Source organism: Hyalangium gracile, from assembly GCF_020103725.1.
Classification (GTDB): Bacteria; Myxococcota; Myxococcia; order Myxococcales; family Myxococcaceae; genus Hyalangium; species Hyalangium gracile.
In genome coordinates this window covers 57672-115342 of record NZ_JAHXBG010000029.1, presented here as the reverse complement: position 1 = coordinate 115342, position 57671 = coordinate 57672, and the positions used below count along the sequence as shown (strand labels likewise).

34 protein-coding genes and 1 tRNA gene (2 of these 35 cut by a window edge) are annotated in these 57671 nt (G+C 69.3%); 18 read left to right on the top strand and 17 right to left on the bottom strand.

Features of this window, described 5'->3' with window-relative positions; all coding sequences use genetic code 11:
- From KY572_RS39195 to pyk, 4 genes are all read left to right on the top strand, one after another.
- A protein-coding gene (locus KY572_RS39195) for an NFACT RNA binding domain-containing protein (RefSeq protein ID WP_224248845.1) crosses the window boundary here: on the top strand, positions 1-1235 show its 3' portion. Its footprint begins 226 nt before the window's first position; the window shows 1235 of its 1461 coding nt (coding positions 227-1461); its start codon lies off the left edge, out of view; it ends in the stop codon at positions 1233-1235.
- Positions 1232-1795, top strand: a complete 564-nt coding sequence (locus KY572_RS39190) for a YkgJ family cysteine cluster protein (RefSeq protein ID WP_224248844.1) — start codon at positions 1232-1234, stop codon at positions 1793-1795. Before KY572_RS39195 ends, KY572_RS39190 begins: the two co-directional genes overlap by 4 nt.
- Before the next feature lie 78 nt (positions 1796-1873).
- On the top strand, positions 1874-2707 hold the full coding sequence (locus KY572_RS39185; protein ID WP_224248843.1) for a hypothetical protein: 834 nt from the start codon (positions 1874-1876) through the stop codon (positions 2705-2707).
- Between the two features lie 100 nt (positions 2708-2807).
- Positions 2808-4238, top strand: a complete 1431-nt coding sequence (gene pyk, locus KY572_RS39180) for a pyruvate kinase (RefSeq protein WP_224248842.1) — start codon at positions 2808-2810, stop codon at positions 4236-4238.
- Between the two features lie 51 nt (positions 4239-4289).
- Here the strand turns inward: pyk and KY572_RS39175 are convergent, their stop codons facing one another.
- Positions 4290-4718 (bottom strand): hypothetical protein, encoded by a 429-nt coding sequence (locus KY572_RS39175; protein WP_224248841.1) that lies wholly within the window; start codon positions 4716-4718, stop codon positions 4290-4292.
- 70 nt (positions 4719-4788) lie between these two features.
- Complete coding sequence (locus tag KY572_RS39170) at positions 4789-6294, bottom strand: GAF and HD-GYP domain-containing protein (protein WP_224248840.1); 1506 nt, start codon at positions 6292-6294, stop codon at positions 4789-4791.
- Between the two features lie 179 nt (positions 6295-6473).
- On the opposite strand from KY572_RS39170, the gene rpe reads away from it, so the two are divergent.
- The gene (rpe, locus tag KY572_RS39165; protein WP_224248839.1) at positions 6474-7142 is read left to right on the top strand and encodes a ribulose-phosphate 3-epimerase; all 669 of its coding nucleotides are present in this window, start codon (positions 6474-6476) and stop codon (positions 7140-7142) included.
- Between the two features lie 9 nt (positions 7143-7151).
- On the opposite strand, the gene KY572_RS39160 is transcribed toward rpe, so the two are convergent.
- Positions 7152-7544 carry a response regulator gene (locus KY572_RS39160; protein ID WP_224248838.1) on the bottom strand — a complete coding sequence of 131 codons (393 nt, stop codon included), beginning with the start codon at positions 7542-7544 and terminating at the stop codon, positions 7152-7154.
- A gap of 235 nt (positions 7545-7779) precedes the next feature.
- Here KY572_RS39160 and KY572_RS39155 point away from each other — a divergent pair.
- The 3 genes from KY572_RS39155 (at position 7780) to KY572_RS39145 (ending at position 9766) form a co-directional block, all read left to right on the top strand.
- A tRNA-Pro gene (locus KY572_RS39155) sits at positions 7780-7856 on the top strand.
- A 154-nt stretch (positions 7857-8010) separates the two neighbouring features.
- Complete coding sequence (locus KY572_RS39150; RefSeq protein WP_224248837.1) at positions 8011-8955, top strand: sigma-70 family RNA polymerase sigma factor; 945 nt, start codon at positions 8011-8013, stop codon at positions 8953-8955.
- Between the two features lie 10 nt (positions 8956-8965).
- Complete coding sequence (locus tag KY572_RS39145) at positions 8966-9766, top strand: alpha/beta fold hydrolase (protein ID WP_224248836.1); 801 nt, start codon at positions 8966-8968, stop codon at positions 9764-9766.
- 33 nt (positions 9767-9799) lie between these two features.
- On the opposite strand, the gene KY572_RS39140 is transcribed toward KY572_RS39145, so the two are convergent.
- Positions 9800-11179 (bottom strand): porin, encoded by a 1380-nt coding sequence (locus tag KY572_RS39140; protein WP_224248835.1) that lies wholly within the window; start codon positions 11177-11179, stop codon positions 9800-9802.
- A gap of 305 nt (positions 11180-11484) precedes the next feature.
- On the opposite strand from KY572_RS39140, the gene KY572_RS39135 reads away from it, so the two are divergent.
- Positions 11485-12543, top strand: a complete 1059-nt coding sequence (locus tag KY572_RS39135) for a hypothetical protein (RefSeq protein ID WP_224248834.1) — start codon at positions 11485-11487, stop codon at positions 12541-12543.
- A 381-nt stretch (positions 12544-12924) separates the two neighbouring features.
- On the opposite strand, the gene KY572_RS39130 is transcribed toward KY572_RS39135, so the two are convergent.
- Positions 12925-13338 (bottom strand): hypothetical protein, encoded by a 414-nt coding sequence (locus tag KY572_RS39130; protein ID WP_224248833.1) that lies wholly within the window; start codon positions 13336-13338, stop codon positions 12925-12927.
- A 536-nt stretch (positions 13339-13874) separates the two neighbouring features.
- Here KY572_RS39130 and KY572_RS39125 point away from each other — a divergent pair.
- Genes KY572_RS39125 through KY572_RS39115 form a run of 3 tightly spaced genes read left to right on the top strand, consistent with a single transcriptional unit; the run spans position 13875 to position 18217 of the window.
- Positions 13875-15572 carry a hypothetical protein gene (locus KY572_RS39125; RefSeq protein ID WP_224248832.1) on the top strand — a complete coding sequence of 566 codons (1698 nt, stop codon included), beginning with the start codon at positions 13875-13877 and terminating at the stop codon, positions 15570-15572.
- On the top strand, positions 15572-16624 hold the full coding sequence (locus tag KY572_RS39120; protein WP_224248831.1) for a hypothetical protein: 1053 nt from the start codon (positions 15572-15574) through the stop codon (positions 16622-16624). The genes KY572_RS39125 and KY572_RS39120 overlap by 1 nt, the downstream gene beginning before the upstream one ends.
- A gap of 12 nt (positions 16625-16636) precedes the next feature.
- Positions 16637-18217: a DUF1501 domain-containing protein gene (locus KY572_RS39115; RefSeq protein ID WP_224248830.1), complete on the top strand. Its 1581-nt coding sequence runs from the start codon at positions 16637-16639 to the stop codon at positions 18215-18217.
- Between the two features lie 96 nt (positions 18218-18313).
- On the opposite strand, the gene KY572_RS39110 is transcribed toward KY572_RS39115, so the two are convergent.
- Positions 18314-21091 (bottom strand): aminotransferase class III-fold pyridoxal phosphate-dependent enzyme, encoded by a 2778-nt coding sequence (locus KY572_RS39110; RefSeq protein ID WP_224248829.1) that lies wholly within the window; start codon positions 21089-21091, stop codon positions 18314-18316.
- Positions 21092-21301: 210 nt separating this feature from the next.
- Between KY572_RS39110 and KY572_RS39105 the strand changes: the two genes are divergently transcribed.
- From KY572_RS39105 to KY572_RS39090, 4 genes are all read left to right on the top strand, one after another.
- Positions 21302-22243, top strand: coding sequence for a GNAT family N-acetyltransferase (locus tag KY572_RS39105; protein WP_224248828.1), 942 nt, complete (start codon positions 21302-21304; stop codon positions 22241-22243).
- Positions 22243-23529, top strand: coding sequence for a diaminopimelate decarboxylase family protein (locus tag KY572_RS39100; protein ID WP_224248827.1), 1287 nt, complete (start codon positions 22243-22245; stop codon positions 23527-23529). The genes KY572_RS39105 and KY572_RS39100 overlap by 1 nt, the downstream gene beginning before the upstream one ends.
- Positions 23530-23533: 4 nt before the next feature.
- Positions 23534-24919: an MFS transporter gene (locus KY572_RS39095; RefSeq protein WP_224248826.1), complete on the top strand. Its 1386-nt coding sequence runs from the start codon at positions 23534-23536 to the stop codon at positions 24917-24919.
- 79 nt (positions 24920-24998) lie between these two features.
- Positions 24999-26276 (top strand): hypothetical protein, encoded by a 1278-nt coding sequence (locus KY572_RS39090; RefSeq protein WP_224248825.1) that lies wholly within the window; start codon positions 24999-25001, stop codon positions 26274-26276.
- 45 nt (positions 26277-26321) lie between these two features.
- Here the strand turns inward: KY572_RS39090 and KY572_RS39085 are convergent, their stop codons facing one another.
- A complete protein-coding gene (locus KY572_RS39085; protein ID WP_224248824.1) occupies positions 26322-27287 on the bottom strand; it encodes an aspartyl/asparaginyl beta-hydroxylase domain-containing protein in 966 nt (321 codons plus the stop codon).
- Positions 27288-27294: 7 nt separating this feature from the next.
- Positions 27295-29448 (bottom strand): carbamoyltransferase family protein, encoded by a 2154-nt coding sequence (locus KY572_RS39080; RefSeq protein WP_224248823.1) that lies wholly within the window; start codon positions 29446-29448, stop codon positions 27295-27297.
- Between the two features lie 214 nt (positions 29449-29662).
- Between KY572_RS39080 and KY572_RS47535 the strand changes: the two genes are divergently transcribed.
- Entirely contained in the window at positions 29663-32929 is a 3267-nt protein-coding gene (locus KY572_RS47535) for an amino acid adenylation domain-containing protein (protein WP_263452350.1), read from the top strand.
- A gap of 149 nt (positions 32930-33078) precedes the next feature.
- Here KY572_RS47535 and KY572_RS39065 read toward each other — a convergent pair whose 3' ends face one another.
- From KY572_RS39065 to KY572_RS39035, 7 genes are all read right to left on the bottom strand, one after another.
- Entirely contained in the window at positions 33079-34281 is a 1203-nt protein-coding gene (locus KY572_RS39065; protein WP_224248822.1) for a FadR/GntR family transcriptional regulator, read from the bottom strand.
- Between the two features lie 178 nt (positions 34282-34459).
- Positions 34460-35464 carry a fatty acid desaturase family protein gene (locus KY572_RS39060; RefSeq protein ID WP_224248821.1) on the bottom strand — a complete coding sequence of 335 codons (1005 nt, stop codon included), beginning with the start codon at positions 35462-35464 and terminating at the stop codon, positions 34460-34462.
- A gap of 74 nt (positions 35465-35538) precedes the next feature.
- On the bottom strand, positions 35539-38091 hold the full coding sequence (locus tag KY572_RS39055; RefSeq protein ID WP_224248820.1) for a DUF5916 domain-containing protein: 2553 nt from the start codon (positions 38089-38091) through the stop codon (positions 35539-35541).
- A gap of 19 nt (positions 38092-38110) precedes the next feature.
- Positions 38111-45496: a non-ribosomal peptide synthetase gene (locus tag KY572_RS39050; RefSeq protein ID WP_224248819.1), complete on the bottom strand. Its 7386-nt coding sequence runs from the start codon at positions 45494-45496 to the stop codon at positions 38111-38113.
- Positions 45493-46494 (bottom strand): class I SAM-dependent methyltransferase, encoded by a 1002-nt coding sequence (locus KY572_RS39045; protein WP_224248818.1) that lies wholly within the window; start codon positions 46492-46494, stop codon positions 45493-45495. Before KY572_RS39045 ends, KY572_RS39050 begins: the two co-directional genes overlap by 4 nt.
- A gap of 31 nt (positions 46495-46525) precedes the next feature.
- Positions 46526-51055: a non-ribosomal peptide synthetase gene (locus tag KY572_RS39040; RefSeq protein ID WP_224248817.1), complete on the bottom strand. Its 4530-nt coding sequence runs from the start codon at positions 51053-51055 to the stop codon at positions 46526-46528.
- Positions 51056-51136: 81 nt separating this feature from the next.
- Positions 51137-52804: a PhpK family radical SAM P-methyltransferase gene (locus tag KY572_RS39035; protein ID WP_224248816.1), complete on the bottom strand. Its 1668-nt coding sequence runs from the start codon at positions 52802-52804 to the stop codon at positions 51137-51139.
- Between the two features lie 161 nt (positions 52805-52965).
- Between KY572_RS39035 and KY572_RS39030 the strand changes: the two genes are divergently transcribed.
- Positions 52966-53901 (top strand): aspartyl/asparaginyl beta-hydroxylase domain-containing protein, encoded by a 936-nt coding sequence (locus KY572_RS39030; RefSeq protein WP_224248815.1) that lies wholly within the window; start codon positions 52966-52968, stop codon positions 53899-53901.
- Between the two features lie 16 nt (positions 53902-53917).
- Here the strand turns inward: KY572_RS39030 and KY572_RS39025 are convergent, their stop codons facing one another.
- A complete protein-coding gene (locus KY572_RS39025; protein ID WP_224248814.1) occupies positions 53918-54949 on the bottom strand; it encodes a pyridoxal phosphate-dependent aminotransferase in 1032 nt (343 codons plus the stop codon).
- A 23-nt stretch (positions 54950-54972) separates the two neighbouring features.
- Positions 54973-57671: the 3' end of a non-ribosomal peptide synthetase gene (locus KY572_RS39020; protein ID WP_224248813.1), read on the bottom strand. Its footprint extends 7162 nt past the window's final position; the window shows 2699 of its 9861 coding nt (coding positions 7163-9861); the start codon falls outside the window, past its right edge; it ends in the stop codon at positions 54973-54975.

Here is a 57671-nt window from a genome sequence, read left to right as displayed (position 1 = left end):
AGCGCTGGCTGCGCCAGGAGCTGACGGGCTTCAAGCTGAAGGGTGCCACGTGGCGCGAGGCCGAGCGCGTGGTGATGCTCGACTTCCACAAGGAGGAGGAGGGGACCCGGCGCCTGGCGCTGGAGCTGTCCACGCCGGGCGGGATGGCGCTCCTGAGCGAGAGCGGGCGGGTGCTGATGCTCACCGGTGAGGGCTTCGCGCAGCGCCGGAGCCTGCACCCGGGTGCGGAGTGGAGGCCCCCCGAGCCGCTGTCGCCGGAGGCGCTGGAGAAGGCCCGGAGCGCGACGTCCCGCCTGCAGCCCGTGGCCGGAGACTTCGCACCGTACGCGGAGGCCGCCGAGCGGCTGCTGGGAGAGCGGGACCGGAAGAGCCGGGCGGAGTCCATCCGTCGGCGGCTGGCACAGCCATACCGGGCGCGGCTCAAGCGCTCCGGGCGGACGCTGGAGAAGGTTCGGGCGGAGGCGGCGCGCGGGCCGGACGCCGAGGAGCACCGCCGCGTGGGCGAGCTGCTTACCCAGAACCTCCACCGCCTGAAGCGCGGGGCCACCGAGGTGACGCTCACCGCGTACACGGAGACGGGCGTGGAGGAGGTGAAGGTGAAGCTGGACCCCAAGCGCTCACCGAAGGAGGAGGCGGACTGGCACTTCCACCAGTACAAGCGGCTGCTGCGGGGCGTGGAGTCGGCGCGGCGGCGCGAGGCGGAGCTGGCGCGCGAGGTGGCGCACGCGGAGGCGGCGCTGGCGCAGCTCGAGAAGATGGACGAGGCGGCGTTGCTGGCCCAGGTGGAGGTGCTGCAGGTGCCCATGGGCGAGGAGGGCCCCCCGGAGGGCCGTCCTTATAAGGAGTACCTGGGGCACGGCGGGCAGCGCATCTGGGTGGGGCGGGGCTCGGAGGACAACGACGTGCTGACCTTCAAGGTGGCGAAGCCGTACCACCTCTGGCTGCACGCGCGGGGGCAGCCAGGCAGCCACGTGGTGGTGCCGCTGGAGAAGGGCACGGAGGTGCCGCAGGAGGTGTTGCTGGATGCCGCGCACCTGGCGCTGCACCACTCGGGGGCCAAGGGCGAGCCGCGCGGCGAGGTGAGCTACGTGCCGGTGAAGTTCGTCCGCAAGCAGAAGGGTGGGGCTCCCGGCCAGGTGCAGTTCAGCCGGGAGAAGACGTTCATGGTGCGCATGGAGCCGGAGCGGCTCGAGCGCCTGCTGAAGACGCGCCACACGGAGCCTCAGCTCGGATGACGCGAAAGCCGTTCCAGAGCCCGGCCTGCGCGCGCTGCGCGAAGGCGATCGGCAAGACGTGCTGCGAGCCGGGGCCGCACGAGCACCTGGCCATGGTGACGCGAGCGGACATCGCCCGCATCAGCGCGCACACGCGCCTGTCCGCGCGCCGCTTCACCGAGGAGGAGGCCGTCTCCGAGGCGGGCGCGGTGGACTTCGAGGCCCGCTGGCCGCTCTACCGGGATTATTTCCGCCGCGGGCCGGTGCGCATCACGCTGCTGGCGCGGGACGGCGCCTGCGTCTTCCTGGATCGAGCCCGCGGCTGCACGCTTCCCCTGGACGTTCGGCCGATTGCCTGCCGGCTGTACCCTTTCGATAAGTGGGCGGATGGGAGCTGGAGCCTGGCGATCGGGCGGTTCGGAGACCTCCAGGCAGCACGCGAGGAGGGGAGCGCCTGCCTCGCGGTGGAGGAGGCCGGGTCCATGGAGGAGGTGCTGGCGGCGTTCGGAACCACTCACGAGGCGGTGGAGGCGCTGGGTGCGCAGCTCGCCGAGGAAGTGCGAAACCATGGTCGCGGTTGACGGTCTGACGGAGTGGAAGCAACCAGCCCCCAGCGTGCTTGAGTCCGTGAGGTGGGCGGGTACGATGCTGGCCAAGTGATGACCGAGTACGCACGCCAGATGTCGCTCTTCACGCTGTCGGGCAGCCCGGCGGCGTCCCTGCGACCCGCGCCAGCGCCAGCGCTGCCCCAGCCTCAGCCGCCCGTGCGAAACCGGGTGGTGGAGGAGGCCCCACGCATCGCCACCGAGCGGGACGAGCTGTTCTCCCGCGCGGAGTCCCTGGCGTGGCGGCTCTCGGCGGACCTGGGCATCCCCGTGCGGCTGGCGGTGACGGACAACCGCTCGACGATGGTGTCCTTCCGTCGGGGCGGCAACGTGCTGCAGCTGCGGCTGCACCACATGTTCCTGGACGCGCCCGAGCCCGTGCTGCGCGCGGTGGCGGACTACGCGGGCCGGGGCCACCGGGGCGCCGGAGGCGTGCTGGACGACTACATCCGGGGCCAGCAGCCGCGCATCCGCCAGTTCCGCCGCGAGTCGGACGCGGAGCTCAACCCGGTGGGGCGCTGCTTCGATCTGCAGCTGCTCTTCGAGTCGGTGAACCGCACCTACTTCCAGGACGGCATCCAGGCGCGGATCGGCTGGGGGCGCATGCCGCCGCGGCGCCGGCGCAAGTCCATCCGCCTGGGCGTGTACGATCACCAGACGCGGGAGATCCGCATCCACCCGGCGCTGGACAGGCCGGAGGTGCCGGCCTTCTTCGTGGAGTTCATCGTCTTCCACGAGATGCTGCACCAGCTCTTCCCGAGCACGGGTCGGGGCGGCCGGCGGGTGCACCACCCCAGGGCGTTCCGGGACCGGGAGAAGGCCTATCCGCACTACGCGGCGGCGCTGCGCTGGGAGCGGGAGAACCTGGGCGTGCTCCTGCGGGGCTGAGCCCTCCGCCGCCTGGCCGCCCTTTTACCAATTTACCGAGCGAAGGGCCTTCGTTGCGTTCTTGACCCCGCGCGAGGCTCCCCCCATCCTCCCTGCCCCTATGCGACGAGCGAAGATTGTCTGCACCCTCGGCCCCGCGAGCCAGAGCCAGGAGATGCTGGAGGCGCTGCTGGATGCCGGAATGGACGTGGCCCGGCTGAACTTCTCCCACGGCAGCCACGAGCAGCACGCGGAGAACATCGCCAAGCTGCGCGCGGCCTCCCTGAAGGTCCGCAAGGCGGTGGGCATCCTGGGCGACCTGCAGGGCCCGAAGATCCGCACCGGCCGCTTCATCACCGGCAGCACGGAGCTGAAGGAGGGGGCCACCTTCTCCATCACCACCGACGAGAGCGTGAAGGGGACCGACGACATCGTCTCCACCACGTATCCGCATCTGGCTCAGGACGTGAACCCCGGGGACCGCATCCTGCTGGATGACGGCCTGCTGGAGCTCAAGGTCATCGAGACGGACAAGAAGCAGCTGCTGCGCACGCAGGTCATCGTCGGCGGCACGCTGAAGAACAACAAGGGCATCAACCTGCCGGGCGTGGCGGTGCGCGCGGACGCGCTGACGCCGAAGGACCGCGAGGACCTCATCTTCGGCATCAAGGCGGGCGTGGACTTCATCGCCCTGTCCTTCGTGCGCCAGCCCTCGGACATGGACACGGCGCGCCAGGCGATGGCGGAGGTGGGCCGCACGGTGCCCATCATCGCCAAGCTGGAGAAGCCGGAGGCCATCGCGCGGCTGGACGCCATCCTGGACAAGACGGACGGGGTGATGGTGGCGCGCGGAGACCTGGGCGTGGAGATTCCGCCCGAGGAGGTGCCGGCGGTCCAGAAGGACATCGTCCGGCGCGCGAACCAGCGCGGCCTGCCCGTCATCGTGGCCACGCAGATGCTGAACTCGATGATCGAGAACCCGCGCCCCACCCGCGCCGAGGCCAGCGACGTGGCCAACGCGGTGTTCGACGGGGCGGACGCGGTGATGCTCTCGGGCGAGACGGCCAGCGGCAAGTACCCCATCGAGTCGGTGCAGATGATGGAGCGCATCGTCCTGGCGGCCGAGTCGGCGGGGCGGGCGCAGCGCCTGGGGCGCATCATCGAGGCGCCGCTGGGACTGCCGGCGCACTTCCCGGACGTCATCGCCCGGGTGGCCTGCCAGGCGGCGGAGGCGAGCGGCGCGACGCTGATCGCGGCCTTCACGCTGTCGGGCGTGACGGCGCGGCTGCTGGCGCACTACCGGCCGCCGGTGCCCATCATCGCCTTCAGCCCGAACCAGGAGGTCCGCCGTCGGCTGGCGCTGCTGTGGGGCGTGGTGCCGCGGGTGCTGGAGCCCATCCAGGACACCGAGGCGATGGTGCGCCGCGTGGAGGAGGAGCTGCTCACGCGCGGGCTGGCGCGGACGGGCGATCGCATCGTGATCGTCTTCGGCGCGCCGGTGGGACAGCCGGGCAAGATCAACAGCCTGCGCCTGCACACCATCGGGGGCTGAGCCCCCGGCGCGGGAGGAAGTGGTGGGCGGGAAGGGCGTGGGCCCGTGGCTCTAGGCGAGCCGGGCCTGCGCCAGCCCCGAGCCGTCGAGGATACGCCGGAAGTGCACGCCCCGGTTGCCCTGGGCCTCCTCGGCGTTGAGCAGCGAGTCGAGCACGTGGCCGGCCTCCTCGGCGAAGGTGGCCGCCGCCAGCGACGGGAAGCGCTGCAGCGCGCGGTCGAGGAACACGGTGCCGAACTCGGGGTAGTACGCGCCGCGAGCCCCCAGGAGGATCTGCGAGTCCACCCACCTGACGGGAGGCAGCCAGCTGAAGTCGCCCTCGAGGGCCTGCTGGCGGTACCGCTCGGCCTTGCGGACGTCATACCCGGCGCCGAAGCTGTCGCGCATCACGTCGTGGAATCGCTGCTTGTCGGAGGAGAGCGTGACGAACTGCTTCGTAAACAGCGCCTGGACCATGACCCGCACAGTCTGCCGGATCATGGAATTCCGGTTTACGGCAGGACGCCAAAGGCTTGCGACAGAGCGCCAGCCCTTGCCGTGACGCGGGGCGCTACTTCACCGCGCCCAGGGCCTTGCGGGGGATCTCCGCCTCGATGAAGACGGTGAGCAGCTCGCTGTCGAGCTGGCCGGCCTTGGCCTCCTTGCCGAGGATGTCGAGCGCCAGCTGGTGGGGCACGGCCTTCTTGTAGGGCCGGTCGGAGGCGGTGAGCGCGTCGTAGATGTCCGAGATGGCCATCATCTTGGACTGGGCGGGGATGGTCTTGCTGGGGATGGCGCGCGGGTAGCCGGTGCCGTCGAGCTTCTCGTGGTGGGCGTAGGCGATCTCCGGCACGCGGCGCAGGGTGCGCGTCCAGGGAATCTGCGAGAGGAAGCGGTAGGTGTGCTCGACGTGGCTCTCGATCTCCTTGCGCTCCTCGGCGGACAGCGTCCCGCGGGCGATGGAGAGCGAGCGGATTTCATTCTCGAGCAGCAGCGGCTGGGCCTGGTCCTTGGCGTCGTTGAAGGTGAGCTTGCGCAGCTCGATGAGGCGCTCGAAGCCGCCCTGGGCCAGCACGGTGGGGCGGTTGCAGGTGAGGACGAAGTCGAGCACCTCGTCCAGCTGCTTGAGCTCGACCAGCAGCCGCTCATCCTCCTCGGCGTCGATCTCGGCCAGGGCCTTGTCGCCGCGCAGCTTCACGGCGCCGAGCCGGCGGCGGTAGCTCTGTAGCTGCAGATCCTTGCGAGCGATCTGGAAGCGGGAGCGCAGCATGTCCAGCTCGTGGGGGTAGAGCTTCTCGGCCTTGACGAGCACCGGCTCGCGCACGCCCACCTTGCCGAAGTCGTGGAGCAGCGAGGCGTAGCGCAGCTCTTGAATCTCCACGGCGGAGAAGCGGGTGTTGGCGTAGGAGCCGGTGGACAGGTGCTCGAGCGCCTGGGCCAGCTCCACGGTGAGGTTGGCCACGCGGCCGGAGTGGCCGGCGGTGGACGGATCCCTGGCTTCGATGGCCACCACGGAGGCGGAGACGAAGCCCTCGAACAGGCGGTTGATCTCCTCGTGGAGCAGGGCGTTCTCGATGGCGCCGGCGGCCTGGGCGCCCAGGGCGAGCAGCAGCTCCTCGTCCTCGGCGTCGAAGATGCGGCCGCTGCGCTTGTTGAGGGCCTGGATGACGCCGGTGACTTCACCGTTGGCGTCGCGCATGGGCACGCAGAGGATGGTCTGCGTGCGGTAGCCGCTGGAGATGTCGAAGGAGCGGTTGAAGCGGTCGTCCGCGTAGGCGTCCGGGATGTTGATGGTGGCGCCGGTGGAGGCCACCTGGCCGGCGATGCCGCTGCCCACCGGGAGGCGGATCTCGTTCTTGGAGCCCTGGGCGACCTTGCTCCACAGCTCGTTGCGCTCACGGTCCAGGATGAAGAGCGAGCAGCGGTCCGCTTCGACGACCTTGGAGGCCTCGTAGATGATGAGCGGCAGCAGCAGGTCGAGATCGCGCTCGGCGCTCATCGCCTTCGTCACGTCCAGGATGGACGTGAGCTTCTGGAGACGTCGGGTCAGAGCGGTTTCGTCGGACGTGAAAAGCACCTGGGAGCGACTCCGGAGGTGGTGGGAGAGGGCAGGAACGCACCCCGTTGTAGCACGATGGGTGTGGGACCAGCCTGCCTGGCTGCCTCTCTGCTCGGAGGGCGGGAGTCCTATTGGCTTCGAGGCCAGGAATGTCCGGTACCGTTGCAAACCCGGAGCGGCTATGAAGCGGGCTCACCATGAGCCGCCGCGTCCTCATCTCTCCCTCGCTCCTGTCCTGTGATTTCGGTCGTCTGGCGGAGGAAGTCCGCGCCGTGGAGGCCGCGGGAGCGGACTGGATTCACGTGGATGTCATGGATGGCCGGTTCGTCCCGAACATCACCATCGGTCCGGTGGTGGTGGAGGCGATCAAGCGGGTGGCGACCCGGCCGCTGGACGTGCACCTGATGATCGTCGAGCCGGAGAGGTACATCGAGGCGTTCGCGTCGGCGGGGGCGGACATCCTGACGGTGCACGTGGAGGCGAGCCCGCACCTGCACCGGACGCTGCAGCACATCCGGAACGTGGGAGCGAGGCCCGCGGTGGTGCTGAACCCGTCGACGCCGCTGTCGGCGGTGGAGGAGGTGCTGGGGGAGGTGGAGATGGTGCTGGTGATGAGCGTGAACCCGGGGTTCGGGGGGCAGCGCTTCATCGAGGGCGCGGTGGACAAGGTGCGCCGGCTGCGAGCGATGCTGGACGCGCGCGGGCTGAAGGTGGACATCGAGGTGGACGGCGGCATCAACGCCGAGACGTCCAAGCGGGTGGTGGAGGCGGGCGCCAACGTGCTGGTGGCGGGCTCGTATGTGTTTGGCGCGAAGGACTACGCGCAGGCCATCCGCTCGCTGCGCCCGGCGTCTCAGCAGGGGTGAGGCAGCGCTTCAGGCCACGGAGGGAGCGGCGCGGGTGCTGTCGGCGACGAGCCGGGCGATGCGAGGCATGAAGGTGACGTTGAAGGGCTTCACCTCGTAGGCATCCGCGCCGAGCTCGAAGCACTGGTGGCGCATGTGCTGGTCCTCGACGGCGCTGAGGATGACGACCTTGCTGTCGCGCGTCTCGGGGTCCTGCTTGAGCTGGGCGAGGAGATCCCTGCCGTCGCGCCGCTGGTAGATGTCCAGGATGATGACGGCGGGGTGGTGCTTGCGCGCCAGCTCGAGGACATGGTCCGCGGTGGTGTCCGTGAGGCAGGTCAGCCCTGATCGGCGGCCCTCGCGAGCGAGGGCGGACACGAGCAAGGGCTCATCGTCGGAGATCAGAACAACGGGCTCGGGCATGCGGAAGGGCAGAGCAAGGACTGTTCCCAGAGGGAAGGCGAGGAACTCCGAAGGGTTGGAGGAGGAGCAGCCGGGTAGACAGGGACCCGTGGGGTGAGCCAGACCCCTGGCTATCAAGGGCTGAGAAGGGAACGAAAAGGAGATCCAGAGGCGTTGACTCAGCCGGGCGGGTCGGGTACATCCGCCGCCACTTCTGCCGGCCCGAGCGTTGTCTCCGGCGGAAGGGCGTACATATCGGGGAGTGGCTCAGCCTGGTAGAGCACTTGGTTCGGGACCAAGGGGTCGCAGGTTCAAATCCTGTCTCCCCGACCATCAAAAGCCCTGGAGTTTCGCGGACTTCCGCTGAAACTCCAGGGCTTTCGTTTTTCCCCCGGTGCTCGGAATCCTTCTGACGGAGCCAGGGGCTGCGCCCCGGCGGCCGCGAGCAGGCCCGTATCCTTTCTCGCCTCTCGCGTGTCTCTCCTGCATGAGCACGGGATTTCCTGACCCGCTGGGCGATGCCGTCAAGGCGTCCTGGCGCCATTTCCTCGATACCTATGAGCCGCTTCGCCCGGAGCTCTACCGGTACTGCCGGCATCTGACGCGCAGCCCCTGGGATGCCGAGGACATGGTCCAGGAGACGCTCGCCCGGGCGTTCGCGACTCTCGCCATCATGGCGGAACCGCCGCGAAGCCCGCGGGCGTGGCTCTTTCGTGTTGCCTCCAACCTGTGGCTCAACCGGGCTCGGCAAGCGGGAGAGGTGCCGCTCACCGCCGGCCCCGAGGTCCCGGAACCGGCGGCAAGCGCCGAGCCCCGCGCGACGCGTGAGGCCGCTGGAACGCTGCTCACCCAGTTGTCGCCGCAGGAACGCGCAGCGGTCGTGCTCAAGGATGCCTTCGGGCTCTCGCTCGAGGAGATCGCCGAGGCGCTGACCACCACGACCGGAGCCATCAAGGCAGCCCTGCACAGGGGAAGGTCCAGGCTGGTGACGCCCGATCCGGACAGGCTGGCTCCCGTGGCGCCCGCCGTCCTCGACGCCTTCTGCGCGGCCTTCAACGCCCGGGACCTCGACCGTCTCACGGCGCTCCTCCTGGACACGGCGATCCTGGAGTACCCGGGCTTCAAGATCGAATCCGGGAGCAAGGCAGTCAGGGCCGGCTCGCTACAGGGAACGCTCTTCGGCTGTCCCGAGGGTGGATTCGAGCTCGTGGCCCCTCCCCGTTGCGAGCTCCGCGCACACCGGGGCGAATGGCTCCTGCTCTGGTGGTCGGGGGAGGAAGTGCACACCGTCGTCCGGGTGGAGCTGGACGGCGACCGCATTGCGCGGCTGCGCAACTACTACCACGCCCCCGAGGTCGTCACCGAGGTCTGCCGAGAGCTCGACGTCCCGTTCCGCACGCACGGCTATCACCCGGGTTCTGCCGCGTCCTAGAGGAGCCGCCATGAAGAGCCACACAGTCAGGTCCGCCGACGGTACTTCCATTGCGTTCGAGACCACGGGCAAGGGCCCACCGCTCATCCTGGTCGGTGGAGCGTTTTGCGACCGCTCGGCCCCCGCGTCGGGGACACCCCTGGCCGCCCTGCTGGCACATCGATTCACCGTGTTCAGCTACGACCGGCGCGGCCGTGGGAGCAGCGACAACACTCCGCCCGACGCGCCCGGTCGTGAAATCGAGGACCTCGCGGCGCTGCTCACCGCGGCCGGCGGGTCGGCCTCGGTCTTTGGCAACTCGTCCGGCGCCCTGCTCGCCCTGGATGCCGCCGTCCACGGACTCCCGATACCGAAGCTCGTCCTCTATGAGCCTCCGGTGATTCTTGAGGCGGGCCGGGCTAGCTCCTTCGAGCGCCTGGCGAAGCAGCTCGACGATGCCGCCGCGGGGAATCGCCGCTCGGAGGCAGTCGAGCTGTACTTCACGAAGGTGATGCAGGTACCCGCGCCCGCCGTCGAACAGATGCGCAGGTCACCGATGTGGGCGGGCCTCGAACGGCTCGCCCACACACTCAGCTACGACCTGCTCATCACGGCCCGAGGACCCTCGCGTCTCGCCGAGGTGCCGGCCGTCCGAGCGGCGGCACTCGTCATGGAGGGAGGCGCGAGCCCGGGCTGGATGCGCGAGGCGATTCAGACCCTGACACGTGCCATCCCGAACGCGCGCCACCGTACGCTGGAGGGACAGACGCACGCCGTGGACCCCAGGACGCTCGCTCGGGCGATAGAGGAGTCCCTCGAGAGTCTCCCGTGAGGGCGGTGCAGGGCCCTCCGGGAGTCGCCGCGCTCAGTAGTTCACCTGGAGCTGCACGCGCGTCACGTCTCCCCGCTCCTTCTCGTACGGGTAGCGCGAGGAGGTGCGGTCGGAGATCATGTAAGCGACCGTCAGCTCCAAGGGCTTGATGATCTGCCACTCCACGCCCAGCTCCAGCTCGCGGATGTCGTAGCGGGGGGCGTTCGTATCGAACTTCTTGCCGCCCTTGTAGAGCTGCCCTCGCACATAGGGCAGCAGCGACTGGCCGACCACGCCGTCCAGCTTGTACATGAGCTGCACGTAGCCACCGTTCAGCCGGCGGCTGTCGATGACGAAGCTCTCTTCGTCCTGCCCCAGCGCGGGCCCCTTGCCGATGTTGTACTCGGCGACCAGGCCGATGGGCTGCGGGTAGATGACCAGGGCCGCCGCGGCGCGGGCGTCCACAAGGTCGTTCTTGCCGCCCGCCAGCTCATAGGGCGCGCCATCGCGCGGGGTGACGGTGACGTTGTACTTGCCGTAGTACCCGGCGGCGTTGACCTCGACGAACTGCTTGCCGAAGAGGAAGGGCCAGGCCACGCGACCGACGACGTGCACGTTGTTGTTGCGCTCGGGGCGGTTGGCGTTCTGGCCATTGTAGATGCCGAGCCCCACCGCGCCGTAGTCGCCCGAGCCCTTCAGCCCGCTGTCGACCAGGAGCTTGAACCGCTCGCGAATCTCCTTCGGAGCCCAGTAGCCGAACAGGCCCAGATCGCGCTCGTCCCTGAGCGCGCTGTTGAGGGCGTCGTTTCGGTCCAGTGGGGCGCGGTTCTGGCTCGACTGGAGGTTCTCGAAGCCGAACGGCACCTTGGACTGGCCCACTCGCAGCCGGAACTCCTTCTTCTTGTCCAGGAAGACGTCCGCGTACAGGTCGCGGAGGATGGCCACGTGGTACTGGTCGCCGATGACCGACGCGAAGTCCGGCTGGATGTAGATGGAGACGTGGTCGGTGATGTCCCCGAAGATGATGATGCGCGCGCGTCGGATGCCGAAGTTGTTGTTGGCGCCGATGTAGCGGTCGCCCTGGTCGTTCACCAGCTCGTCGTTCTTACGGAAGCTCGGCAGCCGGTTGTGGCGGAACTGGGTGTAGCCGCGGAGCTTGATGCGGTCGTACCAGGACGTCTCCTTCTCCTTCTTGGCCTCGGCGGGCGGCGCGGCCTCGGCGGAAGGCGTGGCGGGAGCGGGCACGGCCTCGGCAGGCTGCGGAGACTCGGCAGGCTGCGGAGACTGGGGAGGCTGGGTGGCCTCGGGCTGCGTGGGCTCGGAAGTGGAGGCGGGAGGAGCGGCCTCCTGCTGGGCGTGGACGGCGGGAGCCAGCAGGAGCGAAGCGGACAGCAGGGCGCGGAAGAGAGGTCGGTACGCAGGAATGAGAGTCATAACGCGTCGGCATCACAGCGGAGCGGGGGCGCTCCGACCTGGATGTGGCGCCCCCGTTACAGGAGCGGAAATGGGTCCGCAACGGACCGCCCCCGGTGTTTGCCAGAGCGTCACAAGACGCCATCCCTTTGTGACACGCGGGTGACACGCAGATGGCAACCCCGCGTCGCGCGGTGGACGGACGCTTCCGAAACGTCTTCTCCATGGGCTGCTGATCTCGATCTGTCCGGGGACGGGAGCATGGGCGATGGACGCATGTCCCGGTGGCGTTCCTGGAGCCATGTCGGTCGTGGTTGATTGTGGGCATGAACTCAACGCCTCTGTGGGTTGCACTAGCATTGCTGGCGAGCTGTGCCCCATCTTCCCGAGTCAGGGCGGCCTCTGACGCGGCTCCGGCCGCCGCGCCCTCACGCTATCGGCTGGCGAGCGTCGATGTCTTCGGCTCCCATCGCTACTCGCGCGAGGAACTGCTCGCCGCCTTCGGTGTTCCCGAGGGCCGGGATGTGGACCTGTCGAGTGGCGAGCTTCATCGGGAGGCGAGGCTTGGCAAGGAGCGCCTCCTGTCGCGCTTTGCATTCGCGGACGTTCGCTGCGGCATTACCAACTACGAGGACACCCGCACCGTGGAGGTGACGGTGAACCTGGTGGATGTCGGGGATGAGTGGCGCCTCGATTTTGCTCCCGCCCCGGACGGTGCTCCGGAGGACCCTGAGGGGCTGGTTGCCGCCTGGGCCGCCTACGAGGCGCAGGCCGGAGCGCTGTACCGTGCAGGGCAACTGCCCATGGGAGAAGGCCCCTGCAGGGCCTTCCACTGTGGAGCGGGCTTCGGCCATCCCACGCTCGCTCCCCTGGAAGCGCGCTTCATCACCGGCGTGCCCGCCCACTTCGAGGCGCTGGTGCGTGTGCTGCGCACCGATAAGGACGAGGGCCGCCGCTCGTGGGTGCCATTCCTGCTGGCCTATGGACGGACGCGCGAGGAGGTAGCGGAGGCGCTCATTCCTTCCATGCGGGACCCGAGCGTCGCGGTGCGCAACAACGCGATGCGGGTTCTCTGGCAGACGCAGCGCGGAGCCTCCAAGGCCATCGTGCCGCTCGCGCCGGTGTTGCGTGCGTTGCGTGGCCCTGCTTCGGCGGATCGCAACAAGGCCTCGGTTCTGCTCGGCGCCGTGGTGGAGAAGGACCCGAGCCTGCGGCGCGCCGCTCTGCTGGACGCTGGACCTGTGCTGCTGGAGATGGTGGCCATGCGGCAGCGGACGGACCGGGAAGGGGCCCTGCTCGCGCTGCGGGCCCTGGCGGGGCGTGATCTGGGAGAAGACCCGGCCGCGTGGAGGACCTGGGTGGAAGGAGAGGTGGTCCGGAAGTAAGCCGGCTTGGAGTTCAGCGGGGCCTCCCTTCACTCCCAGAAGTTCTTGGCCTGGTAGTCTGGCGGGAGTGGCGTTTGTAACGGGTGAGGCTGGATGACCGGTTCTTCACTCCTTCCCTCGTGAACTTCTCCGGGTCGATCCTCCGCTGCCCTTCCGCGTCGGCAGGCCCGAGAACTGTCTCGGTGACTGGCACCAGGACGTATGCGTATTGGGTCGTCACCTTTTGAAGCCTCAGGAGGACGGAGAAGTTTTTAGGCTCTTCCATTCACGGCCTTCCTCTCGTGTGAAAGCTGGACAGCTTCGACCATTGCCAACTGCTGTCTGAACCAGGAACTGACGAACTCCCACGCACAAGGGAGGAGGCTGCCGGACCGCCCAGGTTCAGTCATCCCGGCGTGTCGCAGCCTTCCAGGCGGCGAGACGCACAGCCTGCGGATCCTCCTGTGCTTCGAGCCGTTGGTAGAAGTACCTCCACAGCGGCAACGTGCCGACGGCGGCCACCAGCTGGCAGAGCACCATCTCGATGAAAGGCACCGATGGCTGCCAGCGGATGACCAGCCACACGACTCCGACCGTCGCGAGCGACGTTACGATCGAGGGAATGCTGTAGAGAAAACTGTTCTTCCACCCCGCCCCGAAGAGGAAGCCTCCGATGATGCCGCTCGGCACAGCCAGGAGCGCGGCCCATGCCCAGGGCAGATCACCTTTATAGGCGACGAGGCTCATCAACCCAGGGATGAGGCTCGAGAAGATGAAGGTGCTCTTGATCCGCGGAGCTTCCCAGTCGAACTGCATGCCCCCACCATACCCCTGAACGCGTTGGGAAGCAGGGAGAGCAGCACTCCTGGGTGGCCCGCGTCCGGTCTGGCCTCCCCGGGTCGAGCCGCTTGCCATCCACCTCCGCCCTCAGAAGCTCCGTGGCCATGTCGTCCCGCGGCTGGCGCTGACCTGCCGCCAGCACCTCTCGCAGGTAGCCCTCCATGTCCTGGAAGCTCTTCCGGATACGGACGGCCGACCCCGGCGTGTGGGTGGCCGTCATGGCCGCCATCATGTCATCCGACCACTGCTTGAAGCGGGCGTGCAGGGAGCGGTCCAGCCCCAGCAGGTCTCCGATGACGTCGCGGAGCCGCCCACCTACTCCCGGGCGCTCGCAAACCCTTTGCCACTCAACAATCGGCTCACTAGTGTTTTCGGATATGCATGCGCCACTGCAACGGAAGAGTGCGGCCATATTGACCGTGCTCCTCGTGATGTCCGGACTCATGGGGGCCGAGGCTTACGCCCAGCAATGCGGTCCCGAGCAGCCTCAGCCCGAGGTTCTTCACGACCAGATGAGCGACACGCGCGTCTTGCGGCGCATCGTGCTCGGGCTCACCGGGACCACGCCGACCGTCGAGCAGTACGAAGCGATGGCGACCGCGGCCACGTCCGAGGCGCGAGAATCGCTCCTGCGTTCGACGCTCGAGGAGGTGCTCGCCTCGCCGAAGTTCTACGAGCGGATGGTGCGCTTCGGACACGAGTGGCTCGCGGTGGGCGCGTACACCACCGGCGCGGCTGGTGACGCGTACCAGGGCGACATGTCCGGCCACCTCTTCACGTGCCCCAGCAACAGCCTGCACCCGGGCGCGTACTACCATACGAACGAGTTCCGGGAGAGGGACTCGGGCCAGCAGTGCAACGACAAGGATGGAGCCGGCAATCCCGCCGTGCCCGAGGTGAACACCGTCGAGCCCTGGTGGGCGCCGGGTACGACGGTCCAGGTGCTCGGCAAGGCCGGCACCTCCACGACCCACATCACCGACTCCAATGGGCAGCAGGTCGACTGCGGCATCGCGAACGGCGGCTACTACGACCCCTCTCTGCCCAGCGGCTGCGGCTGCGGACAGAACCTGGTGTGGTGCTCGCCGCTCGTCGGCCTGCACACCCTGGGCACCCATGACCTGCGCCTTCAACGGCGCCATCCGTACGAGGAGCCCGCGCGCCTGTTCGCGCACCTGGCGTGGCATGACCGGCCGCTCTCGGACCTCGTCATCGGCAACTACTCGGTCGGAACCAACTGGCTGCGTGCGCTCTACGTGCGCTTCGGCCGGCACATGGGCAGCGCCGCGCTGGACGCGAACACGACGTGGTGGCGCCCGGACGTGGGCGACGCCCCCCGCGACCCGATGCACCCGACGCCGAACGATCCGCAGGCGTGGCGCGAGTTCGTGGTCGAGGAGCTGGAGCCCTTCCACCTCTCGCTCACCGAGAACCGGACGCGCTCCGGCAGTCTCGAGCGCACCTACCGCTACGATCCCCGCACCACGACCGAGGCGCCCAAGGGCATTCCCACCGCCGGGGTGCTGACCATGATGGGCGCGATGTCCTCGTTCCCGCGCGAGCGCGTCCGCGCGGCGCGCTTCCTGGAGATGTTCGCCTGCCAGAGCTTCTCGCCGCCTCCCGCGGACGTGCACTTCCCTCCGCTCGAGACCGATCCCGCGACCGGCGGAACGTGCCTGCACTGCCACAAGACGCTCGATCCCGCGGCCATCTCCTTCAAGCGCTGGGACTTCAGCCCGTTCCAGAGCTACTACGTCCCCTGGCCCTTCATCCCAGGCGTGGGCCGTCACCGCGTCACGAAGGAGTGGCTGTCCGGGCAGTATCCGCACACCGGCAGCACACCGGGGTTCCGCTGGAAGAACGCGTTCCTTCCCAACACCATGCTGACTCCGGTCACCCCCGAGCAGCTCAAGGCCAACCCGGAGGCGGTGCTGCTCGACACGATGCCCGAGTCGTACACGCTGCTCGGTGAGCATGGCGACGGCACGATGGGCCCGCTCGGGTTCGGAAAGCTCCTGGTCCGCTCGGGAGAGTTCGACCGCTGCACCGCGCGCAGGCTCTACGCGATGTTCATCGGCCGGCAGCTGAACCCGGCTACCGAGAAGGGCTTCATCGACAAGCTCGCCCGGGAGTTCGTCGCGCGCGACCGCAAGCTCCGGCCCTTCATCCGATACCTCTTCGAACAGCCCGAGCTGCGGAGGGGCCTGTGATGAGCACGCTGCGTTCGATGCTGGGGGCCGCGGCGCTGGCCTCCCTGGCGCTCTCCACGGGGGCCTGCTTCGGCTCGGCCGACTCCACGGACTCGAGGACGCCCCAGGAGGAGCAGCCAGGGGGCGACAGCTGCGAGGCCAAGGGCAAGAACGACGAGATCCGGCTCGCGCTCGCGCCCGCGTGCGAGGGCTGCCACCTCACCGGCAACAAGCCGTTCTTCGCCTCGCTCACCGCGTTCGAGACCGGGCTCGTGTACAACGAGAAGTACGTCAAGCGTGGGGAGCCCGAGAACAGCATGCTGATCCAGCTGCTGAAGGGCGTCGCACCCGGAAGCTATCCCCAGATGCCGCCCGGTCAGCCCTACAGCGAGCTCGTCACCAACGGCCGCGTCACGCTGACGGTCGAGAAGGTGGAGGCCTGGATCCGCGATCTGCCCGCCCCGCCCGCGGAGCTGGAGACTCCGGCTCCGGAAGAGTTCCACGTCCGCCGGCTGTCCGCCGAGGAGATGGTCGTGAGCCTGATGGCCCAGCTCGGGCTCTCGCTCGAGGACTTCGTCAGCACCAGCGCCCCAGACTGGCGTGACAGTGCGTACACCGTGAACGGCGGCAGGTTCTTCGTGTGGCCCGGGGACTGGTCGCCCGGCATCTCGGGCGCGTACATCTCCGACTCACGCGCCACCGAGCGGTTCGAGTCGCTCGGAGGAGGCAACTCGCTGGTGTACCGCAAGCGGGACGTGAGCTTCGGTCCCTCCGCCGCGCAGGCGCTGGTCCAGATGTCGCAAGCCTGGTGCGCCCGAGCGGTGGACAAGAGCGGCAACAAGGCCGTGCTGCGCCACGTGACGCTGGCCGACACCTCGACCAAGAACCCGGACGCGGTGCAGAGGAACCTGCGCGCGCTCTACCTGCGCATGCTCGGACAGCCTCCCTCGGAAGCGGAGGCGCAGGCGCTGTACACCCAGGTCTATCTCCCGCTCGAGGCGCAGAGCACGCGCCTTGCCTGGATTGGCACCTGCGCGGCGCTCGTCCGTCACCCGCTGTGGATCACCTACTGAGCCGAGGACACCATGACGAACACCTCTCGTCGCACGCTGCTCAAGTGGGCCCTCGGAGCCGGACAGTTCGCGCTCCTCGAACGCGCCGGGCTGCTCGGCTCGAGCGTCGCGCACGCCGCCGCGGACACCGACGCTCCCTCCCGGCTCGCGGTGCTCTACATCCCGGGGGGCTACCGGCCCGCGTACTACTTCACCCCACTGGATGACGCGGACATTCCGCTCTGTATCCCCGCGCCCGGCGGCTACAGCGGCGAGCCCGCCTTCTTCACGGCGAGCCAGGTGGTGAACCTCGCGGCGCCGAACGGTCCGTACAAGCCGCTGCGAACCTGGCAGTCGTGGAACCCGGCGGACCCCGCGGCGCGCGGCAGCTACAGCCCGCTCATGTACGGCTTCTCGCACTTCGCGCTGCATGAGCAGCTGAGTGTGCTGCACGGCATCGACCAGGGTACCAACGATCACGCGAGCGCGTTCATCTCCTCGATGTGCGGTGTCGCCGGCGCGGACTACCGGGCGCCCGCGGTGCACTCGGTCATCGCGAATCACCTGTACGAGAAGTACCGCGAGAGCCGGCCGCTGCCGTTCGTGGTCGTCACCGGTGAGCGCGGGATGCCGGTCGGGATGGGGTTGCCCTCGCACGCCTCGCCCGTGAGCGTTCCGTCCATCGAAGCGCTCAGGCCGCTGCTCTCCGCGAAACCCGAGGACAATGCCTGGTGGAGGGGGCTCGATGCGCGCACCGAAGGTCCCGAGCTGAACGCGCGCGGCCAACCCACCGGGAGCACCCTCAAGACGACCACCGTGGAGCGCTTCTCGCTCTCGCGCGCCCAGCAGCTGATGGACCGCTCGACGGCGAAGGTGGACAGCTACCTGGAAGGGCTACATGGCTCGCTGTCGTCGGTTTCGCGGGTGCTGGCGACGGATGTCGTGTCCATGCTGGAGGGCACCAAGGGTATCGACACGCTGAAGACGAACCGTCCCGCATACCTGTCGAGCTACCTGAGCGAGTCGTTCACGTACACCTTCGGGCTCGCGAACTTCCACCTCACCGGGCTCGACCCGCGGATGGATCTCGCGCTGCGCCTGCTCAAGTCGGACCTCTGCACCTCGGTGCACGTCTCTCTGAAGCTCGACTTCGACACCCACAACGGCATGGGCCATGGCTATAGCTGCGCGCATGGCCGAGGGCTGATGGACTGCGTCGCGCGCTTCCTGGGCGAGCTCAAGGCCGCGCCTGCTCCTGGCAAGCCGGGCAAGACGCTGCTCGATGACACGCTGGTCCTGGTGATGAGCGAGTTCGGCCGCAGCTGGGCCTCGCGCAACAGCGACGGCACCTACTCCCTGCCGGATGACCACCACCCCTACACCTCGGTCTGTTTCGCGGGAGGGAACGTGGCGGGGAATCGACAGGTGGGCTCGTACACCCCGCGTGGGCTCGGCGTCCCGGTGGACATCATCGAGGAGACCGGTCAGCCGTCGAAGCGCGTGCCCAGGTCCGCGGACGTGGTGACGACCGCGCTGCGCATCATGGGCATGGACTCGCACCAGTTCTTCATCCCCGGTGGCTACGGAGAGGTCGTGGGGCTCCGGAAGGCGTAGACAGGTCCGAAGAAGTTCTCGTTCGAACTGGTCTGCTTGTCATACCAGTTCGCGACCGGTCCGCTCGCCGGGCACCTCCATGGCTGGGCCGCGCCTCTAGTCGGGGCAGGGCGGCAGCGTGTCCAGCGGCTGCGTGACGACTTCACCCGCTCGCTCCACCAGCGCTCCGAAGGCGGGGAGCCCTTCCTGCCTGGCGGCCCGCTCGGCCCGCAGGGCGCGCTTCCAGAGGTGCTCCTCCGTCACCACCCGGAGGATCTCTGCGGAAGCGTGGTAGTCGGCGGCGGTACCTCCGGCCGTCGTCATGCCCAGGTTCTTGATGCGCAGGGAGTCGTTCCCCGCGCGCTCGATAAAGGCGACGCCGCACTGGGGAAGGCCACCGTAGACGACGTAGTCGGGAACCAGCTCCGTCCGCTGGAATGCGAAGAAGCTGCCGGCGCGGCCCCCCGCGGTGTCGAGCTCGTCCGCGATGATCGCGATCTTGAGCTCATTCGCGAGGGCTCGCAGGTTGCGCAAGAACTCGGGGCGATGGAAGCGCAGCTCCCGTTCGGTTCGAACCGGCTCGAGGTAGATCGCTCCGAGGGGATGTTCCGGATCGCTGGCGAGCTGGCGAATCCGTTCCAGCGCCGCACGCTCGGCTTCCTCCACGCGGGACATGGCCTGGAGGCTGCTGGCGTCACCCGGACGGAACGTCGGATCAGGAAGGGCGTAGGTGCTCAGGGGCTCTGCTCCGGCGCTCCGTGCGAGAGCCTCCGAGCGCAGCGCGGCACCGGGGCCTCGCCCGGCGCCCCTGCCGCCCCAGAAGAAAGCGGGCTTGGGCTCTCGTCCGCCGAGGGCGTCGATCTCGCTCACGCCCAGTCGGCGGAGGCCCAGCTCGCGCGCAAGCTCGAACATCAGCCGGATTGCCTCCGACGGATCGTTGGCGGGCTCGACGGGCCGGAGGTTCGGAACGGCGGCCTTGAGCACCGTCTCGAAGCGCGCCCGCGCTCCCGATGGCGAGTCCCCCCGGAAGAGGGAGTAGTTCTGCCCCGCATCCAGCAACGCTCCGAGCGCGAACGTTCCCCGCCGAAAGGCGGGATGGCAGGGATGGATCAGCGGTACCTTGGCGCCTGAGCGGGCCCACGTCGTCGAAGGGCGAGCCACTCCCACCGCGACTGCCGCCGCGAGCGCCTCCAGCGCTTTCCGCACCGGCTCCATCCCGACCGCCTGCACCGTGCGATAGGTCAGCACCTCCGTCGAGCGCGTGGGCGAGAGGTTCTCTCCCGTCTGGAGAAGCTGTTCGACCACGGACCCAAGCTGCGGAGCCAGTGCGTCACGAGGCAGGCCACCCTTCACGGCCAGCGTGGCCAGTGCGACCTGCACGGCGTCATGTTCCTCGCCACGGACCGGTTCCAGGTTGGCCAACTCCTCGCGAAGGTCCGGCGGTTCGCCCAGAACGTTCATGAGGAGCTCCAGCGGAGGAACTCCCGCCCCGACATGCTGCCACCTGCTGGCGACCCAGAACATTCGGCCCAGGGCCCCGGTGGTGATGTCGAGTGCGACCTGCATGCGCTCGCGGACCATGGGCGCGGTCTCGCCAAACGGAATGGGCGAGATGGGCTCGTTGAGCGCGAGATAGGTGATCTCCGGAGGGCGGCGCCAGTTCAGCATCGCCCCGGCAACGCCCACCTCGCGCGGCTTCCCGTGCCACTCCTGGATCGTCGCGAGGAGCGTCGAGACGATCCGGCCCACCTCCGTGGCACGCTCGATGAGTCGGTCGTCCTCCAGCGCCTGGAGGACTCTCTCTCCCTTCAGGTAGTCGATGGGGTGCGCCACTCCGAAGTCGTCGCCCAGACTCTCGACTCGCTGGGACTCCTTCTGGCCCTGGCGCGTGACCACCGCGATACCGTTGACCTGAAGGCCCTTGGCGAACGTGACGTAGTCCGGGATGAAATCGAAGTGCTCGTACGAGAAGAAGCGCCCCGTGCGGCCTCCGCACGTCAGGACCTCGTCCGCGATGAGGGGAAGCTCCAGCTCATCGGCCAGCGCTCGAAGGCGACGGAGAAAGTCGGCGCGGAAGGTGAGCACACCGCCTGGCCCCTGCACGACCTCGATCACGATGGCGCCGAGCGGCGTCTCCGTGCTCGCGGCCAGCTCCCGGATCCGCCGCAGTGCCTGCTCCTCGAGCGCCTCCACCTCCTGCACCCGGCTCTCCGTGGGAGCGTTGCCGTCCAGATTGGGCGCCCATAGTCGGTATGGAGAGGCCCCTCCGCGTCTCAGGTCGGGCCATCCATTCAGGTTCATCTCGCGCGAAGGGCCACGACCTCCTCCATATGAGCGGGAGAAGAAGGCCACGCCAGGGCTCCGCTGCCCGGATGCACCCGTGTTCGGCATCCGGGACCGGGCCAGGCGTCGCTCGCCGCAGATTCGGGCGATCTCATAGACCGCGTTGACCGCGTCGCTTCCGCTGCCAGTATAGGTGAGGATCCGGAGGTTCGGAGCGGACTTCGCGAGCTTCGCCTCGAAGCGCGCACGCATCCGGTCTGGCGCTTCCCCGGCGCCGACCTGCTTGGGCGCTGTCCCAGAGAGCGCGAGCTGCTCGATGAGAAAGCCTCCCTCGGAGAAGTACCGGTGGAATCGGCACAAGAGGGCGAGGCCCCAGTCGCGATGCAGATCGTACTCGTCGCGGCTGAGGTCCTTGCGCTCCTTCTCCCCATCCTTCAGGAGCTCACCCACCAGCGCGCTGTCGGTGGCCAGACCGATGTCCCGGACCGCGCTCGCCAGGCCGGCCAGTGCCGCTGAGACGGCAGGTGCACCGAGGGCTTCGGCCACCCGGTCGTACGCGGAGCCCGCGTCTCGCGCTCCCAGCGGACGCACGAGCGGGCGCACCGCTCGCACCGCCTCTCTCGACGATGGGGCGAGCGACTCGAGAGAGAGCCCCGCCTCCACCGCCAGGAGTGCCTGTGCGATCGCCTCGGCGGAAGCTCCATGGGTCGGGACTCGCGCAGGTTCGTTTGCGCCCGGGGGGGAACTCATCGTGAATCATCCAGAGCTGGCAGAGCCGGGCGATGCTAGCACTTCTTGTGCACCGCAAAGCCGGATGCTCTGATGTCCGCCCGCATGCTCCAGATCCTTCCGGTCGAGACGGCCGCCGAGCGCGATCGCTACATCGCCGTCCGCAACCAGATCCATCCGGACACGCCCATCTCGAGCGAGCAGCACTTCTCCGAAACGCGCCAGGACGACCGCATCGACTTGCTCGCGGTGGTGGACGGAGCACCTGTCGGGACGGCCACCGCCCGACGCTTCCACGACAACCGCGATGCGCGGGTCGCCTTCGTCAGCGTCCGTGTGTTGAAGGCGCATCGTCACCGCGGCGTGGGCTCGGCGCTGTTCGCCGCCGTCTCGAGGCATGCGGAGCGGATCGGGAGGACCGGCTTCTACACCATCGTGCGTCTCGACGACGCCGACTCGAGGGCGTTTCTCGGCAAGCGCGGGTTCCAGGAGGTGCTCCGAGTGGAGGAGGTGGCGCTCACGCTCGATCAGGCGCGGGTGGAGCACTCCTGCCCGGAGGGCGTGCGCTTGGTGCCGTACGCCGCCGAGCTCGATCCGGTCGTTCACCCGGTTGCCACCGAGATCGACCAGGACGTCCCCACCGCGGAGCCGATCGCCTCGCTCCCGCTCGAGGGCTGGCAGCGGCGAATGCTCGGGCCCGGCATCCTGCGCGAGCTGTCCTTCGTTGCGTTCGCCGGTGACGAGGTGATCGGCTACGCGCTCCTGGACGACTCCGAGCCCGGAATCGCCGAGCACCGGATGACTGGGGTGCGGCGGGACTGGAGACGACGCGGGGTCGGCCGGGCGTTGAAGACGGCGCAGATCCAGGCCGCGCGCGCCGCGGGATTGCGCGAGCTGCGTGCCGAGCCCGAAGCCCAGAACACGGCGATGCGACGCCTGAATGAGCAGCTCGGCTTCAGGCCGCGGTTGACGTGGCTGCACCTGCGCGGTCCGCTGCTGCCCGGGCCGAGTGCCCCAACGCCCGGAGCCCGTTGATGGCTGCCATCGATGGGCTCGCGCTCGCGCGGGAGTTCGGCACGCCGCTTCACGTAGTCGACCGCGAGGCGCTCCTCCAGAACGCTCGTGCCCTCCGGCAGGCCTTCCTCAAGAGCTATGAGCCGGCGGAGGTCTACGTCTCCTTCAAGACCAACCCTGTTCCCCAGGTGCTGAAGCTCCTGCACACCGAGGGAATCGGCGCGGAGGTCGTCTCGCCGTTCGAGCTGTGGCTGGCCGGGCAGTTGGGAGTCCCTCCGGGGGAGACGATCGTCAATGGTCCTGGGAAGCGGCCGGAGCTGATCGACCGCTGCGCGGCCACGGGCGTCCGGCTGCTCAACATCGACTCCCCGGGCGAGATCGCCACGGTGGCGAAGGCGGTGTCCACGCATGGCCGCGAGCTCCGGCTGGGCTGCCGGGTCCGTCCGACTCGGGGATGGAAGAACCAGTTCGGCATCGAGCCGGACCAGATCCTTCGAGCGGCGCAGGAGATCCGCAAGCACCCGTTGCTCCGCTTCGAGGCCTTCCAGGTCCAGGTTGGCAGCAACCTCGCGGGAGCGGAGTCTTACCTGCAGGCGATCAAGGACCTCGCGGAGCTCGCGTCGCGTCTGCGGCGCGAAGCCGGCGTCACGATCTCTACGTTGGATCTGGGCGGAGGGTTCGGCGTCCCCACCGTGCAGCGCCTGACGCGATGGGAGGCCGCCTACAGCTTCCTGCTGCCGGGAGAGACGCCGCGCTTCCTGCGGACGCCTCCCGTCCACTCCATCGCGTCCGTGGCGGAGGCGATCGGGAAGGCGATCCGCCAGGAGTTCCAGGCCCAGTCACTTCCGCTCCCGACGCTGATCGTCGAGCCAGGCCGCGCGCTCCTGGGCGAGGCCCAGACCTTGTTGCTCGAGGTGCTCGACGTGAAGGAGTTCAGCGGTGTCACCTACGCGATCACGACCTCGGGGCCCTCGACGGGCACCCGGCCCATGGGAGGCGAGCGTCATGAGATCTCCCTGGTCGGCGAGCAGCGCCCGCACCGTCGCCGCTACACCCTGACGGGGCCGCTCTGCACGCCGTCCGATGTCCTCGTCGAGGGGCTCGAGCTGCCCGAGTTGAAGGTCGGGGACGTGCTAGCCATCGCCAGCGCTGGCGCGTACTTCCTCTCGTACGAGAGCGCCTGGGCCTTTCCCCGCGCCGCCGTGGTCATGGTGGATGAGCGGGGGCAGGCTCGGCTGATCCGCAGGCGCGAGTCGTTCGAGGAGATGGTGGCTCGAGATCTCCCGGTCCAAGAGCCGTCCCAGTGAGGCCATGACAGAGACCCGGCAAGAGGGCTCCGAAGCCCCAGCCTCCGGCAGGCTCCTGTCCCGCACCATGGTCGGGCTCTGGCTGTCGATGCTGGCGACCTGGTTCGGCGGGGCGATGTTCACCTTCGCGATCGGGGTCTCCATCTTCGAGCAGACCGGACAGGTGACGCCGGTCGTCATCACCCAGATCTTCGCCATTGCCCCAGGGCTCATCCTCGCGCCCATCGCGGGCAGCCTGACGGACCGCATGGGGCCGCGACGGACGTTGTTCCTCGAGCGGATCGGCTGGGCCATCTTCAGCCTCGCGCTGGCGCTGGTGTTCCTGAAGTCGGAGATCGCGCTCTGGGCGATGTACGTGGCCGTCGCGGGGATCTCGGCGTTCGAGTTCATCCAGTCGCCGCCGATGCTGGCCCTGCTGGCGCACCGGGCCGCGGACCGCGAGCTGGCTCGGCGCAACGGTGCGCTCCAGGTGGCCATCGCCATCAGCGAGATCCTCGGCCCCCTCGCTTGCGGGTTCCTCCTCGCATCCCTGGGACTGGCAGGGCTGGCCTGGCTGAACCTCGCCCTGGCCGTGCTCGCCATCGGAGCGATGGCCCTGGTCCCGTCGGCGGATGCCCCGGCCCAGGTGCAGAGCGTGGCCACTCGACAGCGCTCCAGCTTCCGGGAGATGGGCCGCACCTGGGCCTACTTGAAGGAGGTCCCCGGCCTGCGTTCCTTCCTGGCGCTCGAGCTCATCGGCAACATCGCCATGACGATGCTGATGGGCTTGATCGGTCCGATGGTCCTCTCGCTCGCCGACGCGCCCGAGCTGGGCCGGGTGATCGCGTTCGCGGGAGCGGGCGCGCTGGTCGCCAGTGTGGGAATGGTCGCCGTGGGCGGGCCGTCTCGTCGGGTCCGGCCCGTTCAGGTGATGTGCGTCCTCTCGGGACTCGTCCTGATGCTCACCGGTTGGACGAAGAGCACGTGGGTCATCAGCGGCGCCGCGTTCGTGCTCATGGCGCTGCGCACCATCTCGGTCGCCTATGGGCAGAGCGTGTGGCAGCAGATCGTTCCACCCGACCGGCTGGGGAGGGTGTTCGCCGGGCGCCAGGCGATCTTCATCGTCGCAGGCCTGCTGACGTATGCCGCGATGGGGCCTCTGGTGGATCGGATCTTCGAGCCGTTGCTGCTCCCCACGGGAGCCTGGGCGTCGACCCTGGGCGGGCTCGTCGGGGTAGGGCCGGGCCGGGGGCTCGCCGTCCTGGTGCTGCTGATCGGGCTGACCATCGCGCTGGTGGGCCTGGCGTCGCTGCTGTCGCCTCGGCTCGAGCGGCTCAATCAGGCGTCCGAGGCGCGAGCCGAGCCTCCCTCGGATTCCAAGCCGACGGTGGACGCCTCGCCCCTGCCCTGAAGGACAGCCAGCGGTTCCGCGGGCCCGCACGGTGCTACACTGGGGTGGACCGTTCACTCTGAAGCAGGTACCGACCATCGTGACCACCGCTCTCGAGTCTCTGCCCCGCGTCTCCGCTCCTGTCGAGCACCCCAGGTACACCCCTGCCTCGGGGTTCTGGGAGCACTTCGTCCAGGAGTACTGGATGAAGAAGCCCGGAGTCTTCCGGAACGTCCTGCCCGACCTGATCGCCACGCCCGAGGAGGCCTTCGAGGGCATCCGCGCCTCGTGGAAGCGCCAGGAGACCGACATCCGCAGCGTCTATGTCAACGGCCGCAGGCTCACGCCCGCCGAGGCCTTCACCTTCCAGCCGCGCGCCGAGGAGACGCTCGAGCCCTACCTCTCTCGGATCACGACCGACCAGGAGGTGACGTTCGTCATCTACGGCATGCAGGTCCACAACCCCGACCTGTGGATCCGCAGCCGTGAGTTCCTGAGCGGGCTGCTCCCGCTGATCGGCGTCCCCATCGACGTCGAGCTCGAGCTCTTCTCCGGCAAGTACCGGGTGACGCCGCGCGGGCCGCACCGCGACGATGCGAGCAACCTGAGCTGGATCCTCAAGGGCGAGAAGACGATGTTGATCTGGCCCCCGGACTTCTTCGAGAAGCGCGGCGTACCCACGGCCACCCAGCGCGGGCAGACCTGGCCGCGGGACTTGTGCGAGCCGGGAGTGGTCGAGAAGTACCGGGACGAGGCCATCGTCCTCCATGGGAAGCCGGGTGACCTGCTGTACTGGCCGTACAACCACTGGCACATGGCCGTCGCGGACAAGCAGGACGCGCCGATCATGCTGAACACGTGCCTGTACAACCGGCAGACGGCGGACGCGCTGGGGGTGGTGCTCCTGGGAATGCTGCGCCAGATGGACCTGGGGCGCATCGACAACTTCGGCAAGTTCGATCCCGCCGTGGGTGGGCGCTCACGCGCTCCCGAGAACATCGTCTCCACGCTGGCGAACCTGGGAGGCCTGTGCGCCTCGGACCAGATGAAGGAGATCCTGGCCGAGCGGTTCGTGAGGCATGCCTCGGCGAGCGGCTTCTCAGAGGTGCCTCCGAAGGTGTCCAAGGCGCTGCCCGGCGAGGTGGGGACGGTGCGCATCGACCCGCGCTTCCCCATCCACTGGCGAGAGAGCGGCGGGGAGCTGCGCGTGTGGAGCAACGGCCACGCGAGCACCCTGCCCAACAGCCCGCAGCTGGTGAGCCTCATCTCCCGCCTGAACGAAGGCGCCGCGGTGAAGGTGAACCTCGGCCAGGAGGCCGGGCTCCGTTCGCTCCTGGAGGAGCTGCAGGCGACGCGCGCGCTGACCTGGAGCGCGTAGGCCTGGCAGGGCCCGTCGACGAGGCCGCTGGTCAGGCCGCGAGGCTCAGGCGGCCGCGCGCAGCGGGCCCACGGGCAGCGCCAGATCCTGGTCGCCCATGCTGAGGTGCAGCGCACCGGCCCTGCCGGTGCCAGGCTCGACGTCGAACGAGACGGCGAGGTGGGTCGGCCCTCCGAGCATCCGGAACTTCCGCTCGCCGATCGCCTCGAGCGCGATGGCGTCCCGCCCCTCGCACCCGAGCACCAACCTCTCCCCGGAGAGGTGCACGTCGATGTCGTAGCGGTCGCGCTGGCCCCACTCGAGCGGGACCACCTCGGGCAGCGACATGCCGAGGATGGCGCCCGACACCGAGAACGAGCACTCCAGCTTCTTCAGCTCCGAGGGGACGGTGGGAATGGCCGACGGGTAGCGCATGATCCGCGGCTGGGCCCGGATGTACTCCTCCGGGAAGAGGCCGAGCACGAAGTCGTTGATGCCCACGTCGACCACCAGGTGGACGCGCGCCGTCTTGCCCTGGTTGTGCACGGAGTGCCGGCGAGAGAAGTCTCCGAACCACAGCTCGCCCGCGCCCCAGCGGCAGCGGTGGCCGTCGATCAGGAAGACCACGTCCGGTGACGGGATGATGGGCACGTGCAGCCGCAGCATCGCCTTGTCGAAGCCCAGATCATCCGAGTGGGGCTCGATGACGCCCTGGGGCCCGAGCTCATGGAGGCGGACCGCGAACTTGGGGCACTTCAGCGAGTCCAGCACGTGCTTGAAGTAGGGCGCCGTGCGGACCAGCTCCGTCTCCTGGAAGCCCGCCAGCGCGGGATAGCCCGAGGTGAGGTCCTCCCACCTGCCGCCTATGGAGTGAAGGCTCAGGCCTCCGAAGTTCGGATGCTCCGAGCCGTCCCGGAACTGCCCTCGGGACTTCACTCCGTAGCGTTGGACCACCACGTCGAGCGCCGAGCGGAGCGCGTCCGCGTCGTAGGTGATGGGGAGCCGGACTTCCGGGGACAAAGATGTCGTCATGGCGGGCTCAGGATTGCGAGGTCTTGGAGTCGAGCTGACCGATCGAGATCACCCGGGCACGCCTCAGCACGCCCAGCAGGCGCGTGAGGCGGCGCTCATCGAAGCCCTCGGGCTGGAGCGCCTCGAGCAGCTTGCGGCCCGTGGTTCCCGGGCCCACCCGCTTCAGGACAGTGGCCACCTCGGGCTTGAAGAGCTGCAGGGTGCGTCCCCAGGGGGTGGAGGTCCGGAAGCGCACGTGGGGGAACATCCGGGCGAGCGGATGGGCGTCGATCATCGCGACCCCATCCAGGTGGGTCCCAAAGGGGACGGGGATGGGAATATCCCCCGCCACCTCTCCCAGCTCGGTGGGCAGGACGCCCTGGGTGATGGGGAACTCCATCGAGAAGGTGTCGGCCGTGATGCGGATCTCCAGATCCAGGACCGACCGGAAGCCGGGGTCCTTCCCGAAGATGGCGCTCTCGAAGACGACCGCGTCCAGCCCGGTGAACAGCAGGCACCAGAGCGCGTCATCCGGCGTCTCGACGATGGGCTCTCCGGCGATGTTGAAGGAGGTGTTCAGCAGCACCGGACAGCCCGTCCGCTGCTCGAAGAGCTTCGCCAGTTGATAGAGGCGGCCGTTGTTCTCGGCGGTGAGCGTCTGCAGCCGGCCGGTCCCGTCCACGTGCACCACCGCGGGCACGAGCGCTCGCTTCTCCTGCCTGAACTTCGCGATCCGGAGCATGAACGGGCTCTCCTTCGACACGCCGTCCAGCTCGAACCACTCGGCCGCGTTCTCCAGGGGAAGGATGGGCGCGAAGGGACGGAAGCCCTCGCGGAACTTCACCTTCTGGTTGAGCACGTCCTTCATCTCGGCGCGGCGGGGATCACACAGGATGCTCCGCTGCCCGAGCGCGCGCGGACCCAGCTCGGAGCGTCCCTCGAACCATCCGATGATCTTCCCGTCCACCAGCAGGTCGACCGCCTTCTGCAGCGTGTCGTCGCACCGGATCTCCCGGAGCCCTGCCTGGGCCTGGGCCGCCGAGCGGACCTCCGCCGACGCGTACACCTTGCCGACCGCGTCGTGGTGGAGCTTGCGGCGCGTGTTCCTTCCGGTCAGCTGCCAGAGCCCGTAGTAGGCGGCGCCTACCGCGGTGCCGCTGTCCTCCGCCGCGGGCATCACCGAGAGCTGCTCGAAGCCCGACTCGCGATGCAGCCGCTCGTTGGCGATGCTGTTGAGCGCCACGCCCCCCGAGTAGCAGAGCCGGGTGCTGCCGCTCAGCGCGCGGGCCCGGCGCGCGAGGTGGAGCAGGGCCTCCTCGACCGCGTGCTGGGCCGAGGCCGCCAGGTCGGCGTACTCCTGCTCGCGCGCCGGCCAGCGGTCGTGGTGGCGATAGCGTGCGGGGACGGTGTCCTTGAAGCGGAAGGCGCCATCCACCAACTCGTAGAAGTCGCTCGGGGGGGTGGTGGGCTGGCCGAACGGAGACAGGCCCATCACCTTGCCAGGGCCCTCGTCCTCCGAGCCGAAGAGCTGCCAGCCGATCCCCTGATAGAGGTGGCCGAGGCCTCGGAACTCGCGCATGCCCGTGCGGCGCTGCTCATGCAGAGCCTCCGGGCCGATCAGCTCGAGCACGTGCTTCTCCAGCGGGCGGATGGAGGTTCCAGAGGCCATGTACAGCGAGGCCCACTCCCGCACCCGCAGCCCCCTGGCCATGGCTTCGCGAACGCTCGCCTCGTCCGTTCCCTTGACGACCGCGCGCTCCTCCGGCGGGAGCTCGTCCCAGGAGCTTCCGCTGCCGTCGACCACCAGCACCGCCGCGTCCTCGAAGCCGGAGGTCGCGAAGGCGCTCAGCGCGTGCCCGAAGTGGTGGGCGATCGTGAAGATGGGGACCTTGTTGCGCACCAGCCGCAGTCGCCCGTTGAGGGCGAGGTCGGCCTCCACCGACTGCGACTCGGTCGTCGGGCAGATCACCGCCGCGGACAGGTCCTCGGGCCGGATCCCCGCCGTCTCGAGGCAGTACGTGACGGCCAGCGAGCCCCAGCCCCCGGAGAGCGAGGCGCGCTTCTGGCGCAGCAGGCGCTCCTCCTGCACCGCGACGACGATCTCGTCCCCTCGCAGGAGGCAAGCGCTCCCGTTGTGGGAGTAGGCCAGGCCAAGGATCCAGGGTGCGTTCTGCTTCTGCATGAAGGGACCTTTCGAGAGCCTCAGGCTACTCCAAGCGGGTGCTCCTGGCGCGTCGGCCATGGAGGAGGCATGGGGCTCCGGGGTTCGCGAATTCCATCCTCGCGGCTCGACGGGTGTCAAGCCGTCGAACAGCCCTCCTCGCTGGGCGGTGGAGCGCTGATCCGGGTTCGCTTTGAAGGCTCGGGGCGAGCCGCTAACGTCCCTGCCCTTGCCGATGAACCGCACCGAGATCGACGACATCTACCCCCTCTCGCCGCTGCAGCAGGGGTTGCTCTTCCAAGGCCTCTACGCACCCGAGGCGGGGCAGCATGTGCTGCAGATCGTCTGCAACCTGGAGGGCCCGCTCGATGTCGCGGCGTTCCAGTCCGCCTGGAAGCACCTGCTCGCTCGGCATGGGGCTCTTCGGGCCTCGTTCGCCTGGGATCAGGTGGATGACCCGCTGCAGATCCTCCACCGGGAGGTGTCGCTCCCGCTCGAGTCGCTCGACTGGCGACCGCTGGACGAGGACGCTCGGAGGCGGAGGCTCGAGGAGTTCCTGGCGGCCGACCGCGCGCGAGGCTTCGATCTGGAGAAGGCCCCGCTCATGCGGCTGGCGCTCGCCCGCACCGGACAGGCGCGTCATGTCTTCATCTGGTCCTGCCACCACCTGCTGACGGACGGCTGGTCGCTCGGGCTGCTGCTGCGCGAGTACGTGGCGGCGTACCAGGCGCTGCTGGAGGGGCGGACGCCGGCCCGGCCTCCGGTGCGTCCCTACCGCGACTACATCGCCTGGGTGAAGCAGCAGCCACGGGAGGCGGCCGAGCACTACTGGCGGGAGCGGCTGCGGGGCTTCAGCTCGCCCACGCCCGTGCCTTTCGCGCGCGCTCCACGCGCGGGTGAGGTGCCGCGCCAGGGACAGCGGGCGGTGACACTCTCGAAGGAGCTCTCGGAGCAGCTGCGCGAGCTGGCGCGAGAGCATGCGCTCACGCTGAACACCGTCTTCCAGGGCGCCTGGGCCCTGCTGCTGTCCCGCTATACCGGCGAACAGGACGTCGTCTTCGGCGCCACGGTCTCCGGTCGCCCCGCGAGCCTGCCGGGCGCCGAGACCATGGTGGGCATGTTCATCAACACACTGCCCGTTCGCGTCCTCGTGGAGCCTGAGGCTCCGCTCGTGTCGTGGCTGAAGCGGCTCCAGGCCGCGCAGGCCGAGAGCCAGCAGTACGAGTACAGCAACCTCATCGAGATCCAGGGCGTGAGCGAGCTGCCTCGCGGCCAGCCGCTCTTCGACACGCTGCTCGTCTTCGAGAACTTCCCGCGCACGCTCGGAGAGGCCTCCGCCCAGGGCGGGCTGAAGGTTGGGGACATCGACGTCATCGACTACACCAGCTTCTCCCTGGACATCGCCGTGATTCCCGGGCCGGAGCTGACCCTGCTGGCCACCTGCGACTTCCAGCGGATCGAGGAGGTCCGGGTCTCCCGCCTGCTCTCGCACTTCGTGCACCTGCTGTCGCGGATGGCCGCTCACCCGGAAGTGTCCCTAAGGGCGCTGGACATCCTCCCGGAAGGGGAGCGACGCCGGTTGCTCGTGGAGTGGAGCCAGCGCCCCGTGGAGCGTCCTTCCGAGCGCCCGGTCCAGGCGCTCATCGAGGACCAGGTCGCGCGGACTCCGGAGCGGATCGCCGTTCGCCACTGGGATGCGTCCTTCACCTACGCGGAGCTCAACACGCGGGCGAACCGCGCGGCGCACCGGCTCATCGCGGAGGGCGTGGGCGCGGATGTCCTCGTCGCCGTGCTGGCCGAGCGCGATGTGCACTTCCCCGTGGTGGTGCTGGGTGTGCTGAAAGCGGGTGGCGGATACCTGCCGCTGGATCCGGGGCTGCCGCCAGAGCGCCTCGCCCAGATCCTCCGACAGAGCCAGGTCCCGCTGGTGGTCGTGTCTCCGGGCCAGCGGGAGCTGCTGGAGCGGGCGCTGACCCGGCTGGAGCATTCGCCCCGCGTCGTCTCCACCGAGGAGCTCCAGGCGCATCCAGGCCCGGCGACCAATCCGCCAGTCCGGAACTCGGACTTGAACCTCTTCTATGTCATCTATACCTCGGGCTCCACGGGAGTGCCCAAGGGCGCCATGCTCGACCATCGCGGGAAGCTGAACCACATCCTGTCGATGATCGACTTCATGAAGCTCGGTCCCGAGGATGTCATGGCGGAGACCGCGACCCAGAGCTTCGACGTCTCGGTGTGGCAGTTCCTCGCGCCGCTGGTGGTGGGCGCGCGCGTGGAGATCTTCGACACCGAGCTCCAGTACGACGCGCCGCGCTTCCTGTCGGAGGTGGAGCGGCGGGGAGTGACGGTCCTCGAGATCGTTCCCTCGCTGCTGGCGAACCTGCTCGAGGAGCTGGAGCGGATGGGGGAGCGCCGCTACCCCCTGGCGGCGCTGCGCTGGCCCATGCCCACCGGCGAGGTGCTCCCGCCCGCGTACTGCCGTCGCTGGCTGCGGATGTACCCGGACCGGCCGCTGTTGAACGGCTTCGGTCCCACCGAGGTGTGCGACGACACCAACCTCTTCATCATCGAGCGTCCGCCCGCGGAGCACGAGGAGCGCGTCCCCATCGGCTTCCCGCTGGACAACCTGGAGATGTACCTGCTCGACCGGCGCATGGAGCCGGTGCCCATTGGCATCCCTGGGGAGCTGTACATCGGTGGCGTGGGAGTGGCTCGGGGCTACCTGAATGATCCGTCGCGGACCGCCGCCGTGTTCCTGCCCAACCCGTTCTCCTCAGGGCCGGGGGCTCGCCTCTACAAGACGGGGGATGTCTGCCGCTACCGGGAGGACGGGGCCCTCGAGTTCGTGGAGCGGGCGGACTTCCAGGTGAAGCTCCGAGGCTTCCGCATCGAGCCGGGAGAGATCGAGACGGTCATCCAGCGCCACCCGCGCATCAAGCAGGCAGTGGTCGTCGTGCGGGAGGTGGGCGGGGGCAAGGAGCTGGTGGCGTATGTCTCGCCCCAGGAGCCGAGGGACGGTACCTCCGCGTCTTCAGGTGAGGAGCTCGGACAGGAGCTGCGGAGCTTCATCCGCGAGCGGCTCCCGCATTACATGGTGCCGGCCGCGGTGGTGGTCCTGCCGTTTCTCAAGCTCAACGCCAACGGGAAGATCGATCGGAAGGCGCTCCCCGCGCCGGATGCGGCCGCGCTGGCGAAGCCGGCCGTCAAGGCGCCGAGCAGTCCGCTGGAGAAGACCCTGGTGGCCATCTGGGAGGAAGTACTCGGGCGCGCGCCCATCGGGGTGGATGAGAGCTTCTTCGATCTCGGAGGCCACTCCCTGCTCGCCATCCGCGTCCACTCCAGGATGAGGGAGGCCCTGGCCGTGGAGATGCCACTGCGCAGCCTCTTCGAGCTCGCGACGGTGGAGCAACTCGCGCGGAAGATCGAGGCGCTCCGCTGGGCCGCTGGCGAGCCGTCCGCTTCGACGGCGGGCGACGAGGAGCGCGAGGAGTTCGACGTATAGCCCCGCCAGGGAGGTTGGGTGAGGGAGTGGGACGCGAAGCCAGGCGCCAGAGAAGACCTGAGCCAACCGGCAGGCAGGTGGTGTCGTGGACAGGACGAGGTCGTCGCCTCGAGCCCCAAGCGCTCACCTGTGTGCTGGCGAGTGCCTACTCACAGCGCGTCATCGGGATCAGAGACGCGTGCCACCCCCGCGTCTACCGGCAAAGCGGCCTGGCTCTCGCTGGGGACAGGCTGCTTTGCAAAGGCAGTCGAAGCTTCCGGGCACGGGGCAGGCGGGCCTCCGGAGGCTGCTGCCGGGGCTTCCGAGGAGGAAGGACGCGCCCAGGCAAGAGGAAGGGTGGGCGCAGAACAGGGCCTGCGAGGAACACCGCCGAAGGAGCGAAGGTCGGGTGGGACCGCGATGGGTTCCGGGCCGCGGGAATCCTCCTCCAAATCGCAGAAGGAGCCAGGGGTGGTGGGGGCCGAGGGCGCGTTCTGGCTCGAAGTTGGACACGCGTTGGCGTCACCCTCCTCGTGGACCGGGAGCCTCCCTGTCGGCCCGATTGGTTGCGAACTGGTATGACAAGCAGACCAGTTGCTGGCTTTCTCGCCCGACACGGGCACCTCCCCGGCAGGGGGCTGGGACGCGGGGGCGGTGTGCGCATCACGCACCGGAGCCAGGCTGTCGAGCAGCGGCTCATCGGCAGCCTTCAGCAACGCCGGCAGCTGTTGGCGAAGGGCCTGGGCATCACGGTCGGCCAGGGCGTTGAACACGCACTGGGCCCACTGCTGGAGGGCCTCCGGTTGCAGCGCAGGGAGCAGCACGTCCGCCAAGCCTCGGAAAGCCTTCTCCAACGACATCAGGAGCAGCATGTGGCCTGGACGGTCCGCTGCTTGGGCCGCCAGCCGCAGCAGGTCGAACTCTCGCTCCACCCACCGGATGCGCTTCTCCTGCCAGCGGGCCTCATCTCTCAACGCGAAGCTGGCATTGAGCAGCTGCTCCACATCGGGCTGGCTGGCGTGCTCGCAGCAGGCGGCCAGTAGCTCCACCGTCACCTCCCGCTTGAGGGCGAAGTACCCCTCGAGCAGCGGCCGGCGGTCCATGTCTTGGCGGCCCTCGGGCAGCAGCAGCTTCAGGCTCTCCAGCGACAGCGCTTCGCCCAGTGGCACCGTGCGGCTCTGTCGCCCGGGGTGTTGACGGATGAGTCCTCTGGCGGCTAGCCCCTGGAGGGCTCCTCGGATGGTGGTGCGCGACACTCCATAGCGCTTCGCCATCATCCGCTCGGAAGGCAGCCGGCCCTTGGGCCATTGCCCCAGGGCAATCGTTCGCTCCAGCTGCTCCGCCACTCTCGACACCAGCCCCTTGTGTTCCATCCCCGCCACCCTTCGCGTTGCAAGCCGCTCCCATCAAAGCAAAGGCCTCTGACAACGCGTGCGGCAGTCCGAGGGAAGGGCTGCGTTCATCGCCGGGGGCAGCACCGATGGGGTGAAGGCGGAGTGTGCCTTCTTCCTCATCACACGCTTGTCTCTTACGAGACTTCCCTGAAACAGGTTAGCGGGGCTGCTCCGAGCGCGACGGGTACCAGTTCATCACGTCCATCGCCTTCTTGAGGAAGCCCCGAGTCGGGTTCTCGGGACGGATCGGCAGTGCCCCTTCCGGCGACGTGATCTGCCGGTAGGTCTCGAGCAGGTTCCTGGAGAGCTCGGCATCCGGGGGGCAGAACGCCTCGTGGGCCTTCTTGAGGTTGTACCAGGGGATCGCCGGGTACATGTGGTGCACCTGGTGGTAGCCGATCCCGTGATGGAAGAAGTTCCACAGCCAGCTGGTGTAGGAGCGCGACCGGGACCTGCTGACGTGGAGATGGTCGGTGATGCCGAACCAGTGGTCGTGGCAGGCGTTGATCGTCAGCAGGGGCACGAACCAGTACAGGCCCAGGATCTTCAGCCCCTCCACGCGGCCCAGCCCCCATGCGCCGGCCAGCATCGCGATGAGCGTGAGGATGCGGATGGGCGTCGGCCTGGCGAACTGGACGATGTAGGTCAGCCCGGCGTAGCCCAGCAGCGGCCGGAGCCCCCAGAGCCACCAGAGCCCGCGCTTCCGGTTCTGGTAGCCGGCCCGGTAGTACGCGTCGGGGATGGGGTCCCCCGGGCCCATGAGGTCCCGGTGGTGCGCGAAGTGGGCTCTCCGGTACTCGTTCACGTCGTAGAAGAACGGCCACGCGTGGAGGACCTGGGACCACTCGTTCAGGACGCGGGTCCGGAACAGGTTGTAGTGCACGGCCTCGTGCAGCACCGTCTCTCGCAGGGAGAACTGGATGGTGCCGATCACGCAGACGGAGAAGAGGTAGGCGAGGATGTGGTCCGCCCAGATGCTGAAGGCGGCGGCGCTGATGATCAGGAACCAGTCGCCGAAGAGGGCCACCGCGCCGCGAAGGTTGCTGCGAGTGATGAGGTCGCGAGGCCGCAGCCCGGCCGAGCGAGGGGGCTCGGCGACCTCATCTAGGGCCGCCGCACCTCCCGCCGCGAGATGAGCCTCCTCTTGCGTTCCGTCTTGCATGCCACTGGCTCCGCGGAGGGCTGCTCGCCTGCTTGCTCCAGTCGGGGTCTCCCGACGCTCCCCATTTTAGAGCCTCAGCTGCTCCAGAAGTAGGACCACTTCACCATCACGGCATCGGACGTCGGGCCGCTCGGCAGGCCCGAAGGGAGCACCGTCCGGGGGAGGGCCCCCCCAGGTGCCTGCTCCTGCGAGCGGGTGTAGACGAAGTAGAGGAGCGACCCGAGCCGGTACTCCCAGCGCAGCACCAGGTTCAGGTTCAGCGCGGAGCCGTGGAAGTCCACCGAGCCCCCGTAGTCCACTGGGGTGAGCTCCGACAGCCGGATGTGCGAGCCTGCGCCCGGGGTTCCTCGGAAGAAGCGGTCGTACCGGCCCAGCTCGCTGAAGTGCTGCGCGTAGGTCTGCAGCGTCAGCCGAGGCGTGAGCACCCACTGCAGCCGGAGGATCAGCGACAGGCTCCGAGCCGTGAGCGCGCCGAAGATGAGCTCGTCCTCCACCTGGTCCACCCAGCGCGGCTCGTTGGGCGTCAGCTCCGCGCTGACCGAGAGCTTCGACTCGAAGCGGCTGTTGGGGCGGTAGGTGAGCCCCGCGTCCGCCACCCAGCCCTGCTCCCCGCTCGGCGACGCGGCGTTGGGGGCGTACTTGAGCACTCCGTCCATGAAGAAGGACAGGGGCCGGTGCGGGTTCGTCTGGAGGAGCAGGTTGAGGTAGTGGAAGCCCACGCGCTGGTACGCGATGCCCGTGCCGGGGATCTCCCGCGTGTCGAAGCGCGGGTCGAGGGTGCCCAGCTCCAGTGTGAGCTCGTGGAAGCCTGGGATGACCGCCGCGCTCCCCACGGCCAGTCGGCGATTCCGGTCGATGCCCTGGCCGTCCGCGGTCCACGTCCCGTAGGCCACCGAGTAGAGGTCGAAGGCGTGGAGCAGGCCGAAGCCGCTCGGTCGCGTGTAGCGCAGGTGCACGGCTCCCACGTGCTCGTTCTGGTAGGGCAGGTAGCCGATGGCGTTGAGCTCGAGGGTGGGGGCGTTGTAGCGGTAGGTGACGTCGAACCGGAAAGGCTCTCCGCCGAACTTGCCCGCCGTGACGTAGGCGCCAAGGCCGGTGGCGCCGCGAGACAGGGCGGTGCCGTCGGCCAGGAGCCGCAGGGGAGGCCCGCCCACCGTCTGCGAGCCCAGGAGCTGGCCGGACAGTCCCCAGTCGGAGTCGGGGCTCCGCAGCTCCCACTCGATGGCTCCCGTGTTGCCCCCCTGCGCCAGGCAGCCGAGCGGCTGTTCCTCCTCGGAGAGCGCGGCGTCTTCCTCGCTGCACGCGCCGGCGAAGGGCGTGGCCATGGCCACCCGGCCTCCGAGCGTCACGTCCTCCCGAGGCCGCCAGCGAGAGACCGCCACCAGGAAGTTCTGGGGAATCTGAGGCGTCCGCGGCAGCGCGTTCGCGGGGCCGAAGTGGAGCAGTCCCAGCCGGAAGCGACGGTCCGGCGTGGCTTCATCGAACTCCGGCGCCTGCGCGCCGAGGACGTAGGCGTCCAGCAACGCCACGTCGAGCTCCGGCGTCACCGACCAGGCCACCTTGGCTGCTCCCAGGATGGGCGTCGTCAGGCCGATGCGGCGTGAGTAGAAGAACTGCTGCGCCAGGATGGCGCCGTTGCCGCTGGGCGGCGGCTGGAAGAGCTCCAGCCCCTGGGCGAAGAAGGGACGCTTCTCCGGGAAGTAGGGCTCGGCGTTGGCCAGGGTGAGGATCAGCTCGTCCGCCTCGACCTGGCCGAAGTCGGGGTGGACCGTGGCGGTCAGCACCAGCTCGCTGGAGAGCGCCATCTGCAGGTCCAGCCCGACGTCGAGCGCGGGGTTGAGCAGGCGCGGATCGGGCCGGCTCGGGTCGGAGAACTGCGGCTGGAGCGCGGTGCGGGCGGCCAGGTACGGGCTGAGCTCCACGTATGGCCGTGGGGTGAGGTCCCTCAGGCCTTCGAGCGTGCCGATGCGGGAGACCTGACCGCTGCCAGTCCGGGGCACCAGGGCGGAGGTGATGACCTCGTTGGTGCGCGCCAGGCGCCGCCGGGCGAGGAAGCCCCACTTCTGAAGAGTGGCCTTGGAGAAGCGGAGGATGTGCAGCGGGATGCGAAGCTCCGCGGACCAGCCGTCGGGGCGTACCTGGACCGCGGCATCCCAGACCGCGTCCCACTCGGTGGACGTGGTGCCGTTGTCCTGCACCAGCGAGTCGAAGAGCACTCCGCCCGCGTTCACTCCGAAGGTGTAGGCGGTACGGCGATCGGCCGCCGAGTCGATGACCACCTCGACGCTGTCCGACGGGGGCGGGCTGTCCCGCCGCCCGAGGTTCCGGTTGAGCTGGTCGGGCTGCGAGTCGAAGCAGGTGAACGCCACATAGAGGTTGCGATCGTCGTACAGGACGCGCACCTCCGTCCGTTCGGTGGGCGCTCCACCCTCGGAGGGGAAGATCTGGACGAAGCCGTCGAAGGGGAGGGCACTGGCCCACGCGGGCTCGTCCCACACCCCGTTGATGTCGATCCGCTCCGTGGCCCGGCCTGCCTGGAGCGCCCCGTCGCCCTCGCTCGCGCCGGCGATGCGCGGCGAGAGCAGGGCGAGGGTAACGGCCAGTGTCACCGTGGCTGTGTGGAGCATGTGTCGAGGAATGGGCGGACTATACCTCCATCAGCGCGGCGAGCCGCTGCTCCGGCGCTTCCGCCAGCTTCGTGAGGAGCCGCCGGAACTGCTCCAGCAGGAGCCGGGCCTGCTCGGGGCCGACGCGATCGAGCCGGTGGCTCAGCTCGATCCCCAGCCGCTCGCCCGGGACCACGACCAGCGCGAGCGGGTAGGGCCAGCGATCGACCACCCTCATCCGGTCGAACTTGAACCCGAGCTCGAGCTGCTCGAGGGCGAACTGCGTCGGGTAGTTCTGGAAGCGGACGATGCTGTCGAACAGGGGCGCCCCCTCCGGCGCGCCGATCCAGCGGCGCAGGGTGGAGAGGGCAACGTGCTCGAACGGGCGCTGCTCCTGCTGGCGCGCCTGCAGTGCCCTGAGCCAGTCGGTGGCCGGCGCCTGGGGCTCCAGCCGTGCGCGCAGGGGGAGCGTGTTGAGCAAGGGCCCGATGATCTCCTCCACCCCTGGCACTTCCGCGGGACGCACCACCGAGGTCGCTCCGAAGCAGACCTCCTGGCGGCTCTGGCCGCGCGCGAGCGTCAGGGCCCAGGCGCCCTGGACCAGGGTGTTCAGCGTGAGCCGGTGGCGTCGTGCCATCCCCGAGAGGGCCTCGGTGGTCTCCCGCGACAGACGGGCACGCTGCTCGGCCCACTGCCACTCGGGGCGCTCTCCCGTCGGCTCCACGTGGGCTGGGAGGGCGAGGCCCGAGAGCTCACGCCGCCACCAGGCCTCCGCCCTGGAGCGGTCCTGGCGTGCCAGCCAGTGGAGCAGCTCACGGAACGGTGGGCGGGGGGGCAGCTCCACCGCCGTCCCACGCGCGAGGGACTTGTACAGGGTGAAGACCTCGTGGAGCAGGAGGGACATGCACCATCCGTCCAGCATCCCGTGGTGGGTGCTCCAGATGAGGTGGAAGCGCTCCGGCGCGACCTGGACGAGCTCCAGGCGCATGAGGGGAGCCCGTTCCAGCTCGAAGCGACGTTGGCCGTGCTCGAGCCGCTGTCGCAGCTCCGCGTCTCGTTGCTCCGGTGAGAAGCCCGTCGCGTCGATTCGCTCGGCGGCCAGTCGGGCCTCGCGCTGGACCACCTGGTGCGGCTCACGGACTCCCTCGAACACCACCGCGGTGCGCAGCACCGGATTGCGCTCGATGACCCGCTGGCAGGCCTGCTCGAAGGCCTCTGGAGAGAAGGCGCCCGAGATGCGCCCGGAGATCTGGATGAAGTAGGCCCACGTCCCGGGACGCGCCCGCGTCTCGTCGAACATCTCCTGCTGCGAGAGCGCCAGCGGGTACAGGTCCTCCACGGGACCACGGTTCGCCAGGAGCCGTTCCAGCTCCGCGCGATCGACGCGGGCGAGCGGGAAGTCGGCGGGGGTGGGACGTCGGGTTCCGCCCGCCCGAGCGAGCGCGACGAGCCGCCGCAGCGCCTCGAGGAAATGCTCGGCGAGCCGCTCGATGGTCTCCGGGCGGTGGAGCTCCGGGCTGTACGTCCAGTTCACCCGCAGCCGTGCCTCATGCTCCAGGCTGTTGACCTCGAGCAGGTGCGGGCGGTGGGAGAGCGGGCTGATGGTCGGCCCCACGGACTCATCGGCCGGCCGGAAGAGCGCGTTGCTGTCGAAGACCTGGTCGAACTGCCCCAGGTAGTTGAAGACGAGCTCCGGCTGGAGCGCGGGGACCTGCTCCTCTCCGGGCCCGCGCAGGTAGCGCAGGATGCCGTAGTCGATGCCCCGGTTCGGCAGGCTCCGCAGGCGGGACCTCACGGCCTGGAGCGTGTCGAGCAGGTCGTCCCCTTCGTGCGTGAGCACCACGGGGAACAGCGAGGTGAACCAGCCCACCGTCCGCGACAGCTCGACGTCCTCGAAGAGCGGCTCGCGACCGTGCCCCTCGAGGTCGATGAGCCAGCGGCGTTCCCCGGTCCACGCGGTGAGCGCGGACGCCAGCGCGGTCAGCAGGACGTCGTTGATCTCGCAGTGGAATGCCTTGAGCACCTCTTGCCGGAGCGCGCGAGTCTCCTCCGCGCCGAGCGCGCACGTGTGCGTCCGGGCGGCGCCCACCGCTCGGGCGGATGGGCTGGGGTCGGAGCCGTCCACAGGCAGCCGGGCCGTGCCCGAGGTCGGTAGCTGCCGCCAGAAGTCCAGAGCGTGCGAGGGGGTGCGCGCGTACTGGACGAGCCGTCGCGCCCAGCGCTGATAGGAGGTGGTCTTGTCGGGAAGGTGCGGTGCTCGCCCCTCCCGCAGCTGCTGGTACGCCGTCTGGAGATCCTCCAGGAGGATGCGCCAGGAGATTCCATCCACCACCAGGTGGTGGGCGATCAGCAGGAGTCGCTCCGGCTCGCCGGGACCGGGCACGAAGCGGGCGACGCGCAGCAAGGGCCCCTGCTCGAGGCTCAGGCCCTCCTGGAGACGGGCGGCGGTGGCCTCGATCGCGGCGCGTCGCTGCTCCGAGGGCAGGCCGCTCAGGTCGAAGCTCTCGAGCACCACGCGCTCATCGGGAGGCATGCAGCGCTGCGACCAGCCGGTGCCGGTCCGCTCGAAGCGCATCCGCAGCGCGTCGTGGTGCCGCAGGATGTGGCGCACGGACTGCTCGAGCTTCTCGAGGTTCAGCGGCTCGCGAGCGACGAGCATCACCGCCTGGTTGAAGTGGTGGGGCGCTACCGGGTCCTGGGACAGGTACCAGTGCTGCACGGGAGTCAGCGGCACTTCCCCCGTCACGAGCTCGGGCTCCGCGGCGGCGGACGGAGCCGAGCCCACCACCGCCGCCAGCTCGGCGATGGTCTGGTGCGCGAACATCTGCCGCGCGGCGAGCCGCAGCCCGGCCTGGGTCGCCCGAGCGACGATCTGCACGCTCAGGATCGAGTCACCGCCCAGATCGAAGAAGTTGTCGTGGATGCCCACGCGCTCCAGCCGCAGCACCTGGGCCCAGATGGCGGCCAGGCGCTCCTCCACCGGGTTGCGCGCGGGGACGAAGCCGTCGTCCGGTCCCTGTCGGGTCGACTCCGGCGACGGGAGCGCCTTGCGGTCCACCTTGCCATTGGGGTTGAGCGGCAGGGCATCCAGCACGACGAACGCTGACGGGACCATGTAGGCCGGCAGCTGCTTCTGGAGGAAGTCCCGCAGCGTGGGGACGAGCGCGCGCCGGGACTGTTCCCGGAGCGGATCGTTCCCATACGCGCTCCAGGCCTGGCGGGGGGCGGGGCCTCCAGCAGCCACCGGGCGAACCACCTCGAAGTGCCGGCGCGGGCGGCGATGGAAGACGGCATTGAACGCGCCATCCCGGCCATCACCCGCCCAGTCGATGACCACGTCGTAGCCCAGCTTCTCGGCGACCTCCCGGAAGTCCTCCGGATCCTCCGCCGGCGAAGGAGGGAGCGCCGCCAGTGCCCGCCGCAGCTCTCCGACCGTGGAAGGTCCCCTGGGAGACGCGAGCAGCGTCATGGCCTGTCCCTCCTGGGACAGACGGGCGTTGGGCACGTTGGCCAGCGCCAGCGTCTCCGGCGTCTCCTGGGCGAGCATCGCGCGGACGTCCGCGAGCGTGAGCCGCCGAGCCCGCCAGTCGAGCCACTCCACCTCGAGCGGAGCCTGGCGCGGGCCCTGGACCTCGAAGAAGACGTCGTACTTGAAGCGGGTCAGCTCATTGCGGTGGCGCCCGCCCTTCAGCTGCATCCACACCTGGCTCAGCGCGGGGATGTGCGCGCGCACGGCCCGGAAGAACTCCGGGTCGATGCACAGGTCCTTGTCGCCCGCCAGATAGGCATGCGCGATGCGCTGGAGCTCCTCGCGACGTACCTCGTCGCTGGCGCGGTGGAGCTGCACCGTCGCATGGAACATCTCCAGCAGGGGCAGTGGGCGCACGCCGCCGATGAAGATCCGACCGCCCGGGCGAACGAGCGGCACCAGCTTCTCCAGGAGCGCGACGCAGTAGTCCAGGGAGGGGAAGTGCTGGCTGACCTCATTGATGACGACGATGTCGAACGGCTCCTCGCGGATCCGGTCCACCTCGTGGGCCGCGCCCTGCATCAGCGAGACCCCGGGAAGGGGCGGACGCTTCGCCAGCAGCGAGCGCAGCCGGTCGAGCGCCGTCTCCGAGAAGTCCACGCCCAGGTAGCGCTCCGTCTTGGAGGCAATGCGCAGGAGCAGCAGCCCCGTGCCCACTCCGATCTCCAGCACCCGCCGTGGCTTCAGCGCGAGGATGCGTTGGACCGTGTCGTCCACGACCTCGTGGATGACATCCAGCGGGATGGGCTTGTGATCGTAGGTGTCGATCCAGATCCGGTGGTTGATCGATGGATCCTCGCTCGAGAACCCCTCGGTGTGCCCGTAGAGCTGGTCGTACATCGCCTGGAACTGGGAGACGCGGTCCAGCTGCGCCTCGTCGATGGGCGAGCCTTCCCGGGCAGGGGCCGGCTCGTCGGACCGAGGGACGACGTACGCCACCAGGCGTGGGTTGCCTGGGATGTCCTCGCGGACCGAGACCGCCGTGGCCTGGACGCTGGGGTGCTGCGCGAGTGCCGCCTCGATCTCCTCGAGCTCGATGCGATACCCACGGACCTTCACCTGCTGATCGATGCGGCCGAGGAACTCGAGCACGCCGTCCGCGCGCAGGCGGCCCATGTCTCCGGTCTTGTAGAGCCGCGCCCCTGGCTCCCGGCTGAACGGGTGGGGCACGAAGCTCTTCGCCGTCAGCTCGGGGCGCCGGTAGTACCCGCGCGCGACGCCGGGTCCGCCCAGGTAGATCTCGCCCTTCACCCCGATGGGCACCGGGCGCATCCCGGCATCCAGGACGTAGATCTCGTTGTTCTCCACCGGCCGGCCCACGGGCACGCGCCCACGGAGCCCGCCCGGCTCATAGCGGTAGATGGTGGTGTAGACAGAGGACTCGGTCGCGCCGTACTCCGTGAAGAGGCCCGCCTGGGGGAATCGCTCCAGGTGCGTGTTGATCAGCTCGTGGGGAGTCGTCTCTCCCGCGACGATCGCCACCTCCAGCGAGCGCATCTTCCCGTGCGGAGCAGCCTCGACCAGCTGCTGGTAGAAGGTCGGCACGCACAGCAGGTGCGTGACGCGCAGCCGGTCGATGCACCGCACCAGCTCGACCGTGTCCTGCTGGAGATCCTGCTCGGGCAGCACGAGCAGTCCGCCCTGGCACAGCGTCCAGAAGATGCCGGCCACCGAGCTGTCGAAGGCGAACGACGACAGCAGGAGGTAGCGCCGAGCGGTCGCGCGGTAGTAGTGGAGCCGCGCCGTGTTGGAGATCTGCAGGCCCCGGTGGGAGATCATCACGCCCTTGGGCTGCCCCGTCGAGCCGGACGTGTAGATGACGTAGACGAGGTTGTCCGGGGAGACGTTGCGCTCCAGGCGGGAAGTGCTCTCCCGGGAGATGTGCTCCCACTCCTGGTCCAGGCACACCACCCGGGCCTCTCCGGGAGGAGGGAGCTCGTCGAGCAGCTCGCGCTGGGTGAGCAGCACGAGCGGCTGCGTGTCCTGGATGACGAACGCGAGCCGCTGCCTCGGGTACTGCGGATCGAGCGGGACGTAGACGCCGCCGGCCTTGAGCACGGCGAGGATGGCCACCAGCGCCTCGGGCGAGCGCCGGAAGCAGATCGCCACCCGGACCTCCGGGCCGACGCCCAGCGCCCGGAGGTGCCGGGCGAGCTGGTTCGAGCGAGCATCGAGCTCGCGGTAGGTGAGCGGCGGCAGGTCGCTGGCGCCGTGGCCTTCCGCGCGAGCCACCATGACCGCCGGGGCCTCGGGGGTCCGGGCCGCCTGCGCCTCGATGAGCTCGTGGATGGGCGTGTCGGCCGGGTAGTGGGCCTCGGTCGCGTTCCAGTCCACCAGCACCTGCCGCTCCTCCTCGGGGGAGAGCAGCGGGATGTCCGCCAGACGGATGTCCGGAGCCGCCGCGACGGACTCGAACAGCCGTCGCAGGTGCCGCCCCATCCGCTCGATGGTGCTCGCGTCGAAGAGATCCGAGCTGTACTTCAGCCGGCAGATGAGCTCGTCCGAGCGCTCCTCGAACTCGATGATCAGGTCGAAGTGCGCGACCTTGCTCACGGTGTCCAGCGGCTCGATGGTGAGGCCGGGCAGCGTGACTTCGCCCTCGTTGCCGGTGGCCATGCCGAACATGACCTGGAAGAGCGAGCCCCGGCTGAGGTCGCGCGTGTGCTGGAGCTTCTCCACCAGGGTCTCGTACGGGAGGTCCTGGTGGGCGTACGCACCCAGCGAGGTCTCCCGAATCCCGGCCAGCAGCTGCTGGAACGTCCCGCGGGCCGAAGGGCGGGCGCGCAGCACCACCGTGTTCACGAAGAAGCCGAGCAGGCCCTCGGTCTCGACATGGCGGCGGCCGGCGATGGGTGAGCCGACCAGGAAGTCCTCCTGCCCGGTGTAGCGCTGGAGCAGCGCCGAGAAGCCCGCCAGCAGCGTCATCGCCAGCGTGGCGTCCTGGCGCTGGGAGAGGGCGCGAAGCGCGGAGGTGAGCGCCGCGGGGAGCACGAAGCTGTGCCGATCCCCGCGATAGGTCTGCTCCGGTGGGCGGGGGCGATCGGTGGGCAGCTCGAGGACGGTAGGGCTGTCAGCGAGCTGCTTCCGCCAGTAGTCGAGCTGCGACTCGAGCACCTCACCCTGGAGCCACTGTCGCTGCCAGACGGCAAAGTCCGCGTACTGGATGGGCAGCACCGGCAGGTTCGCGGGAACGCCGGCTCGCGCCGCGGCGTAGAGAGTGACGAGCTCGCGGTTGAGCACCTGGTCGGACCAGGCATCCGTGACGATGTGGTGCAGCGTCGTCAGCAGGATGTGGTGATCCGGGGCCAGCCTCAGCAGGGAGGTCCGGAGCAGCGGCCCCCGGGACAGCGAGAAGGGACGCCGCGCCTCCTCCTCCGCCATGCGGCGGGCCACCGCCTCGCGCTCCTGTGGCGGGTGCTCCTCCAGGGAGATGACGGGAAGCGGGTGGGGACCCGGCGGGTGGACGACCTGGAAGGGCCGTCCGTCGACGCTGCCAAACGTGGTCCGAAGCACCTCGTGCCGATGGACCAGCCCGGTGCAGGCCGCCTCGAGCGCGCGGACGTCGAGCTCGCCCCGAAGCCGCAGGGCGCTGGCGATGTTGTAGACGGGGCTCTCCGGCTCGAGCTGGTCGAAGAACCAGAGGCGCTGCTGCGCGAAGGAGAGCGGGAGCTCCGCGGGCCGTGGCGCCTTGGGGATGCTGGAGGTGGCCTCGCGAGTGGAGGCCCGAGCCTCCCGGAGCAGGGCCATCAGCTCGGCCTTCCGAGCGCTGATCGACGCGCGCAGCTCTCCGGTGAGCACCCCCTTGGGCGCGCTACAGCGGAGCTGATCCTGCTCGAGCCACAGCTTCACCTCGAGCTGGCGCAGCTTCGTCACGAAGTCCAGCAGGACGTCCGTCATGACCCACCGCTCGTGCGCACCGGAGACAGATCGAAGATGGCGCTGTACGGGATCCCGATCTCATGGATGCCGTTGCACTGCCAGCCCGCTTCCTTCAGCAGCTCCAGCCACTCCTCTCGGGTGGGGATGTACTGGCCCATCACGGCGTGCGTGACATGGAACCCAAGGGTGAAGATGGGGACTCCGGAGATGGAGGTGAATGGCTCCGCGCGGTACGTGTCGCACAGCAGGAACCGGGTGACGTTGCGGAAGACCTGCTTGAGCCGCTCGAGCACCGCCAGGCAGGCCTCTCGCGGCCACAGGTCGTGCCCGTTGAAGAAGCTGGTGAGCAGATCCACCCGGTCCAGCCTCGGAGAGGGCTCCAGCGTCCGCAGGTCGCCCAGGACGAGCCCGATCCGGTGCTCGAGGCCCGCATCCTGGATGCCCTTGGCCGCCAGCTCGATCGCGCCGGCGTTCACGTCCACCCCGATGCCCTCGGCGGAGTAGCGGGACACCATGCCGATGAGCCGCTCCGCGCTGCCGCAGCCCAGGTCCGCCACCACCTTGAAGTCCCGCATCCGGAGGACATGGTCGAACTGCTCGTCCACGAACTGCCGCCCGTAGTCCTTCCCGCCCAGGGCGATGGACCGGCCGTCCCGATCGATGAAGCCCGGCGTCCGGCCCGCCAGCGGCACGGTGCTGCTCAGCTTCTGGAAGAGTCGGCCGTAGCCCGAGGTGAGCCAGGTGAAGTAGCCCTTGGCTCTCAGGATGTCCGCGAAGTGCTTACCGGGCCGGGTCGTCCCATCGGAGGAGTGGGTGACGATCTCGTAGAGGGCCATGACCTCCATCAGGCTGTCCACCGTCATCGCGTGGAGCTTGTTCCGCTCCACCCAGGAAGGCAGGTGCAGCGACCCGGCGCGGTCTAGCTCGTCCAGGAAGCCCAGCTCGTTCAGGGCCGAGATGGCGACCGCGGCGAGGTGTCCGTTGAAGAGCTCGGCGCTGAGCGGTGTGGAGGGCATGGGGAGAGGGCTCCTGGGACGCGTCGGGGTTCTACTTCTTGATGCGGGCAAGCAGCTTGTCGAGCTTCTGCTGATCGAGGCCTGCCAGTGGGAAGTCGGAGGGGGTGTAGGCCGGCTGGGCGGTGACCTCGTCTCCAGCGATCAGCGCACGCAGGACCTCGGCATGGCGGCTCGCGAGCGCCTCGATCGTGGCCCGGTGGTACATCGCCTCGCTGAAGAACCAGGTGACCCGGAGCTGGCCCTCGGCCATCCCCGCGACGACGGCCAGCTTGTGCTGGCGTGTCGGGGCCTGGGGCTCGGCGGGATCCTGCACGGTGAGCCACGGGCTGGCCAGGTGGTACTGGCCGACGTAACGGAAGAGCACCTCGGACCGTGGACGCGCCGCCAGCGCCTTCGCCTCGGGCTCGTTGCCGAGGTAGCGCAGCACTCCGTAGCCGATTCCCCGGTGAGGCACCGCGCGCAGCTGCTCCTTCACCGCCTTGACCGTTGCTCCCATGTCGGGGCTCGGCGCCGGGGTGAGCACGACCGGGTACAGCGAGGCGAACCAGCCCACCGTCTGGGAGAGGTCCACCCCATCGAACAGATCCTCCCGGCCATGGCCCTCCAGGTCGAGCTGCAGGTGCGGCTGGCCGGACCAGCCACACAAGGTCTTCGCGAGCGCGGCGATCAGCAGCTCGCCGATCTCGGACCGGTGCCGCTCTGGCAGGTCATGGAGCAGCGCTCGGCTCTCCTCCGGCGTCAGCGAGAAGGCGAGGCTGCGCTCGAGCGTGAGAGGGAGGGTGGCTTCCTTCCGATCCACGGGGAGGCCGGCGGCCGGCGCGGCTGTGGAGCTCCAGTGCGGCAGCTCCTCTCTCGCTCGCGAGGTCGCGTGACGCTGAAGCTGCTCGACCCACGTCTTGAGCGAGCTGGTGCGCGGGGGCAGCTCGCAGCGGCCCTGCTCCACGAGCTGCTCATAGGCGGCCTGGAGGTGCTCGAACAGGATGCGCCAGGACACGCCATCGATCACCAGCCGGTGCGCGGCGATGAGCAGGCGGGCGGGGCGATGGGGGCCGAACTCGAGCCAGGCGGCGGCGACCAGGGGACCGGTGCTCAGGTGAAGGCTGCGCTGGAGTCTCTGAGCGACTCGCTGGGCCTCCGTCTCCCGCGTGGCGTCTGGGACCGCCGAGAGGTCCACCCGCTCGAGCGGCATCGGCGCCTCGGGCGGGGCGATCGAGGCCTCCCAGCCGGACGGGCCACGGACCACTCGAAGCCGGAGCGCGTCGTGACGGTGGAGCAGGGCGGTCAAGGCCTGCTCGAGCCGCGCGACGTCCATGGGCTGGCGCGCCTCGAGCGGCACCAGGATGCACCAGGCGTCCGGATCGGAGGCGTCCTGCTCGAAGAACCACCGCTGGATGGGCGTCAGGGGAATGGGACCGGTGAGCGGCTCCTGCACCGCCGTGGGGGCCGCGGGAGCCTCGGAGGCCACGCTGGCCAGCTCCGCGATCGTCTGGTGCTGGAAGAGCTGTCGGGGGCTGAGCCGCAGCCCGGCCTGGTTCGCCTTCGAGATGACCTGGATGCAGAGGATGGAGTCGCCGCCGAGCCCGAAGAAGTTGTCGTGGACGCCGACCGCCTCGACGTTGAGCACCTGGCACCAGATGCGAGCCAGCGTGGCCTCGGCGGGCGTGCGCGGGGGAACCTGGGCCCGGCGCTGCTTCTGCCGCGCCTGCTCGATCGACGGGAGCGCGTCGTAGTGGATCTTCCCGTTGAGGGTGAGGGGCAGCTTCTTCAGGTGGATGTAGAGGTTCGGGAGCACCTCGTCGATCAAGTGCTCCGCCAGGAAGGCGCGGAGCTGCTCGGGATCCAGCTCCTGGCGGGCGACGTAGTAGGCGACCAGCACCTCGTTCCCGTTCGCGTCCTTCTTCAGCAGCACGACGCCGTCGCGGACCTGCGGGTGCTGGGTGAGCGCGTGACGCAGCTCCGCGAGCTCCACCCGGTAGCCGTGGTACTTCACCTGACTGTCGGCACGCCCCAGGTGCTCGAGGGTGCCATCGGAGAGGTGGCGGCCCAGATCGCCAGTGCGGTACAGCCGAGCTCCCGGCTCCTGGCTGAATGGGTCCGGGATGAACGCCTGGGCCGTCAGGTCCGGTCGGTTCAGGTAGCCTCGGGCGAGCGCCGCCCCTCCGATGTAGAGCTCACCGGCCACGCCTACCGGCACCGGTCGCAGCCGGGCGTCCAGGATGTACACCCGCGTGTTGGCGATGGGCCGCGCGAGGGGCAGGGCCGTCTCCGCGGCGAAGGGCCGGGCGGGATCGAAGCCGAACGTCATCACCCCGACGGTCGTCTCGGTGGGGCCGTAGTGGTTGTAGATGCGGCACTCGGGGGCGGCGGCCTGGAGCTGCTCCACCCACGCCCGCGGGCTGGCCTCGCCGCCCAGGATCAGTCGTCGCCGAGGGAGCAGGGCCCGGGTGTCTCCGGAGCTCAGCAGGGCCCTCAGGTGGCTCGGGACGATCTTGAGGACGTCGATCGGGTGACGCCGCATGTAGTCCGCGAGCGCGATCGGGTCTGATGCCCGCTCGGAGGAGATGACGTGCAGGCAGCTGCCGGTGCAGAGCGCCGGGAAGATGACCGTGTTGCCCAGGTCCGCCGCGAAGGTGGAGACGGTGGCGTAGGAGGCGCCCTCTGGAAGGTCGAGCCGCTCCAGGACGCTCGCGGTGTAGTTGTGGAGCTGGCGGTGCTCCACGATGACGCCCTTGGGACGCCCGGTGGAGCCAGAGGTGAACAGGACGTAGGCGGGGTGTTCGGGAGTCACGCCGCTCTCCGGTGCGTGCGTGGGCTCCTGGGCGAGCGCTGCCTCGCCGGCGTCGAGGCACAGCACCTCGCACCCCTCTCGGGCGGGCACGTCCTTGATCCGACGGCGCTCGGTGAGGAGGACGGGCGCCTGGAGATCGTCCAGCAGGTACATCAGCCGCTGGCGGGGCTGCGAGGGATCCAGCGGCACATAGGCGGCCCCGGCCTTCATCACGCCGAGCATCCCAACCACGATCTCGATCGAGCGGTCGAGCAGCAGGCCCACGCGCTTCTCGGGGCCGACGCCGCGCCGCCGCAGGGCGTGGGCGAGCTGATTGGCCCGGGCCTCGAGCTCCGCGTAGGTGAGGGAGGCGTCCTCGAAGGCCACCGCCGGGCGAGTCGGGTAGCGCGCCGCCAGCTCGGAGATCCACTCGTGGATGCAGCGTGGCCGGAGGCTCTGGTCCGTCGCGTTGAAGTCCCGCAGGAGCCGCTCACGCTCGCGGGCGCCCAGCGTCTCCAGCGTGCCCACTGGGGCATCCGGCTCACGGGCGGCATGCTCGAGCAGGGCCTCGAGCTGGTTCGCCAGGTGCAGGATGTCCGGTCCAGAGAAGAGGCTCGGGTCGTATTGAAGCCCGAGCCCCAGGGAGGAGCCGGTGCGGACGCAGGCGAGGGTCACCTTGGAGCGGTCCACGAAAGCCCGACAGAGCTCGACCCGAAGCTCCGAGGCGGTGGGCTCGACGGAGCTCTCGTCCTGCCACTCGAAGCCGAAGGCCGGATAGTCACGGCCCGCGACGGGCTCGTCACCCTCAACGGGCCAGACGAAGTAGCGCTGCCACTCGAGCAGCTCGCTTCGGGCCTGCTGGAGCTGCCGGGCCAGCTCGCTCATGCGCTGGGCGGGCTCCACGCTGCAGCGGAGTGGCAGCCAACGCGCCACCGGCCCCAGCGTCTCCGCCAGCTCCGGGTGCTCGCGACCGTCGCTCCGCAGGCCGAGGACGAGCTCCTTCTGACCCGCGAGCTTGCCGAGCAACGCCGCCCACGCGGCGAGCACGAACCCTTCCAGCGTGCACCCGGCACGGCGCGCAGCGTCCCCCAGCGCTTCCCCTCGTAGCGAGAGGGCATGGTGCCGCGGGATGCGGGAGAGCGCCGCCCCGCTGGTCCGGCGCTCGAGGGGCAGGGCCACGCTCGCGGCCGTGGGGGAGTGCCGCTCCCACCACGCCGCGGCAGGGCTCGTTGGCTCGGCTCGCTCAGCAAGCAGCTCGCTCTGCCACTCGGAGAAGGAGAGGTAGGGCAGCGGCTCGGAGTCGGGGCCAGACTCTCCCGCGCGAGTCGCATGGTCACGCTGAAGCTCCCGACAGAGGAGGCGCAGGGTGGCGGCGTCCGCGCGCATCCCCGGGAGGATCAGCCCGAGCAGATGCTGCCGCTCCTCCAAGGTGACGAGCAGCGCGCGCAGCACGGGGCCGGAGTCGAGCGAGAAGGGCCGGGTGCAAGCCTGCTCGAAGCGCTCCCGCGCCTGGCGCTCCCGTTCTTCCAGCCCGAGCGCGCGCAGATCCACCACGTCCCACTCCACCTCGCCGCGTGGAGCGATGGCCTGCACCGGCTCCGTGCTTCCCGGCAGGACCGGGAACGTCGTGCGGAGCACCTCGTGCCTTTCCACCAGCCGCTCCAGGGAGCGCTCGAGGTCCTTCCTGCGGAGCACCCCTTCGATCCGCATCAGAGCCTCGACACGGAAAGGCTCACCGCGGCGCTGGAGCCGCCACAGTCGTTGTTGTTGGGGAGAGAGCCGGTAGACGTCCATGCTTGTCTCGGAGTTCTTGAGCCTTCACCCGGGGCCCGCCAGCTCGCGGCGGCCCCGTCGCGTGGCGTGGCTGCGTCCTTGCTATCGCACGCTCGGGGCAGCCGCACCCCACTGGCGCACGTGCTCCCGCATCTGCCGCAGGTATCCTTCCTGGAGCGAGCGCTTCTCCTCGGGCGGCACGTACGCGATCTGGAGCGCGAGGAGCCGGTGGACCAGTCGCATCAGCGTGTTGAACTGATCCAGCCCCATGCCCCGGCCGAGCAGGTACGGGATGATCCAGAAGTCGAACGACCACTGGGGCAGCCACGTCGAGTTCTCGATCGTGAGGAACATCCGGTCGATGTGGTCCATCGCTTCCAGGCTCTCCATGGTGGCATGGCGCCAGCTGAAGCCCTGGCCGGAGATGCCGTACTGCTGCCTCTTGGCGTCGATGGGCGTCCCGGGCTCGCAGTACCAGAGCTGCGCTCGGTAGTAGTCGGGGCGGGTGCGCTGGATGAACTCGATCGTCTCCTCCACGGTCTCGTCCGTCTCGCCCGGGAAGCCGATGATGAACGAGGCGAAGGTCAGGATGCCGTGGTCATGCAGCCACTTCATCCCGTGGATGTACTTCTCCACGCTGGCCGCCTTGTTCATGTTCGTCAGGATCCTCGGCGAGCCCGACTCGATCCCCAGGAACACGCCCCGGCAGCCGCTGCGTGCAGCCAGCTCGACGGCCTCCTCGTCCGCGTTGCTGCACCGGAAGTAGGAGAACCAGTTGAACCCGTACCGGCGCTCGATCATCAGCCGGCACAGCTCCTTGAAGCGCTTGAGCGGCACATTGAAGGTGTCGTCGATGAAGACGACGTTGCGCGCGCCCTGCGCGGCCATCGCGTCCAGCTCCCGCCCCACCGCCTCCAGGCCCCCAAGCGTCAGGTTTCCCGCCCGCATCGGGTAGGCGCAGAACGAGCAGCTGTAGGCGCAGCTCCGTGCCGTGCGCGTCTGGAGCGTGGGCCCGAGCGGAGCATCTCCCAGCGCGTTCCAGTCGATGATGTTCTCGTCGAGCGGGTTGTTCTCCTCCACCCGGGGAGTGATGCGGTAGCGCCCGGCGCGCACCGGACCCCGGTCGTCGACGTAGACGAGGTTGGGGATCTCGGACAGCTCTCCCCCGTCCCGGAGGCGCTCCACGATTCGCGACAGGGTCAGCTCGCCCTGGCCCTCCACCACGTAGAGATCGGCCCCCAGCTCGTCGAGCACCGTGGCCAGCTCGTCCCCCTGGTGGCGCCGGAAGTGGTTGGCGATGAGCGGGCCGCCCACGATGATCCGGACGTCCGGGTTGTGCTGGCGGATGAACTTCACCATCTCGATCACCGGCTCGTTCAGGACGTAGAGCGTGGTGGTGAGCGCGATGCAGCGCGGGTTGCGCGCGAGGAGCCTGGCCAGTTGCTCCTTCTCATACTGGAACAGGTTGATGTAGCAGGCCTGGAAGCCCCTGCGCCTCAGGAAGCTCGTCAGGTAGACGGCCGCCAGACTGGGGATATCCCCCGACAGGAAGTCCCGGTGCGGTGTCGCCGGTCCCAGGGATTCCCGGTACACGCGGTTCAGCAGATCGGCGTAGGTCAGCTTGCTCTCGCCCACCTCGACGAAGCTGAACTTGAGGTCCCGGTAGGCCTCGGAGTCCTCGCCGTAGCGACGGAGCGTGGACTCGTACTCGTCGAAGGGAGTCTCGTTGTATCCGACGACGACGCAGTCGAGACGCGATGACTCCGACATGAATCGAATCCGTGGGCAGCCAGAGGGCTGCCCGGATGGTGGGCCGGCCCCCAGGAAGTTTGCGGGCGGAATCCTGGCATGATCTCGGAGCGCCTTCAACGGGACGCGCGGCCTTGGTACCGTGCGCCGTCTCGAGCTTTCTTCTTGAAACGAGGTCAGGCATGGCGCAGGTCACGGCGAAGCTGCCCCTCACCTACGAACCCGCGAAGTTGCTTCAGGCCTTGGAGCAGATCTCCCGGTTCCAGATCCGCGAGGAGCCCACGTACAGCGATCCTCCCATCCACGCGCGCTGGGGCGGAGCCAGCCTCCACTCGATTGGCGGCCGATGGGATGATGCCTCTCCGGGTCAGCCCGCCCTGGTCGGCTTCCAGGAGACGGAGCTCACGCGCGTCGCCCCGTACTTCAAGCACGTGCTGGACTCGCTGCCGTGTCCGAAGCACAGCGTGCGCATCTCGGTGATGTGGCCGAACGGTGGGATCCACGCTCACAGCGACTGGTTCCTGGGCTTCGACAAGGGGCTCATCCGGCTCCACATCCCGATCACCACGAACCCGGACGTGGAGTTCGTCGTCGGCGAGGAGCACTGCCACTGGAAGCCCGGCGAGCTCTGGTACGGCGACTTCAGCCTAGTCCACCATGTCTACAACCGGGGACAGGCGCCGCGCGTCCACCTCATCGCCGACGTGTGCGTCAACGACTTCATCGTGAGCCTGTTCCCGCCGGAGTTCATCTCACGGCAGCCCGGAGTGGCCAGGCACCGCGAGCCCATCGCGCTGGGCGCGGCGGAGCTGCCCTCGTACGCCTGCCGCTTCACGCTCTCCGGCTCCCTGGGAGACACGCCCCTGGCCGAGAACCTGCCGCTGGAGTGGGGCCTGAAGCGGGACTTCGACGGTGAGGTCCGTGTCTCCGGCGGACGGCTGGTGATGGCCATCAACGGCACCGACCTCATCGGGCTCGAGCCCATGGGCAACGACGAGTTCCGGATGTTCGGTGTGCCCCCGTCGATCCTGCTGGTCCTCCACCGCGAGCAGGGCCGGCTCACCTCCGTGTCCCTGAAGACTCCGCTCGGTCAGCTCCCGTTCCCGCTGCACGCTTGACCAGCGCGGGGGCGGGCTACGTCGCGGGGCGAGCGGTACCCTTCAACACGCCCTGAAGCGCCTCGAGCAGGCGGTCCATGCTCGCGGCGGGCGGCACGGTGATCCGGAGGTGGTTCCGCACGGCCTCCTTCGGGAAGCGGCGCACGGCGATCCGTCGTTCTGCCAGCCCCTGCTGCAGCGTGGTGGCTTCGTGCTCCGGGTGCCGGGCCAGGACGAAGTTGCCGCGAGGTGGGCGTACCTCGAAGCCGAGCGCCTGCAGCTCGGTGACCAGCCGGGCCCGGGAGTCCGCGAGCTGCCGGGCGAACCGCACGAAGTGCTCGCGACGCGCGAGCGCCTCGAGCGCCACCGCCTGCGGGAAGGCGCCGACGTTGAAGGCGTCCTTGCGCTGGAGCAGCTCCGCTGCCAGGGCTCGGTCGCAGACGCAGTAGCCGACCCGTGCTCCCGCCAGCGCGTAGAACTTGGAGAAGCTGCGGACCGTGACGACGTTGGCGCGCACCTGTCGAGGCAGCTCTTCGCCCGCGATCTCACCGTAGGCGTTGTCCCAGAGCAGGAACGAGCCAGGAGCCTGGGCCAGTGAGAACAGCTCCTCCGAGCGGAGGGCATGGCCGGTGATGGCGTTGGGTGAATCCACCACGGACAGGCTCGGCCCTGGGGGCGGCTCCACCCGGCCGCTGGAGAAGGTGCTCCCGGGCAGCGTCTCGCTCCGATAGCCCAGGCGGGCCGCCAGGAGCCCATGGATGGCGTAGCCGACGTCCTGGAGCCACATGGCCTCGTAGGACGTCCGCAGGTAGCGCAGCAGCTCGGAGAGAACCTCGTCGGAGCCATTCCCGACGAAGACGTTCGCCGCGTCGACGCCGTACAGCTCGGCGAGCTTCTCTCGCAGCAGGAGCGAGGTCGGGTGGGGGTACGCGGAGAGCGTCACCTTCGCCAGCGCCTGCCGCGCCATCTCCTCGAGCAGGGCGCGGTCGGCGAACAGGTTCTCGTTGCGGTGCAGCGTGAGCCAGCCGTCGCCCTCGATGTGCGGGCCAGGGTCATAGGTCACGGTCATCGGTCACCTCGATCCGAGCGCATTCAGCTCTCCTCGCCGTCGCGGGGCGGGGTAAGCGGCTTGGGTTTGATGGTGCGCAGCCTGGCGAAGTCCGACGTCCGCCGCGCCGTCTGGGGCTCGGCCTGTCGCGCGGGGGTGGGCGCCGGAGGGCTCACGCGGGCCGCCGTGCCGGAGACGAGCTCTCCCAGCAGACCTGCATACTGCTGGTGCATTCGCATGATGGTGGCCTCGTCGAAGAGGTCGGCGGCGTAGCTCCAGGTGACGGTCAGCTCCCCGCCGTGCTCCTGGAGGATCACCACGAGGTCGAACTTCACCTGATCGAAGTTCGGCTCCACCTCGCTCAGGGTCAGATCCTTCAGCCGCAGCGCCGACAGGGGAGCGTTCTGGAAGGCGAACAGGACCTGGAACACCGGGTTGTGGCTCAGCGAGCGCTCGAGCCCGAGCTCGTTGACCACTCGGTCGAATGGCACGTCCTGGTTGTCGTGCGCCGCGAGCGTGAGGGTCCGCACCTGCTCCAGCAGCTGTGCGAAGCTCATGTCGCCGCGCACCTGGCACCTGAGCGCGAGCGTGTTCACGAAGAAGCCGATCAGGTCCTCGGTGAAGGGGTGCGTGCGGTTGGCGGTCGGTGTCCCGACGACGAGGTCCCCCTCGCCCGTGAGGCGGTGAAGCAGCGCGTAGAAGGCCGCCAGGGTGGTCATGAACAGGGTCGCGCCCGCGCTCTTTCCGTATGCCTCGAGGGCGGCGGTCCGGGACGCATCGATCCGGCTCACGACCAGCCTGCCCCGGTGGCTCGGGAACTCCGGCGGCGGGCGATCGAAGGGCAGCCGGATGCGCGGCGGCGCTCCCGTGAGGTGCTGGCGCCAGTACTGGAGCTGGCCCTCGAGCAGCGGGTCCTGGAGCCACTCCCGCTGCCACCACGCGAAGTCGGCGTACTGGATGGGCAGGGGCGGCAGGGTGGGCTCGCGGCCGGCGGCGAAGGCCTCGTACAGGGCGGTGACCTCGCGGAAGAGGACGCCCAGTGACCAGCCGTCCGCGACGATGTGGTGCAGCGTCAGCAGGAGCCGGTGCTCCCGCTCCTCCAGCCGGAGGAGCCGGACCCGCAGCAGCGGAGGAGCATCGAGCGCGAACGGGCGCTCCGCCTCCTGTCGCTCCAGCTCACGGACGCGGGCCTGCCTCGCCGGGAGCGGCAGCCCACGGAGATCCTCGACGGGGATGTGGAGGGTGAGCCGCGGCGCGATGTGCTGGACCGGGGTTCCGTCCTGCAGCACGAAGGCGGTGCGAAGCACCTCATGGCGCTCGATGAGGGTGTTGAAGCACCGCTCGAGCGTCCGCACGTCGACCTCGCCAGTCAGGTGCAGGGCTCCCGGGATGTGGTACGCCGCGCTCTCCGGATCGAGCTGCGCGATGAACCAGAGTCGCTGCTGGGAGAAGGACAGCGGCATCGGCCCGTGGCGGGGCACCGGGGCGAGGGGACGTCTGGCGGCCGACGCCGACGCCTTCGCCGCATCGATTCGCTCCGCCAGCGCGGCGATGCTGCCGGCCTCGAAGATCGTCTTCAGCCCCAGCTCGACGCCCGTGGCCTCGCGAACCCGGGAGAGGAGGCGCATGGCCATCAGCGAGTGGCCACCCAGGGCGAAGAAGTTCTCGTGCAGGCCGACGCGGGAGATGCCGAGCAGCGCGGACCAGATTGCCGCCAGCGTCGCCTCGGTGCTCGTGCGGGGCGTGAGCGCCTCGGGTGTCGCCGCGCTCTCCGGGAGCAGTCCCGCGGCCAGCGCGCGACGGTCGACCTTTCCATTCGGAGTCAGGGGCAGCGCCTCGTGGAGCGCCACCGCGCCTGGGACCAGGTGCTCGGGCAGTCGCTTCGCGAGGAAGGTGCGCAGCTCGCTGGGAGTGACAGAGGACGCATCCCGGAGGACGACGTGCGCCACCAGCCGCCGGGTGTCGGCGCGATCTCCCACCGCCACCACCGAGGCCTCGCGTACCGAGGGGTGGGCCAGCAGCGCCGCCTCCACCTCTCCCGGCTCGATGCGGAACCCGCGGATCTTCACCTGCTGATCGACGCGTCCGAGGAAGTCGAGGCGTCCGTCGGCGCGCCAGCGGGCCCGATCTCCCGTTCGGTACATGCGCGTGCCGGGCTCACGGCTGAACGGATCGGGCAGGAAGCGCTCGGCGGTGAGCTCCGGCCGCCCGAGGTACCCGTGGGCCAGTCCGTCCCCCGCGCAGTACAGCTCTCCAGGAACGCCGATGGGGACGGGCTCGAGCGCCGCGTCGAGCACGTAGACGCGGGTGCCGGTGATGGGCGCGCCGATGGGGACCGGCGCCTCCACCTGCGCGGGAGTAGCCATCGGGTGGCAGCAGGTGAACGTGGTGTTCTCGGTGGGCCCGTAGCCGTTGACCAGGAGCGTCGGGTGCCGCTCGAGCACACGGCGCACGTGCTCGGGCGACAGCACGTCACCGCCCGCGAGCAGCTGTCTCACCCCGCCGAGCGCCTCGAGATCCCGATCCACGACGCCGTGGAAGAGCCCGGCGGTCAGCCACAGGCTGGTGACGCGGTGTCGCGCCACCACGGGTCCCAGCGACTCGAGCGCCGCCGCGCCTTGGCCGGGGAAGAGCACCAGTCGGCCTCCGTTGAGGAGCGGCCCCCAGATCTCCAGGGTCGCCGCGTCGAAGGATGGAGGTGCGAGCTGGAGGAAGGCGTCGTCCGCCTTCAGCGCGATGTAGT

Bases quoted from the DNA above. Each gene is read 5' to 3' on its own strand.
- KY572_RS39190 (WP_224248844.1), top strand. From the start codon at position 1,232: ATGACGCGAAAGCCGTTCCAGAGCCCGGCCTGCGCGCGCTGCGCGAAG.
- KY572_RS39185 (WP_224248843.1), top strand. From the start codon at position 1,874: ATGACCGAGTACGCACGCCAGATGTCGCTCTTCACGCTGTCGGGCAGC.
- pyk (WP_224248842.1), top strand. From the start codon at position 2,808: ATGCGACGAGCGAAGATTGTCTGCACCCTCGGCCCCGCGAGCCAGAGC.
- KY572_RS39175 (WP_224248841.1), bottom strand. From the start codon at position 4,718: ATGATCCGGCAGACTGTGCGGGTCATGGTCCAGGCGCTGTTTACGAAG.
- rpe (WP_224248839.1), top strand. From the start codon at position 6,474: ATGAGCCGCCGCGTCCTCATCTCTCCCTCGCTCCTGTCCTGTGATTTC.
- KY572_RS39160 (WP_224248838.1), bottom strand. From the start codon at position 7,544: ATGCCCGAGCCCGTTGTTCTGATCTCCGACGATGAGCCCTTGCTCGTG.
- KY572_RS39150 (WP_224248837.1), top strand. From the start codon at position 8,011: ATGAGCACGGGATTTCCTGACCCGCTGGGCGATGCCGTCAAGGCGTCC.
- KY572_RS39145 (WP_224248836.1), top strand. From the start codon at position 8,966: ATGAAGAGCCACACAGTCAGGTCCGCCGACGGTACTTCCATTGCGTTC.
- KY572_RS39140 (WP_224248835.1), bottom strand. From the start codon at position 11,179: ATGACTCTCATTCCTGCGTACCGACCTCTCTTCCGCGCCCTGCTGTCC.
- KY572_RS39135 (WP_224248834.1), top strand. From the start codon at position 11,485: ATGAACTCAACGCCTCTGTGGGTTGCACTAGCATTGCTGGCGAGCTGT.
- KY572_RS39130 (WP_224248833.1), bottom strand. From the start codon at position 13,338: ATGCAGTTCGACTGGGAAGCTCCGCGGATCAAGAGCACCTTCATCTTC.
- KY572_RS39125 (WP_224248832.1), top strand. From the start codon at position 13,875: ATGAGCGACACGCGCGTCTTGCGGCGCATCGTGCTCGGGCTCACCGGG.
- KY572_RS39120 (WP_224248831.1), top strand. From the start codon at position 15,572: ATGAGCACGCTGCGTTCGATGCTGGGGGCCGCGGCGCTGGCCTCCCTG.
- KY572_RS39115 (WP_224248830.1), top strand. From the start codon at position 16,637: ATGACGAACACCTCTCGTCGCACGCTGCTCAAGTGGGCCCTCGGAGCC.
- KY572_RS39105 (WP_224248828.1), top strand. From the start codon at position 21,302: ATGTCCGCCCGCATGCTCCAGATCCTTCCGGTCGAGACGGCCGCCGAG.
- KY572_RS39100 (WP_224248827.1), top strand. From the start codon at position 22,243: ATGGCTGCCATCGATGGGCTCGCGCTCGCGCGGGAGTTCGGCACGCCG.
- KY572_RS39095 (WP_224248826.1), top strand. From the start codon at position 23,534: ATGACAGAGACCCGGCAAGAGGGCTCCGAAGCCCCAGCCTCCGGCAGG.
- KY572_RS39085 (WP_224248824.1), bottom strand. From the start codon at position 27,287: ATGACGACATCTTTGTCCCCGGAAGTCCGGCTCCCCATCACCTACGAC.
- KY572_RS39080 (WP_224248823.1), bottom strand. From the start codon at position 29,448: ATGCAGAAGCAGAACGCACCCTGGATCCTTGGCCTGGCCTACTCCCAC.
- KY572_RS47535 (WP_263452350.1), top strand. From the start codon at position 29,663: ATGAACCGCACCGAGATCGACGACATCTACCCCCTCTCGCCGCTGCAG.
- KY572_RS39065 (WP_224248822.1), bottom strand. From the start codon at position 34,281: ATGGAACACAAGGGGCTGGTGTCGAGAGTGGCGGAGCAGCTGGAGCGA.
- KY572_RS39060 (WP_224248821.1), bottom strand. From the start codon at position 35,464: ATGCAAGACGGAACGCAAGAGGAGGCTCATCTCGCGGCGGGAGGTGCG.
- KY572_RS39055 (WP_224248820.1), bottom strand. From the start codon at position 38,091: ATGCTCCACACAGCCACGGTGACACTGGCCGTTACCCTCGCCCTGCTC.
- KY572_RS39050 (WP_224248819.1), bottom strand. From the start codon at position 45,496: ATGACGGACGTCCTGCTGGACTTCGTGACGAAGCTGCGCCAGCTCGAG.
- KY572_RS39045 (WP_224248818.1), bottom strand. From the start codon at position 46,494: ATGCCCTCCACACCGCTCAGCGCCGAGCTCTTCAACGGACACCTCGCC.
- KY572_RS39040 (WP_224248817.1), bottom strand. From the start codon at position 51,055: ATGGACGTCTACCGGCTCTCTCCCCAACAACAACGACTGTGGCGGCTC.
- KY572_RS39035 (WP_224248816.1), bottom strand. From the start codon at position 52,804: ATGTCGGAGTCATCGCGTCTCGACTGCGTCGTCGTCGGATACAACGAG.
- KY572_RS39030 (WP_224248815.1), top strand. From the start codon at position 52,966: ATGGCGCAGGTCACGGCGAAGCTGCCCCTCACCTACGAACCCGCGAAG.
- KY572_RS39025 (WP_224248814.1), bottom strand. From the start codon at position 54,949: ATGACCGTGACCTATGACCCTGGCCCGCACATCGAGGGCGACGGCTGG.